Origin of the sequence: Leptospira ellinghausenii (assembly GCF_003114815.1) — a bacterium.
Taxonomy (GTDB): Bacteria; Spirochaetota; Leptospiria; order Leptospirales; family Leptospiraceae; genus Leptospira_A; species Leptospira_A ellinghausenii.
Map to the genome: position 1 here is coordinate 461,372 of NZ_BFAZ01000009.1, position 57,671 is coordinate 519,042.

Genomic DNA, 57,671 nt, shown 5'->3' on the forward strand with positions numbered 1-57,671 from the left:
TCTGCTCCTTCTTTTTTCAGAAGGCTCAAATAAAAAATTGGTGCTGGGTTACGGCGGTTTCCTTCCATTCTACCTAACCTGAGTGTAATGGATCCCATATCAGAGACTACCCATTCAAAGATCTCACCGTCAATTTTGGTTTTCCATCGAATGGGGAATATAAGTTCAGAATTTGGATCAAAATTTGATTGGTTATCTGAAATCGGAAATCTTTCAGATAACCACTTATAGGCGATGATCGATAGTTCTTTTAAAAAAGGTAAATCGTTTAGACCGATTGAATTCATATATTTCTCAATTGCAATTTTGCTTGGTCCCAAAATCGATCAAGTTCCTCAAGGGAATAATCCTTTAAATTTTTACCTGTTTGTTCGACAAGTCCTTCTAAAGTACGAAACCTAGACTCAAATTTTTCATTCGCACGGCGAAGGCAAGTTTCAGGATCGATGGAGAGTTTTCGAGATAAGTTCACGAGTAAAAAAAATAAATCACCCAATTCATCTTCAATGTGGGCATCATATTTTAATTTTTTAGAATGGAGAGATCCTTGTTTTTGTAGTTCCACATCTAGTTCACCAATTTCTTCTTGGAATTTTTGAAACACTCCTGAAACTGTTGGCCAATCAAACCCATGTTTGGTGACCTTTGATTGGATTTTTTCTGATCGTTGGATGGCAGGGAGTGATTTCGGAATTCCTGCAAGGATACTTGTATCGGAACTATCGATTCCTTTTTTCTCTTTTTCCTTCTGCTTTAATTGGTCCCATTGGGTGAGAACTTCTTCACCCGAACCAATTCCTTGTTTGTTTCCATACACATGGGGGTGGCGATACACCAATTTTTGAAAGACATCATTTGCAACATCATCAAATGAAAATGCCCCTCGTTCTTTTGCGAGTTGGCTATGGAAGGTAATCTGGAAAAGTAAGTCTCCTAATTCCTCTCGTAAATGGGTATCATCACCACGTTCAATTGTATCAACCACTTCGTAAGTTTCTTCGAGTAAATGGGGGATAACTGACAAATGGGTTTGTTCTTTGTCCCAAGGACAACCTTCGGGACTACGAAGGTCACTGGTAAGTTTGAGTAGGTTTTGGATCGGTGAATCAAAATTGGGAGGGTTCACTCTTTGTATTTTTTCCCGATCTACCAAGGAAGCAAACGCAAATTTTATCTTGCGAAAGCCCCCCCCCTTTACGAGTCTATCCCTATGTTCCAATCTCGAGTTTCTGTTGCCATCCTGATGGTGATTGCCACTGTCCTAAGTCGTATTTTACCGCACCCTCCCAATTTTACGCCTGTTTTGGCTGTTTCTCTCTTTTCTGGTGCCTATTTGACTGAAAGAAAGTTAGCCCTAGTGGTTCCCATCCTGGCGATGTTAGTATCTGATTTTTACCTTGGATTCCATGACCTAATGCCAGTTGTTTACGGTTTTATGGTTCTATCTGTTCTGTTTGGAAAACAAATCAAAACTTCAGTTTCAAAAGCATTTGGATATACTTTGATTGGTTCCGTTGTTTTCTTTGTTGTGACAAACTTTGCCGTATGGGCAACAAGTGGGATGTATAGTTTGAATGTTTCTGGTCTCAGAGAATGTTTTGTAATGGCGATTCCATTTTTCCAAAACTCAATTTTAGGTGATTTCGTGTATTCAGGAATTCTATTCGGAGCAATGGCTCTTCTCAATCGCACAGTATTCCAAACAGTAAAACAAACAGCTTAGTTGGTTTAAAACTCTTCCAAGATTCGGTGGACACGGTCCTTTGGTCCATCCGCCGAATTCCGAATCCTTTCCACAATTTTTAATCTCCCGACAAGTCCCTCTCGGTTTGCAATTTGTATCCCAAGCCCAGGTCTTGCATTCATTTCTAATAATAATGGACCCCTTGTTTCATCGAGTACTATGTCCACACCCAAATATCCAAGTCCAGACAGATCATAACACCTCGACGACATCTCTAAGATTGAAATCCAATGAGGGATAACACGACCACTTAATGTCTGTTTTGTGTCTGGATGGATTTCAATGAGTTTGTCATTACATACTGAATGTGTGAGAGTTCCATTTGACAAGTTTACTCCAACACCTAATGCACCTTGGTGTAAATTCGCTCTACCACCAGATTCCTTTGTTGGCAAACGTAACATTGCCATCACAGGATATCCCAAGTATACAATGACACGGATATCAGGTATACCTCGAAACGAAATCTCTTGGAAGAATGGATGGCATTCCAAACGTTCTTGTAATATACAGGTATCCGAATTTCCATCAAGTGAATACAATCCAGATAAAATTCCAGAGATATGATGGTTTAATTCCTTTTCTTGTAAAAACTTTCCATCTGATTTCTGGTATAAAATTTTCCCGTGTTCCGATGTTTCAGAAGAAATGATGACTAAGATTCCATTTCCCATCCCACCATTTGCTGGTTTAACCACAAATCCAGGGTGGTCTTTGACTAAGTCTTTTGTCTTTTGGATTCCACCAAAGGTATCAATGACACCATAATGTTTCGGCATAGGAACATGAAACTGTCTCGAGAGTTCTGCTGTTTTCCATTTATCATCCACGAGTGGATAAAACTCACGTGGATTGTTTGGTAAGATGAATTCGCCGATCCTTCGATTGATTCCAAGAATACCTGCTGATTCAAATTTTTGGAAAATGGAAATCACGATTTAAAAATTTCCTTAAACCGAAAAAGTTCGGAAATACGATACCCTTTATACAAACCAAGAAATATTTGAATCGCAATCACAATGAGCAGTAACTCTGGATGAGTAAAAAATAAAATCTGTAAGGAACCAAAGAAAAAAATCATATAACTGATGAGAGCGATGACCAAAGTCCCAAACAAAGTAACTAAGGTATTCATGACTCCTTCTTCAATGATCATAATTGAAAACCTTTCTACAAATATCGTTGTGATCACAATTGGGAATAAGGTAACACTCATTTGGTTAAATATAGAAATCTCTTCATTGATGATGGAAAAAAGTATCAAAGTGAGAACAGTAATAGTGAGTAATATAGACAATCTGGGTACGGCAAGTAAATAAAACTTGTCGAGGGCAAACCTTTCAAAGAAACCAAGGGCAATCATCAAAAGAAAAAACCCAATCCCAAACCATAGATTTGTTTCATAAAAAAACATAGCAAGTAAGATAGGAGTAAAAATTCCAAACGTAGGAATCCCAATCATATTTCTAGCAATTGACAACACAAGTGCTCCAATTGGAATCAATATCACCAAACGAAACAAGTTTTGTAAAGGTGTTGGTAAACTATAAAGAGAATAATATCTTAAAAAACTATTACTAGAAGCAATCTCTTCACTATATTCTTTAAAATTATATCGATTTACATTTGATTTGGTAATATAAGCCGTATAACGAAACGTTACTGGGTCTTCACCTAAATTCCTTTTTTCTTCAACCGATTTCCAAAGAGGTAGATAACCCGTTACAGGACTTGCAAAAATACTTTTATAAGTAGATACAAAATACCATTTCCCATGAAACCTTACTTCATTCCAAAAAGTGATTTTGTTTTTGTTGTCCTTTTCGGTTAGCCTGTTCAAATCAAATCCTGCAACAGTTCGTGCTTGTATCCCTCTCATTCGGCAAAGTAATGAAAAAAGTAAGGCTTGGGTATATGCATTTCCACTATTCAATCGAATGGTGTCAGATAATGTGATATCTTTATGGGAATTGATAATTTCTTCTGAAATAAAATAATAAATTTGTTTTGCGGATGCTACATTATCTTTATCATACGGATGAATTTGTTCATAAAGTTTTTTTGCTAAAGAAATTTCATCCGTGGAAAATTGTTTTAACGAAAGATAATAAGGTTCTTTAGTTAGTGTTTTTTTAGAAGGAGTTGGAATTTCAGGTTCTGGATCTTTGTTCTCATAGGGCAACATTTTGATTTTCGCATAATAACCTATGTGGGAATTCCAATCTTCCCCTTCCCAAATTCCCAAATGACCATACTGTTTTTTTTGTACACGAAAATCCAAATCATCGGTTTTGGTATTCGATTTTAATACCTTTGCTTGCACAAATTGTTTCGGGATTGGAAATACAACTTCAGAGATGGCAACATTTTCCTTTGGAGAGATCACTACTTGTAAATTGACTGTATCATCAACTGCTACTGGCAAAAGCGATAACTCAGCAACATTCAATTTATACAGAATAGAAAGAATGGGTAAGAGAATCAAAATTACAATTGTGATATAGGTTTTACGATCCAAGTTAATCCCCTAATTGATGTGATAATGACACATCCACTAAAAATTTACCGCGTAAAAAATTCCTACCAATCAAAATCGGATAATTTAGATTTGTTCGATCATTTAAATTGATCATGGTTTCTTCCTTGTATTTTCCAATTTTTATGACTTCACTAATCATAATCCGTTTTTCAGAAACACCAGAAGTACTAGTCACTTTTGCTTCCTTTACAAACTTACTTTTTAATCGAATTGGTTTTTCGTTTACAAAAGTATCAAACAAAATAAAGGTTTCACCATTCTCAACCACTCTTTCAATGTTCACAGCATTAATGGAACAAGAGAGAGCACCAGTATCAATTCTTGCTCTAAGTTTTAATTTCCAGTTTGGAAACTCTACCCATTCCACTCTCCCGACAATTGGTTTTAAATATTGAGGAGGAATCACAATTGGTTTCACATGTTGGTCTGGTTTTTTTTCCACCACCTGCCCAGAACCAAAACAATTGAAAAACAAAGTTATTATTACAATATAAATACAAATCAGGCAAGAATTAGATGTGAATTTTAGAATTTTATGATGAATTGAATTTTTAGAAATACTCATACTGCTTTTGTTTTTTTATTTTTATTTTTCACTTCATTTTGATAGGCATTAAATAAATCAATATAACGCAAATATCCTAGACATCTATTTTCTTCAACTATAGCAAGTTTGTCGACATCATATTCTAATAAGATACGAAGAGCTTTTCCCAATGTATCTTTTTGACACACTGGAGGCACATCCTGTACAATTTCTCCGCAAGTGATTAAATTTTTAAGCTCTGCTTCATATTCTGGAAGGATTCTATTCTTCCTGAGTGAGACAATTCCCTTATATTCTTCATTGGATCCTATGAGTATAAAATCACTTGCTTGGATACCAGGAGCATTGGATTGTAATTGAGTTAAGGAAAGATGTTCCGAAACCATCGCATACTTTCTGAATTCAGTAAAATGATCCTGAATGCGAATCCGATCCATGATATCTTGGTTCATATCCCAATGGTGAGAAGGAGATAAAAATCTGTTTTTAATTTGATTCCTATAGATTGAAATTTTATGAGATAAAACCACTGCAATCATTGCGACAATCATAAGTGCAGGTAGTAATGCATAACTTCCAATCATATCACATACCATGATCATTCCTGCAATTGGAGCTCTTGCAACACCTGCAAAAAATGAACCCATGCCTACGAGTAAAAATGGGAAAACGATGATGTTGAGATCAGGAAATAATACATTTGCCATTGTCCCCACAAAGGCACCTAACATACCTCCTATGGCAAATGAAGGTCCAAGCAATCCTCCTGAACTTCCTGATCCTACAGTTAAGGAAGTGGAAAAAACCTTAAAGATGGCAACTGCAAGTAAAAAAAACGGTCCAGAAAAACCAAAACTTGTTGAGGTTAACACTTCTCCATTGATCATCCTTTGGATGAGTCCAAATCCAGATCCTAACACTTCCGGGAATAATAAGGCAATACATCCCACAATGAGTCCACCAAACGCAGGTTTTAAGAAATTTGGTAAAGGGAGTTTGGAAAAAATATCCTGTACCCAATGGTATACCTTAACAAAAAAATAACCTACCACATAACACAAAAGTCCAAGAACAATGTATAGGGGAATATGCCGGTAATCATTTAAACTATATTCTTTAACAGAAAAGATTGAACCACTTCCCGCAATACTCGTGTAAGTAAGATAAGCAGTTACGGATGACAAAACGCAAGGGACAAGTGAATCACTTTCGATATCTTCCTGGTATACCATCTCAACTGCTGTGATGGCACCACCTAACGGTGCACGAAAGATGGCTCCCAGTCCACCAGCAGTTCCAGCTAACATCAATGTTCTCCTTGCTCTGGCACCTGCTCCCAAAAAGTTAGCAAGGCTAGATCCAAAACCAGCCCCAATCTGAGCAGTTGGTCCCTCTTTTCCCCCCGAACCACCGGAACCTAACGTGAGTATGGTGGCTAGTGCTTTATAAAAAGGAACTTTGGTGCTAATTTTTCCTTCATTAAAATGGAAAGCGTGGATGAGTGAATCTGTCCCTCCTCCTTGTGCCTCTTGGCAGAAAAAACTAGTAATGATACCAACAAAGAGGCCACCAATGGCAGGCAAAAAAAGGATCCAAAGAGGGGAAAGATCCCCTACTTTGTCGACAGAGTGAAAATGCAAATCTCCTGCAGGTGTCCCTGGATCATACCCTATCAAATTGCCAAATGTAAAGGATTCTGTCCAAGTGAGTGCCCAATTGAATCCATAGGCCCCAAAACCGGAAAATAAGCCTATGAGCAGGGAATAGACATAAATCGAACGTGGTCCCTGGATCGAAAACACAGAACTTAGACCGATGGGAAACCTCATCTGCCAACTTTAGAATTTCCATCAATTTTCCCAAGGAAATTCTGAATCCTCTTGACCCAATTGGGAATTCCTGGGACGATTGGATGGTATGCTCCGACTGATTTCAATTCTATTGGTTCTTGTTCCTTTTTTTTGGGGATGCCTCAAAAATGATAATAATGCAGCTCTTAGCATCTTAGATGATAGTACCCCTGCTTTATACCCATTCAATGGAGAAGTAGATACGAGTGTAACAACAAGTTGTGGACAAGCCTCTCCGGCCACTGCAACAACAGGAACAACTCCGGGGACAACTACAGGAACCACTGGTTCTACAGGAACAAGCACGAATAACACTCGTTTCTCTGTGATTTCTCAATTAATTTTCAAAACCAAAGAAACTTTGAACATCAGATTTCAATACGACAGCACTCAAATCCAAGGGAACATCGACCCTCAACAGGGATTTATCCTTGCAGGTGGATTGTTTGGAAAAACAGTGCAAGGCACACAAGGAACAGTGAAGTGGTTTAACCAAGGGATCAATATTGATACTTCCATCCAAAACGTTCAGCAAATATCCTTTTTTAATATTGAGATCCGTCTCAATGGTACGTACTCAACAACAGCAACTAACTCTGCTACCATTTTACTCCAATGTTTTACTACTGATGGTGTAAACTGTACTTCTGTCACGACTACTTCTAGATGTTTTACGTCTGATAACAAAACTTGTATTGTTCAAAACACAAGTGGAGATGCAAAATCAGTGATCATATCTGGAACCATAAAATGTAACGCACCTAATATCGTTCCTCAGTAAATAAACTACACTCTGGTTTGTTTCGTTTTGTTCTAAGTTTTTTATGTTTTCCCTTTCTACTTTTTGCAGAAGGGGAACCTCAATTGGTCCATCTTGGAACTAGTCCCAATTCTCTATCCATCACTCATAGCCAATCACAATCCATTTATTACTTTGGATTCACCAAAGAAAGCCATTATTATGAAATCCAACTAGAAGAAGATCAAACACGTTACATTCATTTTGAAAATGGGATGTTATCGGAGATTGATTGTGAGATTTACCAAAATAACAAAAAACTAAAAGAATTCGAAACAGGTTTGTTTCGAAAAAAACTTCCAGAAGTTTCGTATACGGGAGGATTTTTATTCCCAGCGAAAGAAAAAGGATTATATCGATTCCGAATTCAATCAGACGATACTCATCGAATCAATTTTCATATTCGGAAAGAATCAGAGTTATTTCAATATACAAAGTCTTTATCCTTATGGCAAGGACTCTACCTTGGACTTTGTATCCTATTGTGTTTGTTTACTGCAGCACAGTATGTTTTACTCAGAGAAAAAATATCTCTACTATTAACCTTTGCGATAATAACAATCCTATTCACGAATGTATTACGATCTGGATTGTTTTATGAATATGGATTCAGCAATCAAGAATGGTTTTTTCGTTATGTTCCGGGACTATTGTCATTAAGTCCAATTGGCTTTGTTTTATTCCTACGAGAGTTTTTACATACAAAAAAGGAACATCCTAATTTTGATATATATATAAAACTTTATATATATTTAATGTTGACGTCTACCACTTTGGCAATCATAGACCTTCAACTTTACTTTCGATTTATTTACACCAACAGTTTTATGTTATCCACTACGACTTTTGGATATTCGATCTACTGCTTAATCAAAAAAAAGGAACATGCCAATGTTTTGTTTTTTGCCTTCTTCGCAAGGCAAATTAGCACAATACTCCTAATTTTCACTAACACTGGCTATCTTCCTTCTTTCCCTTTTCTAAGTTCCGCAAATGAAATTGGTGCCGCAATTCAAATGACTATCTTTACAATAGTCATTTCAAAGTTCCAAATTCAAACCAGGATCATCAAAGAACAGACTGTAACAAAAGTTAACGAAGAACTGGAGTTTATGGTTTCGGAGAGAACAAAAGAACTTCAATTACAAAAAGAAAAATTAGAATCTACAATTTTACAATTAAGCCAAACAGAAAACCAATTAGCTTTATCAGAAAAAATGACTGAACTCGGGAAACTTGTAGCGGGTGTTGCCCACGAAATCAATAACCCGCTGAGTGCCATTAAAGCTTCAATTGAAACTCTATTGGAATCCAAACAAAACGAAACAACTTTACTCGGATCCAAAGAAAACATTTATGACAGTTTATCAACATCCGAAATCAATACATTAAAACAGCTTTTCCGATACCAATCGGACTTTGGTTTATTGGCTAGTTATACAGAACGTAAGGAGAAAAAATCCGATCTTAAAAAAACACTAAAAGATAATGATTTGGATTATGACGAGGCAACATTAGAAAAGTTTTTGGATGTTGGCATTACGAAACTTGAAGAAGACCAAATTTTATTATTAAAAAAAGGAAAAGAAAAACTTACCGATTTAATTTTAGATGAAAAAAACTTTAGGCTCCATCTATCAATCATTCAGATTGCTGTTGACCGTTCATCAAAAATCATCCTTGCTCTCAAAAACTTTTCAAGAATCACACATTCAGAACATAGAAAAATTTTCACTCTACTCGAAAACATTGAAACTGTGATTACGATTTACCAATACCGAATGCGAAGTAAAGTTTCTTTAAAAAAAATATTTTTAACTGATGCAACTTTACTTGGATGGCCCGAGGACCTAATGCGCGTTTGGACGAACTTAATATTAAATGCTTTGGAAGCTATGAAACAAAAAGGTAATCTTACCATTAGTTCTGAAAAAAATGGGAAGTATGTTGAAGTAAAAGTCATCGATAACGGACCTGGCATTCCAATTGAAATTCAAAAAAAGATCTTTGAACCATTTTTTACAACCAAACAACAAGGGGAAGGAACAGGTATGGGACTTGGAATCACTAAATCCATCATTGAAAAACACAATGGATCCATTTCCCTAGAATCAGAACCTGGCAGGACATGTTTTTCCATTTCACTTCCTGTGATCGAACTGATAGATCCGAATGAAACAGAATGAAATTTTAATTAAGTAAGACGATTTAGTTGTTCGATGAATAGTTCCCTTTCTTCTGTTTTAGGGAATTGATTTAAAAAGAGTAATAAGTCATTTTTTTCTGATTCCAATTCTTTATGAAGCATGTTTGGAATATTTTTTGATTTCATTAAGTTTAAGATGATTTTCTCATCATTTTCATCTCGAAATTCTTTTTGGAACATTCGATTCAATTTAGATTTTTCAATGATACTAAGTTTTGATCGTAATAACAAAACTGGATAGGTAAATAATCCGTTTTTAAAGTCTTTTAAAAACTCTTTTCCACTTGTTTTTGAATCTTCAAAATAATCGAGACAATCATCTTTTTTCTGGAATAATTTTCCTAATCTAACTCCGAATTGGCGAAACTGTTTTCTTTCTGAGATTGATTTGTTTGCTAGGATAGCAGCTGATTCTGTGCAAACACCAAACAATGAGGCAGTTTTTCCATAAATGATTTGGTCATAAATCTTAAGAGTGATTTTAGGATTTTTTTCCCATTCCATTTGCAAGAGTTCACTCACTGATAAATCACGAAGCACTTGGGAAAAAATTTCCATCAGTTCAGGATTTCCAAGGGAATTGAGTCGGCTGATTCCACATGCCAATAAATAATCACCTGCAAGGATTGCTGTTTTGTTTCCGAAACTTGCACCTATCGTAGGTTTCCCACGGCGGATTGGGGCATTATCAACAACATCATCATGCAGTAAACTGGCAGCATGAATGAGTTCTGCTACACTTCCCACATCTAACCAACTAACATCCTTTACTTCCAAAAATTGGCAAAAAAGATAATGTGCAAAAGGTCGAATCCTTTTTCCACCAGAAGTGATTACCTGTTTTTTTATTTTTTTGAGAATAGGAATGTCTTCGTGAATGATACTGTCTAAATTTTTATCAAATTTTGATAGTACAGATTGGATATTGAATTTAGACTTCATCCGTTATTCAACATGTGTGGATCGACTTTCGAGAATCTGAAGGTGATCCTTAATCATATTTTCCATTTCTTTGGTCTGATTGTCTCTATATATGTGGAGTAAATTGCGACACATACGTTTGATCATAGATAGTGTAGATGCCTTTGTGAAATATTTTGGTGAGTTGGAATATCCATTCGCTTCCAAAAATTTCTCACAGGTAAATTTATCTAATAAAACCCCGCCATGAAAAGGATCGATGTATGTGAAATAACCATCTGATTCATATTGTAAGAGAAAATGTAATGGTAAATTGGTGCCGTATAAAGGTAAACCAAGACGTTGTGCAACAAGAAGGTATACAACAGACAATGAAATTGGAATTCCCAAACGACTTTTGATAACTTGGAATAAATAGGAATTTCCCGGATCATTATAATTTTGGATATTTCCAACAAAACCTTCTTCTTGGAACATCACTTGACAAAGGATTTGTACTTTGAGTTCGTCCGTTAGATAACCTGAATGATCATCATATAACTCAGAAATACGAAGGGCAATTCGATCTAATTCATGTTTGATTTCTGCATAATTTTGATCAGGAAAACCAATACTAGAAAGTTGAACAACCATCTCTTCTAAATCTTTATAATGATTGGTATTCCCACGTAACGTGAGTTTGAAGAACGAATGCCTTAAACGATGCCGTAAAATTTCTGATTTTAGATTTCTTGCTTGGACACGAAGATAAGGATCTTTCACTTCATCCAAGGCAGATTCCAATTGAATTTGCCAAGGAATACGTGAAGCGATAAGTTTTAATATAAAACGTTTTTTTTCTGTAGGTGCGACTTCCCAATCATACAATAAACGAGTGATATCATCCGGGTAAAAATCAGGAAAGGAGTTTTGTCCCATGCAAAAACTATCTTGATTAAAATGAAAAAGTCAATCGAAACAAAAAGTTTAAGCTAATTCTGCAAGAGCTTGTGCTTCTTGTTCTTTATTTGGTGGAGTACCATGCCACTTTGGATTGTTTTCCATATAAGAAACACCTTTGCCTAATATGGTTCTAAAGACAATCAGTGTTGGTCCACCAGTATGTTGTTTTGCTTTCGCAAATGCAGAGAAAATTTCTTCCATATTATGTCCGTCTGCATTGATCACATTCCAACCAAACATTTCAAATTTCTTATCCAATGGTTCTAACTTCATTACTTCTTCTGTGTTACCATCAATTTGAATGTAGTTACGATCCATAAAGGCAATGAGGTTATCTGTTTTAAAGTGAACTGCAGATTGTGCTGCTTCCCAAGTCATTCCTTCACCACATTCGCCATCAGAAATACATGTATAAATTTTATATGTCTCTTTCTTTAACTTTGCTCCAAGTGCAAGCCCAACGGAAACAGATAGACCTTGTCCAAGGGAACCCGAACTAGATTCAATTCCCTTCATATAACGAGTTGAAGGGTGTCCTTGTAAATAAGAGTTAATATTTCGGAATGTCAACAGGTCTTCCACCGGGAAGTAACCAGAAAGTCCCATGGCAGCATAACGAACTGCACAAACGTGTCCATTGGATAAAATCAAACGATCTCGTTCGGACCATTCTGGATTTTTGGGATCATGGTTAAGAATAGAAGTATAAAGGGCAGCGTAGATATCAGCAAGTCCAAGTGGTCCGCCTGGGTGACCAGAATTAGCTGCCGTAACCATTTTGATTACTTGGATTCGGATATCATTTGCAAATTTCTTTGCGACTTCAATTTTTTCCATGAACATTCCTTAAAGCGGTTTTGATTGAAATAAAAACAGACCGGAGATATAAACAATCGTGTACAAAGGCAAAAAGATGTAATGCAATTTTACATGCAAATTTCGTTTTCTTTTCCATCCAGTGAAACCCATCACGAGCATCAAAACAAGGCTGATCGCAGCAAAAAAACGATGGGTATGAATGACAAAATCAGGTGCTGTTGGATAAATCTGAAACTCAGATATACCACCTAACAAATATTTGATACACAATAAATAAACCGCAGCTGTTAAATTTGAGCCAATCCCAATCAAATTTGCGATTCGATGTTTTGTAATGTCAACTTTCCTAAAAAAATAACCAGTATAAAATCCCAAAATGGATAGGGTCATTAAAGAATTCACAAAAAACAGTGCCATCTAGGGTCATTCTGTGAGAATCCATCACCACTCAAAGAATTTTTATTTGACCTTAACGGCTTTTCACAAAAATTGGATATGCATGCCGCCTTAGCTCAGTGGTAGAGCAGCTGTTTTGTAAACAGCCGGTCGGAGGTTCAAATCCCTCAGGCGGCTCCATGCAACTTCTTCGGGTAGGTACTCAAGTGGCCAACGAGGGCAGACTGTAAATCTGCTGGTTTTACCTTCGAAGGTTCGAATCCTTCCCTGCCCAATCAAGTCTCTACTACCACAATTCAAACTCCCAACTAACACCAAACTGAAGGATTCGAATAGAGGAGATCGTCTGCGACCCATAGGGAGCAGTTTCCGCACGATGCGGAAAAGATCGACGACGGGCCCGCGCGAACGTAGCCAGGATGGCGGAGTGAAGGGTGGGCGAACCTTCCCTGCCCAAACTAAGAAGACTCTTACCACTAACAAATCCCCAACTAACAACCGATTGAAGGATTCGAATAGAACCCGAGCGACTTCGACCCATAGGGAGAAGTTTCCGCACGATGCGGAAAAGATCGACGACGGGCCCGCGCGAACGTAGCCAGGATGGTGAAGGTGTTTTGGATGTTTGAATTAGCTAATTCAAAGAATCAATCTTGTTCCGATTTATTCTTTTTTATGTTCTTCGCAAGTTTACTAATTCTTTTCCAATTTGCCTTTTCTATTGCACTTGCCTTCATAGTTTGTCTATCTTCTAAATAGGCAAATTCTCTTTTCATTTTTAAAAAACTCTCCAACCGTTTCGGATCAAGAGTTCCATTGTGGATCGCGATTTGAACTGCACAACCCGGCTCGTTTTGGTGACTGCAATTGCGGTATCGACAGTTTAAACTCACTTTCTCGATATCATCAAAGACATGCTTCAATCCTTCTTCCTCACCCCAAACTTGTAGTTCGCGCATTCCGGGTGTATCAATGATCATACCACCATTGGAAAGTACGAATAATTCACGATAAGTTGTTGTATGTCTGCCACGACTTCCTAATTCGCTAACTTCATTTACCTTTACTTGTTCCGTCCCAAGGAGAGAATTAATGATCGTAGATTTTCCAACTCCTGATGAACCGAGAAAGGCAATAGTTTTTCCTTTTTGAATGTATTTTTTCAAAATATCGATTCCAACATTCTGAGTTGCACTAAGCGTATAAACATCAACTCCAATGGCGATTGACTCTACTTCAATTTTACGCAACTCAGCTTCAGGACAAAGATCTGCTTTATTTAACAAAATCACTGGCAAAACTTTACTTTCCCATGCGATTGATAAAAAACGTTCGATACGCCTTAAATTATAATTTAAATCTAATCCGGTGATGATGAAGACTGTATCAATGTTTGCTGCAATTACTTGTTCTTCCGTTATTGGGCCAGCAACTTTCCTACTAAAAGCAGTCTTTCTTGGCAAAACTGCATGTATGATTGCTTTCATTTCATTTTCAATTACGGAAGTAACTACCCAATCACCTACTGCTGGGAATTGACTTTTAGTGACGGTATGGAACCGGAATTTTCCTGAAACCTCGCAGTTATATTCTCCATGTTCACCACAAGCTATATATTTTTCTCGGTTCTCTCTGATGATACGCATCGCCAACAGACCTTGGTTTTTGTATTTATCAAAATTCAGTTCAAAAAAAGAACTCCAACCTAAATCCGACAATTGCATGATCATACTCCATCAATAGGCATTTATAGAAATTCACATGTCGCAAAATCCAACACTACAGTTGGAACCATCTTCTTTGCTAATTTTTTTCTAACTAACTTGATACTTCAGGAAAAAAACAACCTTTTAGATCACCCAGTTCAGTAACTTCGTTCTATAAAAAAAATAAGCTCCATCCTTTTTCTTTTGCAACTGAACTCCAAATTGGCCTCGTTTGGAACGAACCAGAGAAACAAAAACCATAGGGTCCACACCTTCCCAACTAACAGAAGGAAAGATTTGTTTTCCTGCGGAATCATAAAAGGCCCACTGAGTTTCTGTTGTTTCCTCTAAAGGTTCTAGGAAAAAAGACTCCAATGTCACTTCACTTTCCAAAACTGCTACACAGTTGGTAAAAGAACCGATTGGATTTCTTCCATACACTTGGATGGGATTTTGTTTACAAAAACGTAACTGGCTCCTAACGTTTGTTTGGAATTCCAACTTTAGAATTTCATCAGGAGTGACAAGGAAATTTGATAATACAGGTAAAGTAATAAAAAGAAAAATGCATATGATGCCGATCAGAAGAAGCTTTTCTTTCAATTGGTTCATAAACTATCCTTTGGATACAACACATTTAAAAACTCGTTCCCTTCTCTTTCAGCGAGGATTCGAATGCTTGCAAAAATAGGTCGTGATGATTGTGTACCATTGGGAGAACAATGATAATGAAGGAGAGTTTCGATCTCATCAAATGGAGATACAAAAAATTTAAATGTAGAACACATCTCTTTCGTTTTTCCTTGTAACACGAGAGATTTACTAGCCTCCAAATCAGCTCTGGGTTTTGCAAAAAAACTACCACTCATTCGAAAATAACGAGCAGATAACTCGTGTTCATTCGATTGACGATAATGGACTCCCATTAGATACAATATATCAGATTTTTCTTGGTCTGTTCGTTCTTTGTCAGAATCGGTTAAAATTTTTTTTAAGAATTCTTTTCCCTGTTCTGTATCTAATTTTAATTCAGATATCCCGATGAATAATGGCGTAAGGAACATACTAGGATTTTCTTCGTAAAGAGATAAAATCACTTTGTATTGTTTGCGTTTTAACAAGAGTATGGAAGAAAATTCATATAATTTTGGCAAATTTCGTTGTTTCAAATGTTCTCGCAATTCACTAGAATTCTCTCCATTTGCCTTTGTAGCCAATACATATGTGGAAGATAATTCTGAAACATTGATTGGTTTATAAATATCAGTAAGTTGGTTCCAAATCCATGAACGATCTTTTGATGGAATAAGAGATGGGAAACGACTTCCTAAAAACAAAGCATCTAATAACTTTGAATGTTTTTTATAGAGAAAGAATAAACGAGAAACAACAGCTTTTTGTAATTTACCACTAGGTTTTTGACTGAGTGCTTTTTCATATAAGGGAATCGCAAATAACGTATTTGTTTGTTCCATTTCATAAGCTTGTTCGTATGCACCATTTGCTAAAAGGGGAAATAATATCCCAGATACAAAATAACTACCAACATACAACACAAAGGCGAATACAAAATTTTGAAACTTCAACAATTGGTACAATTAATACAATCCTTTCATTAAATCCTTATGATCCGAGGAAGTAGATTTATGATCTTCCATACACGGGCCTTCTGGTGGATAATCAGATAAATACAATTCCTGTGTACTCGGACAGGTAGGAGATGCTTGTTTTCCCGATAATGTACAAATTTTGTAAGGTTTTGCATACACTGGCAAACTAAATTGTGTTTTTGGTAAGATACTTTTTTTATCGATTGTGGCAAGAATCTCACCCCAAAGAGGAGCGGCCACTGCCCCACCAAGACCACTTGGACCCATTCCAAATTTTGGATTGTCATAACCAACCCAAACCGCAAGAGATAAATCTGGTCTTGCTCCTACAAACCATGCATCCTTATAATCATTTGTGGTACCAGTTTTACCGATTAGATCTCCCGTATAACCACCGTTTCGTACGCCACTTGCCCTACCACTATCCCGTAATAATGAGATCATCACTTCAGCAGAATCAGGCCGAATTACTTGTCTCTCCTCAGGTAATTTTAATTTAAACTCATCACTTCCTCCTACTTCGTAAAGGACATTCCCTTTGGAATTTTTGATCCTTTGGATTAAGTAAGGGCGTTTGATTGTGCCTTGGTTCACAAAACTTGTAAAAGCAGAAGCCATCTCTAATGGTGAAATCTCAAGTGTACCAAGAGCCAAAGAAAGATCACCGCGAAATCTATTTTTTTTCTCAGTTTCATTTGGAAAAAAGAATTTGGTAAAATACTTTTCTATCCCAGAACTACCGAGTCTTTCTGCAATCTGTACAGCTGCTGTATTTTTGGATTTAACAAGAGCTGTGCGAAGTGAAATTTCTCCATCAAAACTTCCCCCTAAATTTTCAGGAGCCCATTCTTTTCCACCACCCCCACGGTAATACAAGGGTGCATCTAAGATTCTCATGCCCGCATGAATAGACCCTGAATCAATTGCAGACGCATATAACACTGCTTTAATGGAACTACCTGTTTGCCTACGCATTTGGGTAACTCGATTAAACTGGTTCGAAGAATTAAATTCATCTCCGCCATGTAAGAATAAAACCTGTCCAGTATTAGGTTGTATTCCGACAATTGCTGCTTGGATAACAGATTGGTCTTTATCCCCATCTAAATGATCAGGATTCCATACCAACTCATTCAATATTGATATCTCTTCCATCTTTTGGCGAAATGCAAGGTCCAGAGGTGATTCAGGTTTCAACCGTACTCGTCTTTTCTGAATTTTTCCAGAACGTTTGTTTTTGGATAAGTATTCCCTTACAATGGGACCAATCAATTCTTGTGCATTCCGATCGAGTGTTGTTTCTACAGTATATCCACCACTTTCATAAATATTTTTTTCACCTTCAAGAGAAGATAAAATAGCACGTACATGTTCAGTTACATAAGGAGCAATGTCATGACGAGAGCCAAAGACAGTTTCATTTGGAGACCTTGTGGATAAATTATGATAAAAACTAACAAACTTATCTCGGTCCAAATTGGGATAAATGCCACGATTCCTAAACATATTCAAAATGGCGCGAACACGCGTATAGGAATCTTCAGGATTTTTTAATGGTGAATACTTATTAGGTGCTGAAGGAAGAGAAGCAAGTAACACCATTTCCTCTTTCGATAATTCCATTGGATTTTTTTGGAAATAAAACTTAATTCCTTCTCCAAATCCAAAGGCACCATGGCCTAAATAAACATGGTTCATATAGGTTTCGAGAATTTGTTCTTTTGTTAATACTGATTCTAAGGCAAACGCAAGTTGTGCTTCTCTCCACTTACGATTCAGACTTTTACGTCTGTCATCTAAAATGATCCTTGCCAACTGTTGGGTGATGGTAGATGCACCTTGTTTATAACTTAGATTGATAATGTTTTTAAAAAAGGCTCGTAAGATGGCGGAATAATCAATCCCACCATGGAAAAAAAACTTTTGATCTTCTATATTCAATAATATAGAAATCATATCTTCTGGATAATCTTGTAAACTTAGAGTAGAAGTACGTTTTTGGAAAATTTCACTTACAACTTGTCCATTTCGATCCAAGATTTTTGTTGGAATATTTTTTGACAAAGTTTCCAAATACATGGGAACTTCTTTTTTTGTCGCAAGTACACCTGCCACAAAATAAGAAAAACTAACAATGAATAAAAATAGAAGGATCGATGTGACAGTAAAGGCGACACGTAAATAAGAAAACGAAGACGGATTATTTCGAGTGTTATTGTTTCTTCGAGAGAAACGTAAGGGATTGGTATTAAATTTTACATTTTCTTTTTTTGGTTCTTTTTCCCAAACCACTCTCTTTTCAAAAAAAGGTTTTGGTTTTCCACTCGAAGTTTTTGAGGGAGAAGAGTCTTTAATTGAATCTGTGATACTGGGAACTGGAATTTTAAAACTTTGGTAAGATTGTTTCAGATCTTCTTTTGGACTGGGAAGGATTTGAACAATTTCAAATCGATAATCGACAAAATTTAATACAACTTTTTCTGCACAATGAGCGCACGTTAGTTGAAACTTTCCTTCTTTTGGAATGGGTTCCGGCAAACGAGATGCTTTTTGGCAATGAGGACAAAGGTATTTGGGAGAAAGTGCCGACATAGGTTCTCCCTATTCTTATCGGTCGTTTGTTAAAATTACAAAATCAGCGATTTTCACAAAATCTGATTCCTCTTCCCTCCCCTTGGGAAACCCGGATAAAACCATTACAGAATAACCCATTTCTCGTAACCTAGACACTACTCCGCCATTTCGATCGGAATGAAAACGTCCGTTCAAATGGACCACTTTTTTACCAGATTTATGGATTTCGGCGGAAATGGCCTCCGCCATACCTTGGTCCCAGGTAGCTTGGCCAAGAATCATATATTGGAGATTGGTTTTATGTTGGTTTGAATGTTCGACCCCACCAAAAAGATCAGTTAACCTTTGTTTGTATTCTTTGGTGAGATATTTTTCTAAGGTGTAGGCTTGTGGCAAAAAGGTTAATGCAGTAGATGAAAAATCTCGATATGCCAGAAGTCCTTTTTTGGAAATCAAATTTACATACCTACGTGGGGGATTTGCAGCGATCACTTTACATTGGTATTCCTTTGTTAGATTGACAAGAGGCAAATAATCCGTTTTGAAATTTTTCCAATGTACGATGGATGTTAAAAATTGAGACTCCGAGATGGTTCCGTTGAGGTATTCATCCACAATGAATTGTTGGTCTTTTTCCAACATTTCTAGTGATAAACTTACCACATTTGTTGCATATAGTGTACGTAAGAACCCTTCGTAAAACCGATGTAATTCGTGATTATCATGTTCTTCACCAAGTACGATTACATCATATTGTTTTGTTTCCTTGATGATGTCATCCATGGAAACTGTTTCAGAAGTTTTGGTTCGTATGATGTTTAGGTTGTTAGGAATGGTTTGCCCAAACAACCCAAACACAAAAAACGAATATAAAAAGAAAGAGAATGTTTTCTTATAAAATACTTTCAATGGCTGCTTTCAGTTCGACACTTTCAGGTTTTGTGGAAGATGGAAATCGATTCACAACGTTTCCATTTTTATCGATGAGAAACTTTTCGAAGTTCCATTTTACATCACCTTTTTCTTTTGCATTCTCAGTTAAAAATTGGTACACTGGATCTTTGTCATTTCCCAGAACTTTTGTTTTTTTCATCAGATCAAAACTCACCCCAAAGTTAAGCTTACAAAATTCTGCAATTTGAGCTTCCGTTCCAGGTTCTTGTCCGCCGAAGTCATTAGAAGGAAAACCAATCACTTTTAAACCTTTATCTTTGTATGCGAGATGGAGTTTTTCCAATCCTTCATATTGCGGCGTATAACCACATTTAGATGCTACATTGACAACAAGAACGGGATGGCCCTTATAATCACCTAGAGAAATTTCCTTTCCTTGGATGGTTACAGATTTTAAATTATGAAATGACATTTTTTTTCCTCCAGCATACAGATTCAATCCAACAAATAGAAAAATAGCAAACAAAACTTTTCTTTGCATTAGGACCCCCTCCTTCAATTTTAGACTATGCCATCATTGTTTTTTGCAGTTCTTTCCGAAGCAAAACCTTGGATCCAAAAAACAAATGCAAAACCGGTCCACCACTCTGGTAAATTTCGAATCTACAAAAAAGATTCAATGTACATCATCATTTCAGGCATTGGAAAAATTGCAATGGCACTTGCTGTTTCCGAGTTTGCACACCTTTTGCCGAAAGAAGAAAGAGATGAAATGAAAGTTTGGAATTTAGGAATTGTAGGTTCCAATCAACCAAATTGGAAGGTAGGTGACTTCTTTTGGATTCATAAAATCACTGACTTTGTCACTGGGAAGGACTATTATCCAGAAAGGATGACTTCATCTGTATTTCCAATGGAAACAAACCTCACGACATTTGATCGTCCTGTTTCCAAAACCAAAACAGAGAACCAGTTCCAAGTCTTCAATGAAACGGATTTACAATCGGTATCACTTGTTGATATGGAAGGATCTGGATTTTTTGAAGCGGCATCCCTTTATTTTCCTTTGGAAAATATATCGATTGGGAAAGTCATCTCTGATCATTTAGAAGGGAATTTTTGCAAACCAGAAACTGTGGAATCCATAGTAACAAATGTGATGGAACCATTATTCTTTGAATGGACTACCCCTCTTCCTTGGGTGACTGAAGATCCATTTGAAACAAAAATTTGGCCAGACATTTGGAAAGAAGTGAAAGAACTACGCCTAACGGAAACTATGAAACATGATCTTAAAAAATCATTACGATTTTATTTTTTGCGTTATCCAAATACAAAGATACCCATGCCCAACTTAGAACTTGTTCCAAAAATCAAATCGAAATCGGAAGTGAAAACATTTGTGGAGGAATGGAAAAAACAACTCCATGTTTAAATCATTTTCACATATTTATATTGAAGAAGCAGTTGCTGATCACTTTCGGACCAAGGAAATCCTATCCAAATTTCCAAATGCGATCAAAATTCCCATTCGTCATTACAAAGACAGTTTTAATCGTAATTCCCAAAACTTTCGAATCCAAAAACAATCTCCGAAATTGGTGTTAGCCGAAAAAAAAGAACATTTTTTATACCCAGGAAGTGACTTTTCACCTAATTTTTCCCACAAACATTTTTATTACAATACGTTAGCACTCAATTGTATTTACGATTGTGAGTATTGTTACTTGCAAGGGATGTTTCCTTCCGCAAATCTTGTGTTATTTGTAAATTGGGAAGATTTTTTTACGGAAACAAAAAAGTTCTTAGAAAACAATGGATCTTTATATTTGGCACTTTCGTATGACACAGATTTGTTGGCATTGGAATCGTTTTTCCCTGCGACAAAAAATTGGATCCAATTTGCTTCAACGGAACCAAATTTAACCCTGGAAATCCGAACAAAATCTACCAATTTCCAATCCATTGCCCATCTAACACCAAACCCGAATATCATCCTTGCTTGGACAATCAGCCCACAAATTGTCATTGATACGATTGAACATGGAACTCCCTCTTTACAAGCTAGGATCAAAACGATGCAAAAAACAATCGAGGTCGGATGGAAAGTAAGAGTTTGTATTGATCCTGTCCTTAGAATTCCAGATTGGAAATTCCATTACCAATCGTTAGCCGAAACATTAGGGAAAGAACTAAACCCAAACGGAATCACGGAACTCAGTGTAGGAGGGTTTCGAATGAATCTCGATTTTTTAAAACAGATCACTGACAAACGAAAGGACTCTTCCATTTTATTTCATCCTTTTGAAAAAAAAGACAAAATTGTTTCGTATTCAAAAGAAGAAACAGAAGAGATCTTACATGCAATAGTCCCTTCATTAGAGAAACATTTTGATCCTTCCCAAATAAATCTGAGTTATCCTTAAATTTTTCCTTTCCATTTCCTTTCCTTCTCATAGGCTTTGTAGCCTAACTATGAAGAAAACGTATCATTTGGTTGTATCATTCTGCCTTCTCTTCTCCATTTTTTCCTGCGGAGAAGTCAATCGGAACAAGCCAATTGCTGAAAAAGGTAAAATCGACTTGTCTTCATGGGATTTCCTCCGTGATGGAAACATCAACTTGGATGGTGAATGGGAATTTTATTGGAAAGAAACATTAAGTGGCATTCAAATTGAAAAAGAGCTAGGAAAAGAACCTAAGTTCATCTACCAAGTAGTTCCATCGAATTGGAAAGGTGTGGATTGGTTTGGTGAAACACTTGGTGGTTATGGATATGCGACATATAAACTAAAGGTAATTTTTCCTGAAAACACACCAACTTTAGCCTTTCACAATTTGGATTTATCATCTGCGTACCGAATGTACATCAATGGGAAATTGGTTGTGGAACAAGGTAGTTTTGGAATCAATCCAAATTATTTTGAACCTTCCTACAAATCCATCTTAGTGGATCTCGAACCCGTTTCTGGCGAAACCGAAATTGTATATGAAATATCCAATTTCCATTATTCGAAAGGCGGATTTTGGGAAAGTATGGAAATAGGCGAAAGACGTAAGTTATACGACAAGGTAAATCGTAGTTACCAAATCACTTCCTTCTTAGCAGGAAGTATTTTTCTCTGGGCATTGTATCACCTTGGTTTGTTTCTCATGCGAAGGCAAGACAAAGCAAGTTTGTTCATCGCACTATTTAGTTTACTCATTGTTATGCGCCTTCTCACGATTGGTGAGAGGAATATTTTGGACATCATTCCATCGCTTCCGATGTCTGCCCTCATTCGATTGGAATTTGCAACGATTTATATATCAACCATTGTTTTTGCTTATTTTTATCGATTGGTTTTCCCTAAAACTGTGGGGCAAAGGACAATGTATGTTCTTTATACCCTCATCACACCTTTTTTGGTTTCTTTGTTTTTACCTGTCTCTGTTTTTACTTCACAAATACATTATTTTCAAATTTTCCTCATTCTCGTTTGTGTTCGTATCACCATTGCCATAATCATGGCCTATCGTTCCGATACAGTCGGAGCAGGTTTATCTCTCATCGGTTTTAGTTTTGTTTTTGGCACCGTCGTACACGACATTTTATACCAAAACAATATCATCAATACAATGAATATCACTCCTTTTGGATTTTTAGGTTTTATTTTGTTCCAAGGATATATTTTGTCTTATGGATTCACAAGAGCCTATTTATCGATCGAAAAATTAAAAGAAAGTTTAGAAATTTCAAACAAAGAACTCAATATCTTAAAAGATGGACTGGAAGATATCGTTGTTGAGAGGACAAAAGAATTAGAAGTTTCAAAAGCTAATATTGAAAGACTCAATGAATTTGCAAAAACACTCAACACATCTCTTGAGTTAGATAGTATCCTTAACAAAGCTTTCGAATATTTAAAGGAAGAGGTATTCTGTGATTCGATGATACTATTACTTGTCGATTCAGAGAATGGCAAACTCCAATACCACAAAGCGTTAGTTTCCTCCACATCCGAATTACAACTTGAATCTAAATTTCGAGGTGTCAGTTTCCCATTAGATCCAAGCGCTGGTTTGTTTTACCATGTTTACAAACGAAATCGACCTTTTCGATTTGCAAAAGTATGGGAATCACGTTTAAATGAATCCAATCAAAAATTCATCCAATTGATTGGGAAAAATCCAGGAATGATCATTCCTTTGAGTTCACAAGGAAAAGTCATCGCCATGTTGGCTATTTTCAGCGAAAAAAAAGGATCTAGTTTTTCAAAAGCACAATTACAATTAGTAGAGAATACTGCTGAAAACATTGCAACTGCCGTAACAAATTCCATTCTTGTGGAAGAAATGAACCGAGAGAAGTTCATTGCAGATAACGCTCGTTTGCAAATGGAAGATGCCAAAAACGAAGTTGTCAAACTCAATGAATTTACTAAAAAAATAAACTCTGAATCTAGTTTGTCTCAAATCATAGATGAGATGTTTGACTACATACTAAAGAGTTTTGAAATTGAAGCTACACTCATACAATTAATTGATCCCAAAAAAAAGGAATTGTATACTTACAAAACTACAATTCCTACATATGCAACAGAAGAACAGTTACATTTCGCAAAATCCTTTCGAGTTCCATTAAATGAAAGAGGAGGGATCATTTATAAAACGTATTTGCGTAAAAAAACATTATTTGTTCCTAAACCTCCCCAATCATACGAATCTGAGTTAGACGAACAAATTTTTTCTAAGTTAAGTTTAACTTCATTTATTGCGGTCCCACTGGTTGTACAAAACGAAGTGATAGGGATTGCCTATTTTACTTCCTACCAAAAACCAATGGAAGTTACTCGCGAAGTGCTCAGACGTATTTCTGGTTTTTGTGACCAAATCGCGGGTGCAATTCAAAATTCATTATTACTCCAATTAACGGAAGATGAACGAAAAAAATCGGAAAGAGCAAAAGCAGAAATTCAAAAAATGAATGAGTTTGCAAAAACGATAAACTCTCAAAACAACTTAGAAAATATTCTTGCTGAAATTTTTGGCTTCATTCGTAAAAACTATAAAATTGAAAACTGTGTATTGTATTTTCTCGACAAAGAATTCAATGAGTTTCGTTATTTAAATCATTCCGGCTTTGATTTGTTAAATGATGAAAATGTGAATTTTTTTAAAACCCTAAGATTTCCTCTCAAAGAAGAAAGTGGATTTGTTTATAAATGTTACTTACGAAAAAGACATTTTTACATGAAACATGTTCCAAAATCAATGCCTTATCAAATTGACAAACAAATTACTGAAAAATCAGGTATGAAAGGTTTTTTAATTTCTCCATTAGTGAATAATGATGAAGTTGTGGCAATGGCTATGTATGGTATCAATGATGAAACCATACATTTTACCAGTGAAGAAGTTGATTCCATCGTGGGTGTTTCGGAACACATTGCTAGTGCCATCAACAATCACTTTTTACTTAAAAAAATTGAAGAAGAAAAACAAAGATCCGATTCACTTTTACTCAACATCCTCCCTAAAAATGTAGCAGAAGAACTGCAAAAGAAAGGAAGAGTGAATCCTGTTGAATTTGAAAATGTAACTTTACTCATGACAAGTTTTCCTGGTTTCTCTCAAATTACAGGACTACTCACTCCAGAAGAATTGATTGAAGGACTTGATTTATATTTCTCTCGTTTTGATGAGATTATCAAAACAAAGGGAATGGAAAAATTAAGAATGACTGGTGATATGTATTTAGCTGCTGGAGGTTTACCAGTTGGCAACTTTACTCATGCAGTTGATGCTTGCCTCGCTGCCCTACAAATTAAAAACGAAGTGATTCGTATGATGGAAGATTTTAAAGACATTCCATTCAAACCAAATGGCATCACCATTGCAATTCACTCAGGACCTGTTGTTGCGGGAGTGATTGGAAAATCAAAATTCAATTATGATGTTTGGGGAAAAACGGTCACACAAACACAAGCCATCAGACGTGGTGGAGTTGGTGTTTCGATTAACATTTCGCAAGAAACAATGGACAAAGTGAAACGATTATTCCATATCGACAACCAAAGAATGATCAATACTTACGAAGGAGAACAATTCCCTATTTACGAATTGTTAGCATTAAAATCGGATTTAGCAGACGATTCTGGAATCCTCCCAAATGATAAATTTGAAAGACTATATACCCAACAAAAACGGGGAGCAAAAATCCTAATCAAATGATCTATGTTATCTATCTGATCGGTTTTTTGTTTTTAGGAATTCTTTATGGAATCACTAAATTATACAAGCAAAATGAAGAAAACCAAAATACTGTTACCGTCTTAAAATCTAAAATTCAATTACTGAATGAGGAATTAGAAGAAAAAGAAAAAGATCTTCTCTCAACAAAAACGCAGTCAGAAGAATTTTCGAACAAACTTGTTGATTCATATGGCCAACTTTCCGACCTCGATGGCCTCTTGAGAGAAATCAACTCAGCAACTGATTTAAAAGATGTTCTGAGAATACTTGGATTTTATATCAGAGAAAAATTCAAAGTGCCACATTATCTTTTATACGTTTATAAAAAAGAATTAGATGCCTTAGAGTTTTTTCACAGTAACTTTCCAGAAGAACTTTCCGAGTCGGTAAAATTAGAGATTATGGGAAGGACAATCCCTGTTTCCGATTCTTATGTGACTACATATGCACACGCGTATGTTCGAAAAAGGAAAAGAAGTTTTTACATTGAAGACTTTGAAACTTATAAAACAGAAGGTGTGGAACTTGAAAATAAAAAATCAGCTAATCTAAAATCCCTTCTCATTGTCCCACTTTACCTGCGCAATAAATTCATTGGAACACTGGATTTATTAGATTATTCAGGCATATTTTTATTAAATGAACAACAACTCAACCAGATCAAAATCATTGCTGATTACATAGCAGGCACAATTGAAACAGGATATCTTCTTGATGAGTTAAAAACAGTAAACTCCAAAATCCAAGAAGAAAAAGAGAACATAGAATCTAATCGTTTGAAATTGGAAAACCTTCACAAATTCAATCGAAAAATTAATTCCTTTTCTGAAATTGAAGATATCACAAGAGAAGTTTTTAGTTATTTAAAAGCGAATCACCGTGTTGAATTAGGTTTTATCTTATTAGTAGATCCAAAATCCAATACATTAGTCCCTCTTATGGAAGGTGCTGAAGTATTCAATAAAGGATTACTCGTCACAAATTTTCTAAGAACATTCCGTCCTAAATTGATTCCATCCATCGGTTCCCTCTATCGGTCTTTTCAAAAACAAAAACCAATTTATCTGAAAAAATCTTCGCGATGGAAAGAACTAACCCTAATCGATACCTCAATCGTTGAAAGTTTTAAATTAGAAATTTTTGGGCATATACCTCTTGTGGTCCAAGGCCAAACCATCGGGATTGTCTGTGTCACTCGCCTAACAAAAGAAAATCCTTGGACACAAATTGAATTCCAAGAAATCATTTCCTTTTGTGAACAAGTTGCGGGTGCAATTCACAATGCAAATTTGCGAAGAGATTTGGAAAAAGAGAGAGAAAAAACACTTCACTTCATTCGAAACATACTTCCTGGTGATTTAGCGGATGAACTCATTGAACGTGGAGAAGTTGTTCCTATGGAATATGAATCCGTCAGTATATTATTTACTGATTTCAAAAACTTCACAAAAGCGGCAGAATCATTGTCACCGGAAGATTTGATTGAACAATTAGACGGATGTTTTTCCCAATTTGATGATATAGCCGTTAGGCATAATTTTGAAAAATTAAAAACAATTGGGGATTCTTACATGGCTGCTGGTGGAATTCCGCAAGGAAATTTCACTCACCCCGTAGATGCCTGTTTGTTTGCCATGGAAATCAAATCATTTATGACACAAATTCGATCCTTTAAACAGATGTTAGGCCAAGATTTCTGGGAAATTCGAATTGGTATCCACACAGGACCCGTAGTAGCAGGTGTTGTTGGAAAATCAAAATTTGCTTATGATGTTTGGGGTGATGCTGTGAACACTGCAAGCAGGATGGAAAGTTCTAGTGATGCTGGTGAAATCAATTTATCAGAGACTACTTACGATAAAGTAAAACGATTTTTTGAATGTGAATATCGCGGTAAGGTCAAAGCTAAAAACAAAGGGGAAATGGGGATGTATTTTTTAAAACGTTTACGTCCTGAATTTTCAAGAGATCCAGAAGGAATGGTTCCCAACCAAATCTTTTTAGATTTATATAAAAATTTGCAGATCGGAGCAAAAATCATCTACCGTCAAACTGGTTCTTGATTAGATTCCACTTCCTTACGAACCACCCGTTGCAGAACTTGAGTTTGCACTAGAAGAACTACCACCTCGATTCCCTGAACTGGAACTCGATGAAGAACGTCTATTACTAGTTGTTGTGTTTGTACTTGTCGAAGCGGCTGGGCATTTTTCATAACATATTACATACAAAGTAATACAAGATGTTGTTGTTGCAACTGGGTTGTTTAATTGGGGAGCAAGTGCAATGGCACAAATGTACTGTTCTTTCACACACCGATCCATACACTGCATCCGGGTTTCAGAACTTTTTGAATTGGAACAATTGCCAAAAGTAAGGCCAATTCCCAATAAAAAAACGGCAAAGAACAAACGTTTCATGTCAATAGGATCGCATAGATTTTTAACTTTTCCAATAGAGGAAAACCGCAAATGTGGGAATTACCTATGAAACATACTTGATTCTACATTAGAGAAATGTGAAATTGAATCATATGATGGAAACTCGCACCATACGTATCCTTTTTTTAGTTTTTTATGTGATTTCATTAATTGTTTGGATCATTGAAGAAGTATACACTCTTACAAAACCACCTGAATACTTCGACCGATTTCGAGTTATCATCGCAACCATAGAATCATTCATTGCCATTTCTTCCTTCCTTGTTGTTTTTATTTTATACAAAGAACTCAAAAAAGAAGCTGTGGAAAATAAGCAGGCAAAAACACAGATCCATGACTTAAAAAGAACCAATCGAATTTTAAAAAATCCTGAAATAGGATTTTGGGCGGAAGCTAAGGCCCAGATGTTAGAATGGAATTTAACAGAAGCAGAAACAGAGATTGCTATTCTTTTGTTAAGAGGTTTTTCCCAAAAACAAATTGCTGCCGTTAGGAAAAAAAGTCTGAGGACCATCGAAAACCAAACCGCGTCTATCTACGAAAAATCTTCTATGAGAGGGAAACTGGAATTTATTTCTTTTTTCCTTACTCCTCTTTTACCCGAAGAAGACTAAACAAAAAACCTTGACCAAAGTGATTCTTTTTGGTTATTTTAAGTTTGTTTTATGAAAAATCGAAACATAATTTTATTCACATTCTTACTTGTATTATGTAACATTTCTCTTTGGTCCCAAACACAATTAGAAGACCGCGACAAAGAAAGGCAGTCAGACTTAATCAAAACCAATCAAAAAAAACAAGAGGAAATTCTCCAAAAGTATAACGAATTTGTTTCTAAAGTACAAAGCAGATTCCCTGGCCTTAAAATTTCCTCTTCCCCCATTGATTTAAAATTAGCAGAAGGGATTTCTGACCATAATAGTGCACCAGGAGCCACTGATAAAAAATCCAAGTCAATTAGTGCTGTAGCTTCTGATCATTTTTATTTACAACTAGAACCGAACAAGCAACCTAACACGCGTTCGCAGATTAAAGTAAAAAAAGGGGATCCTCTCGAAGTAGTATTTGTTTTAAAACAAGATGTAACAGAAAAAAAAGAAGGTTCTCATTGGGTATTGGTGCGAACAAAATCAAAACAAGAAGGATATACCACCCAAGACTTATTACAACCAACAAAACCAGCCGTAAAATCCAGAAATACAGAAGGACTCTCTTTAGATGTATCTTCCATACCTTCTAGAACCACAACCGAACCAACTAGCATAAGTTACACGGACTCGAAAAAAGGAAAGGAACTGTGGGTTAACGCTAGTTCTTTAAACATGAGAGGAGAACCCGATGTGAACGGTTATGTAATCGCAAGGTTACCAAAAGGAATCAAAGTCACCGTTCAAAGTTCCACATCAAACGAAGAAACGATCGATGGAATCTCCTCGAACTGGTACCAAGTTTCTTCTGCTTATGGCAATGGTTGGGTGTTTGGTGGTTATTTAAGTAACTCAGAAGTTGTCTCATACGAAGTGTTACCTGGAGAAATTTCATTTCCGCAAGAGAATCCGGATGATTTAAAAACTGGAGATAAACGTTACGTTAGATCGACAAATTTACGAATGAGAGATGAACCTAACGAATACGGCTCTGTCGTTACTTCTATCCCAGGTGATGAAAAACTTAAAATATTAGATACCAAAAAGGAAATCGAAACGATAGGTGGAGTTAGATCTAAATGGATTTATGTCAATTGGAATAATGAATGGGAAGGTTGGGTCTTCGGTGGATTTGTTTCAAAGGAACGTGGTCCTCTCGTTGATACTGATGATATCTCAAAATACTTTCAGATTCCTGTAGATAACGACCGCTATGTGTCATCGAGTTTCGGAACACGCGTAGATCCTGTTACTGGGAAAATTGGCGCCTTCCATTCGGGTATTGATTTACCCGCTCCAGTGGGAACACCTATCAAAGCTGTGAGCGAGGGAAAGGTATGGCGAACAATTACAACTAGCGGTGGTTATGGGATGTTAACAATTATTAGCCATAAAAATAACATCTATACTTATTATGCACACCAAAGTGACAGGCAAGTAAAAGAAGGTGACACCGTCCGCTCTGGCGATATCATTGGTCTAGTAGGAAACACCGGAAAATCAACAGGTCCTCATCTCCATTTTGAAGTTAGGAAAGGCCCAGACCAACAAGCATTGGATCCAGGAGCATATTTACCCAAATGAAATCTAAATTAAATCTTATTTTCTTTATTCTGATTCTATCGTTCCAACCTTATTTGTTAGCGGAAGAACCTTTGCCGACTTCAACAGAAGGTTCACCTAGTTATGATATGGTACAAATTCTATTAAAGGGAAATCAAAAAGAATTTGAAAACGCAGTGACAAATGGTGGAGACATCAATGCTTCAGACGATTCTGGAAAATCACTCCTCATTTTAGCAGTTGAAAAAAATCGAACAAAACAGTTTGAGTTTTTATTAAACCAGGGTGCTGATTTAAACAAACGTGATCTTTCTGGAAAAACATTATTACATTATGTTGTTACTTCCAAATTCACCAACCAAATCAAAACATTGGTTGAGAAAGGTGCAGATCTAAATGCTTATGATGCTGATGGAAATACTGCTCTACATGTTGCGATTTTAAAATCAAACTTAGCTGTTCAGAAGTTACTTGTGGAAAGTAAAGCAGATGTAAATCTCAGAAACAATCCACGAAAATCACCCATTTATTTGGCATTTGAAAAAGGAAAAATAGATTCAATCAACTTTCTCTTACAAAATGGTGCTGATATAAACTTACCTGATTTAACAGGTCGTACACCTATTTTTGTAGCAATTGAACAAAGAAACATAAAACTGCTAACTCTTGCCTTAGATGCAAATGCCAATCCAAACTCAGAAGATACAAAGTCCATTCGACCCATTGTATTTGCCATTGAAAAAGGTTTCACCGCGGGAGTGGAAACCTTATTAAACCGAGGAGCAGATGTCCATTCCAAAACATCTGAAGGTGAATCGTTATTATTTTATTCTGTTGATAAAAGAAACCTAGTTGTAACTAGTTTATTAATCAAAAAAGGACTCAATGTTGATTCCCAAAACACCAATGGAAAAACGTTGTTTGAAATCGCATTAACTAAAAACGATTCAAATTTATTAAAACTGGTGTTAGATGCCGGTGCAAATCCAAACCAAACACTATCAACGAATAAAAACCCACTGGAAGAAGCAATTGACAGTTCTAAATGGGCCATTGCTGAGTTATTGATCGAAAAAAATGCAGAGATTCAATCGCCCAATCTTTCAGGTTATTTACCCATCCATTTAGCTTCTAGAAAACCTGGAATCAAAATCGTAGACCTCCTCTTGAAAAAAGGAGTTCCCGTTGATATCGTAAATGCAAAAACAAATGAAACTGCATTGTCACTTGCACTAGATAACAAACAATTAAATATCGCCAAACTCCTATTATCTAAGAAAGCAAACCCAAATCATCAACTAAAGGATGGAGTTGGTTTAATCTTTTCTACTATTGAAAGAAAAGATGCCGAAGCGTTTAAATTACTAGTATCCAATGGTGCAAATTTATTAACGCTAAACGATGAAGATGAAAATCTAATCACTACGGTTTGTAAATTAGAGGTAGATAAAAAAGAACAAAAGTTTGTTGATGAAACTCTTAAATTATTGATTAGTAAGGGTGTAAACCCAAATGCAAAAAACAAACGAGGATTAAGTGCTCTTCACATAGCGCTCAATCGTAATCGAATCGAAACCATGTCAACTTTGTTGACAATGGGAGCAGATCCTAACCTAACAGACAATAATGGATTTTCGATATTACACAAAGCGATTCAAAAGTTTTTAACTGCAAAAGATGCCAACCAAATTGAACTGTATAAAAAATTAGTACTATTCCTAGTGGAAAGACGTGCGAACCTCAACCAACAAGATAAATTAGGGAAAACTATACTTTCCGAACTGGCAATTCAATTTGATCCTGGTAAAAGTGATCCCATTTTGGAATTGGCAAAAGTCCTGGTTCTAAATGGCGGAGATCCAAAGCTAAAAGATAAAAATGGCAAGTCTGCATTGGATTATGCTGATGAGAAAAAAATTCCAGAACTCTTAGAAATTTATCGCGGTCTTTAATGTCCATTCCTAAAAAAGATAATCGTATCAACATATTCGACTTCGTTAATACAGTCCCAACAAAGACATTCAAACGAGGTGAGATCATCGTAAGAGAAGGTGATCCATCAAATGAGAAAATGTATTTTATATTGAGTGGTACTTTGTCAGTAGGAATGGGTGCACCCGACCAAGGAAATTTTCATGAAGTGAGAAAACTTTCCACAGGAGAGTTTTTTGGGGAGATTGCACTTATTTCTGCACATCCCAGAGCAATGACAGTATTCATCGAATCTGATAGAGCACAGTTAGGAATTCTCGATAAACAAAATTTAATTCGAATTGCAAATTCAAATCCAATGTTTGTCTACGCACTATTACAAACTTATGTAGAGCGACTCATTGAAGCCGAACAAAAGTTAAAGGATCTAACCGAGGCGAGTGATGGGACTTAAAGAATCTCTAGCCAAACTCAGTATGATCAATATCAAAAGAGGAGAAGTCCTTTTTAAGGAAGGAGTTCCTTCGAATGGAGCTATGTTCTTTTTGTTTGAAGGCCAGTTAGACATTTATAAACAAATTGAAGGCAAACACACCAAACTAAGAAGTATATTACCTGGTGAATTTTTCGGAGAAATGGCGATCATCAACAATAGCCCAAGAGCAGCATCAATTGTAGTGGTATCTGAATCGGCAAAACTTGGTATCATCAATCGTACTACTTTTGTGCAAATGAGTCAGGAAAGTCCTGAATTTTTATTTTTATTACTGAAAAAAGTAATCGAAAGATTATATGAGACTGATGGAAAAATTAGAGCAATCAAAAGAAAACAAGATGAAGACTCAATGATCTCCAAAGTTGTAACTGTGTCGAATCCTGATTCTGAATCAAATGGAGAGAATCAAGGGGTAGTACCTTTAGAAACATTCACAGATGATGCACAATCGATTGGTGAATGATTTATAATTTGAATTTTTTTCTTTTAATTTTGAATATTTCTGGCCTAACAACGATTTCAGGAACTACAAATCCAGATTGATCCAATATTAAATGTTCTACCACATAAGCTATTTGGTCTGGTAACAAATATGACTTTGGATCTTGATCTGGTTCTATACTCAAATGATTATAAAAATCTGTTTTTGTAATATCAGGTATTACTAAGTGTACCTTTACTGAATATTTTCGAAGTTCATCAAATAATAATCGAGCATATTGATGGATTCCAGCTTTTACTGATCCGTAAACGTTTCCCCATGGAGATATTTGATCTCCCGAAATTGAACCTATGAATACAATTCTACCTTCATTTTTTTTTAGAATACGTGTGAGAGAACTGGTTAAGATCATAGGTGAAGTTAAATGAACTTGCACCATTTCTACTATTTTTTCAGGAGATAATTCTTCCACGGGTGCAAAGTATGCAATCCCTGCACTATGGATTAACAAAGAAATACGATCTTTCTCAGTTAGTAAATTTAAGATCTTGGGTATTGAATTTGGATCACTTAAATCACCTTTTATTAAATGAAAATCTTCATATAACTCTTGGCATTTTTCAGGATGCCTACAAATTCCATATACGATAAAGTCCATTCGGAGCAATTTTTTTGCAATAGCGAGTCCAATGCCTCGTGACGCTCCTGTTACTACTGCAACCTTTTTCATTTTAAGCTTTCCATGAATTCCCATACCAATAAGGAAGCATCAATTACCTTAGTCGTTTTTCCTTGGTTGATAAATGGAATCATTGTAGTTTCTCCTGGCCAACTATGTCCAAGACCGTTCAATTGAATCAATTCAACAATTTTATTATTTGAACATTTAGTATACCTTTCAAATTGAATCTGAATACTATTTCCATCTTCCACAAAATCCTTAGTCGATTTGGTAAGAGTATCATCGCAACGATTCCATTCCTTCCATCTAAATATACTATCTGTAACTGAAAGAATTTCCTTTCCATCTTTTACATAACCGCCACTAAAAGGAACCAATGGATCTTCAGTGCCAGCCATAATGGCAACAGAGACAGGCACTGTGGTATGTTTTTGTTTTGATTTTAATAACGCCACGGAAATCTGAGCAGCCACACTCATAACCCCTCTCCATAGTTCGGATTTTTCAATCGCTAATCGTTGGGCCATAAATCCACCATTGGAATGACCAACCAAATACACATAATGTTCGTCAACCGAACCCTCAGAAATTATACGTTTTACAATCGATTCTATAAATAAAACATCGTTGATTGAAGCTTCATCAGCAGGAGAGCTACCTCTTCCATCAGCCCAACTCCTCTTATATCCATCCGGAAATAATACAATAAATCCTTTTGAATCTGCAACCTCATTCAACTTAGTTTGTTTCATCATCGTAATCCCAGTACCGAATCTACCATGAAGTGCAACTAACATCGGTATTGGCATACCATTCCAATTTTTTGGGTAATGTACTGTGTATGTGCGCTTCACTCCATTTAATTGGAAGTAATCATTTTTTTCATTGGGTTTTAATTTATAAAAGTAACCCAGACAAGAAAACAATGTAATTAGGCAAAAAATCCCGACTTTAAATTCTTTCATTGAGTCATCTCCAATTTGGTTACCTCAAGAAGTTGTTCTTTGTAAATTCTGTTTGGCCAATTGGTAATCATCAAAATTACCACAGGAATCCCTCTCCATTGATCCATACCTACGGAATATTCATTTTCAAAAAGGATTTCATCCGATCGCGAATAACGGAATGTCAGTGATTGTTCTGTCCGAATATGGGATGGAAAAATACCACCTGAAAAAAATGTAAGGAGAAACTGCACTTTATGTAAAAAAGGATATTGATACTTCGGGTCTTTTTTTTGTAATATCACTTCCAAAGAAGATGAGGCAGACTGGTCCTCAATTAACCCTTGTTTCTTGATATAATCTAAAATGATTTCTTTTTCCGATTCATATCGATAGAAACCTGTAAAAAGAAGTCTGACTCTCTTTTCTTCTATTTTAAGTTTGTTACGATTTTTGGAAGTGACTGGATCGGAAAAAGCAGCACAGTTTATAAAGATCAAAACAGGAATTAAGATTAGAATTTTTTTCAAATTAAAGGTCATGTTTTGCATCTCCTAAAAATTCCGAAACTTTTTCCGTTAAAATAGATTTCCACTGGTCTCTGTCATCTACCCACATAATTAAAATAGAGACCCAACCAAAAACACGGTAAGACTCGATTGGGTATCGATATTCTCTTTCAATTTTCCCATTTTTTTTGAGACGAAATAAAAGATAATCATCATCTCGATCAATATCAGGAACAACAAAGAATGTACTAACAGCTAAAAAACGATTTGCTAAGTACAATAAAAATCGATCTTGTTTTCGTTCCGCTAAATATGAAACAGGCTCAGTTGATTCCCCCAAAAAAAATTTAAACTTTGGACTGGACTCCAATATGATTTGTAAGTGTAAATCTGCTTTCGTTTGATCATAATAACGAACAGAAGAAAATTTACCGGATTTTTCTAAAGCAGATAAAATGTAAGTTACACGCCTCCTATCAAGTTCTTCATCCCAACCAATTAATTCATAACTAAGTGATCGATTGTAAAATTCTTCGTTTAATTCAATTTTTCGCCGTTCGCTGGAATAAAAGACTGAACATGAAATACATAAATTCAAAATTATAATTAATACTTTTAGCTTCATTTTTTTCATTTTTATTAACCATTTAACAAATCAAATTGAGAAGTTTTACAATCATTTCCATTGATAACAATCGTGATACTATGTTTTCCAGGATAATACACCCTGGTTGTGATAGGTTTAAAAGAATGTTTTTTATGAATTTCAAAGTTCTCTTTTGATTTTAGTTTCTTTTCACCTAACTGGAAAACCTTTTGTCCAAGTTTACCATTTGCTAACAAAAAACCAATTTTATATTCTATCCTAATTTTAATGTTCTTTGATGAAGGATTAAAAAAACTTATATGAAACTCCAACGAATCGCCAATTTTGATTTTATTTTTTTTCAAAGATAATTTAAAATCCCCAGGCATCCACTTGGTATCATATTGAAAAAATGATAATGCCCTGACATCTGCTTTTTTAAGTAAACCTCGTAATGCATGTTTTAAATTCTTATCTAAACTTTCCGAAACACCAAACTTATTTTTACAAAAATTAAGTACGATATCAGGTTCAATTTTTGAAATATCATTCAGATGATTGGATACGCTCCTTCGGACAATTTCATTTTCATCATTCCATAAGTTTTCTAAAATATTCATATGGATTTCAGGTTGTTTTTTGATTGCAGGAATTCCAATGCCCCAAGGTAAGATAGGCCTACTTCCTTCACTTGCTAATCTTCTCACGAATGGTTCTTTGTGGTTTGACCATTTTTCCATTTGTTTTACTGTTTTATCAAAATGATTGATGTAATAAAATCGAATCGCAAACTCGGCACTAGAAAATACAGTCGTTTTTTCTAATATTCTCATAGAAGATTCAAAATCATCAATTCCTGATTTTACTACGATATCATTCAGAAAAATATATGGAAAATTAAAATCACCAACACCTTGTTTTCTTAACAATTTGATTAATTCCAAAAGTTTTGGCTCAATTTTGACCAAGGGATCGTTCCAAAAAAATAAAAATGTATCTGCGATACGATTGATTCTTTCTTTTAGTTCGTAATTTTTCCATGGAGATTCCATGAGTTTTTTTTGGAAATCGGAAGCTTTAATCTTTGTATCGATCTGAGAAACGACAAAACTTAAATTTTGAATCCACTGAGTTGAATAAATTTCTTTTAATGGTTCCATTGTTAACGCATTACGATCATTTGTATTTTATTTTTGTTAGAACCAATTATCCACTTAGGGATTCACTTTTGGTAACCAAACAGAAAAACATGCACCATTTTTGCTTGGTTCCAGTTCAATTTTTCCACCCATTTGTATGATCATTTTTTTACAAATATCCAAACCAAGTCCCATCCCTTCCCCATTTGGTTTTGTGGTAAAAAATGGATCGAAAATCTTATCTTTGATATTCTCTGGAACTCCAACACCAGAATCAATAATGGACACTTTGATCCAATTTTGATCAGAATTGATCTTAATTTCTAATGTGCCGTTAAAGGACATAGCATGTAAAGCGTTATTGACTAGATTAATCCAAACTTGATTTAGTTTATCACGATTTCCCTTACATTTTACTTCTGATCCATAACTTTTAACTACCGTTATCTTACTCAAATTATAATGATAAAGTGACAATATAGTTTCAATCTCAGAATCTAAATCTATCACTGATTCATTGCTAGCTGTTTCTTTTTCCGATACTAAGTAGTTTTTCAAAGCACGGATAACGTGTGTTGCCTTTTCAGATGCCACCGAAATGATTTGGTTACATCGATATGCTGAATTGATACTCGCCACTGAACGAAGTATATCAAGTGATCTTTCACTTTCTAATATATCTTCAATCTGATCCAACTTTCGAAATAAACCCGTTTCAATTACTAGTTGCATATGGTCGCCATACAATTCCATTTTCTCTAAATGAGAAAACTTTGAATGTAACTCTTTCCTTAACGATCTTTCCGATTTACCTTCCAAATATGCTTGATTTTCCAAACTTTCCGTTAGAACGATTTGGTAACGTTTTGTATCGTCTTCATTAAAATTGATAATCGTCGAGATTACTGTTTGTAATTTATTCTTTAAAAAATCATAAAGTGACAAGTTAGATGAAACAATAGCCCCCAAAGGAGTATTTAACTCATGAGCCATCCCTGCTGCCAATTGGCCAAGAACAGCCAATTTTTCTGATGCAAGTAGTCTGTCCTGTGCTTCGGTAAGTTCCTTTAATGTATTTACCAAACTTTGATTTAATTTTTGCAAACTTTCATTCGATTGCCTTAATTCTTCTGTTCTTTGTTTGACTTGATTTTTTAAATTTTCTGAGTATTGTTTATTTAACCTTCTCCATTGAATTAACCAAATAACTCCGACTCCTACTAAAACGACAAAAAAAGTATAATAAAGCCAATCGTAATTTGTAGGAGGATTAGGATCATACAAAAATCCTTTTAAACTAATGTTTCTCGGCAACATTCCAAGTTCGTTATATATATCATTGATATGTTTCCATCTACCTGGATTCATATATCCCATTTCAACAAGTACAGGTTGTATCAACGGAGTCATTTGCTGAGCTTCAAATAACAGACGTTCTTTTGGATTTTTTTTGGAATATTTATTATAAATGAGTTCTGCAATTTCTTCTTGGTGACTCATTGCATATTGCCAGCCACGTAGAGTTGCTTCACGAAATGCTTTCACTCTATTTGGAAATTTTTTTACTTCTTCTTCGCTTGTAAAAAAATTATCTCCATAAAAATCAATCCCAGCCAATCTAGGAGAATAAGCGATTACTTGGAATCCAGCTTTTTTAAAATCGAAAGCCTGTGTTGTTGCATAACCTGAATAAGCATCAACACGACCTTCAATTAAATCTCTTGGATTAAAGCGATGTTCCAATAATTGAAGATCAGATGGGTTTATTCCTTCTTTCTTCAAGTAAGCAACAATTTCCTCCATCCAAGGTGTTAACATAACTCGTTTACCAACTAAATCATGAATACTCTGAACATTTGAAGATTTTTTAAAAAATAAAACGGAAGGAGAATGTTGGAAAATAACTCCTAAGACAACAACGGGTTTCCCCATATGTCGGTGTAATAATAACTCATTACTACCAACGCCGTATTGGCCTGTTGTTTGTACAACTTTTTCATGAATACCTCTTATCCCAACCGTACTTTCTAAAAGTTCTACTTCTAATCCAACATCTTTGTAAAAACCTTTTTCATAGGCAGCATAATAACCAGCAAATTGAAACTGATGAAACCATTTGAGATGGAGTGTAACCTTATCTAAGGCAAATAGTGTTTGGAATGGTAAGATAAAAAATAAAATGAATAAGACATAGTTCATTCTGCGACAAATAGAAGCCGTTTCCATTCTATTAATGTTGTAATGATTTAGCAGCGCAAATCAATGAAATAACACATTAAATCGATTATTTTTAAACTTTTTCTTGGATTTTTCCCTTTACCTTTTGTATCCAATCTAAGTTTAACAATGTCTGTTTCTCTGCATATTCCAATGTTAAATTCCAATACTCATGATCAGGGTGTTTTTCCCATTCTGATTTTAGTTCTTTTTGAAATAGTTTTAATGATTTTAAATCTTCCTTTTGTTTTCTGATTTCACCTTCCAATTGTTCCATCAGTAACTTGGGGTTCATATGCCTTCCAAAAAATACTTTAAATAACAATTCATTCCTTTTGTTTGTTTGAATGGGAGATTGGTCCATCCACTTTCGAAATTCTTCTAATCCTGGACGAGTGACCTTAAATACCTTTTTTTTCTTTCCATTTGAATCCGTTTTCTCCCACTCTTTAATGAAACCATCTTTTTCTAATTTGGATAAAGTAGGATAAATTTGTCCGAAACTTTCACTCCAAAAGAAACTTATAGTAGATTCGATATACTTTCGAATCTCATACCCATTCATTTCACATTGAGATAAAATACCTAAAAGTGCATATTGTGTTTTACTTTCTCTTTTCATTTAACCTTTAGTTTGTTGTTTGCATTTAATTCGTGTTGAAATAACATCAATGCAGAGATAACTTCCTTTGGCGCTTCCACCTGAGGCCAATGGCCTATTTTACTAGATAAAAAATATACAGAAGCAAATGGGTATTCTTTTTTAAATCGTTCTGCCATATGGGTTCCGGAGTTAGGATCAAATGGACCACAAATATAACAAAAGGGAATTTGGGTATTTTTAAGTGTTTTGATCCACTGTTTTTGGTATTTAACTTTATCAAAGACCAAGCGACCAATTAAATAAGCGATATCTTTTCCTTGATTGTAATTCAATATATTCCAATATTCATTTAATAAATCTGAATTTGGACCTGTTTCGGGTCCAAACATTTTTTTCAAAGAATTCTCAATTGAATTTCTTTTTATTTTTTTACTCAAATACTTACCGATTGCATCAGGTGTTTGAGATAATAATCTTTGGATCATTCTTGGTTTATACACATCAGTAAACAAACCACCATTCATAAATGCAACAGATAGAATTTCAAAATCCAAACTGTCAATGTTTCCCAACATTTCTTCAACAATACTAACGGCCAAATCATGTGCTAATATTCTTATCTTTTTAATGTTTAACTTTTTTATTAAAGTATTGATCAAATCGACATATTCTTCAAACGAATAGGTGTGGTTTTGTGGTTTATCGGAAAATCCCATACCCAACAAATCGATAAATACCAATTGGTAATGTTTTGATAAATCTTCCATTACCCAATTCCAATCATAACTATTAAATGGATAACCATGCAACAATAGAAGTGGTTCCCCTTCTCCTAATGTCCCATAGAATATGGAGTTACCTTTATAATCAAAGAATTTACCAAATTCTTTCAGAGCAGAAGCATTTATAAACTTACCTTTCATCTTATGCTCCCATCGCACCTAATTTTGCTGTTTTTAATATGAACTGTTCTAACTTGTTCAATTTTCTAAATCTAATTTGATCAAAATATGTAACTTTCACTTTCTTAAATCCACAAAACTCTAAGGTGCCTTGTTTTAATAACTGAACTCCTGGACTTCGATTGAACCATTTGTAGTACCAAGTTGGTGCATCCATTGTAATAATGATTCTAGCTGTTTTTCCTTTTAGTAATTGTTTGGGGAGTGGGGAATGTTTCTGATAAGAAAATGCAAAGCCTGGCAAAAACACTCTATCAATCCATGCTTTTAAAATTGCTGGCATACTAGCCCACCAACTCGGATAAACAAATACAAGATGATCTGCATTCTGAATCAATGTTTGGCTCATCAAAATGTCAGGTTCTAACTCCTGTTTAATGGTTTTGTCATACCCAAAATTTAGATTATAATCAAATTTTAGTTCTTTTAACTTTAATAATTGAACTTCATGTCCTGAACTTTCGGCAGCTCGGAAATAGGAATCAGCGAGTTTGGCACAATATGAATTTGGATTTGGATGCCCCAATATGATTAGAATCTTTTTGTTTTGCATAATTATATCTACCAGATATAATTATTAGCTATATCTGATAGATATGTTATGTCAATCTATTTTTCTAGTTTCTTTTGGATTCTTCTGGAAAATTTCGAGGTAACTGGAATAGAAAAGATCCTTATGATTTAACGGTCTTTTCCGAATTTGTATGATAATTCAGTTAATAATTAAAGAATCAATAATACTCAATGATGATGATGGAATCATAATACAATATACCAGAAAGTGATGATCATTTATAACTATTGTTCCACACAATAATGTACAAGCGAACTTCCACAACTAAATGAATTAAAACCCAATGCTGAAGTCGTACTACTTCCAGTATCTCCACCGTATCCAAATACTCCCGAGACTGTCCAACCCGTACAAGAGTTTGCGTTATTTGTCCAGTCAGGACTCAAACCTGTCCAAGCAGTTGAACTAGTTCCGGATATAGCAAATGTTAAATTAAAGGTAAACAATGATGCGCTAGTAGTCGTACCTATTAAATCTGTTCGATTCGATCGATAATAAGAAGCATACGGCTTTAAGACCCAATCAATTTGACCGTCTCCAATATTTGAACTTATAGAAGCTCTTCTCAACAAAAAACCACTATCACCCATCATTGCTTTACATATTTTACCAACAGGGCAATTTACATTCGCCTGGCACAAGTTATCTGCACCTGCAATACCACCTAAAGCACCTGTTTGTCCTAAACTTGTAACAAAAATAATTTTATCATTATCAGAAACCTCAGCTTGTATAATCCTTTCCTCAAGTCGAAATGATGAATCTGTGGAACTAGGGACAAATCTTACCAATACAGTTCTTGTGCCATTGATAATTGTATCATTCATTGCTGTAAGAGTTACATTTTGGAATGTACTCCAATTTGATTTTGAAAAGGTAAAAAATGTTTGGGAAGGTGTTACATATGCTCCATTACTTATGATTACTTGAACATTTACATTTTCTTTCGGTTCACTACCTAAATACAATTGAATTGTAGAAGAAGTTCCAATGGAAGCATTACCACCTGCTTCTGATAGAGTTACAAACTGACTGCTTACATTTAATCCAGGTTGGTTTACGATGGTAAAATCAGGATAACATGGATGACGTTTTTCTCCAATAGAAGCGGCTAAGATTGAAGTTTCAAAATAGGATTTTGATTTAGTATCACAGGCATTATTAAAGGTTTCATTTTCACAAGATAACAACGAAAGGATTAAGAGTATAGAGAATAAGAATTGATTTGTTTTTAGAAAAATGAACAAATTCCATTTTGATTCAATCATCATGTGCAACCAGTATTAAGTCAATTTTTTGTTCCAGGATTTGATTGTAATTCAAAATCTGAATCTTAGTTTTGATCTACTATTTGCTTACTAATTTCTATCAAATGGAAACTTTTTAAATCATGTCAGAATAATAATTACATAATATAGAATAATTGTAGGGAAGAATACTATCTTAGAGATTTTAAAAATACAATCATTAAGTTTTGAAGTGCTATTTCTGTTTGCTCATCTTGAATTTGCCCCTCTGATGATACTTTACCTTTTACTCCTGAGATGAGTATACTTGTATCATCCGTTAATTTGGCACCGATTGTTTTTAATACTAAAAGTAACGATTCATGCGCCTTTTGGCCAACAGATGCAGCAGTGATGACAGCAACGGGTTTATCGGTAAACACAATGGAAGAAACTGCCCACTCTAATGCATTTTTTAAGACACCGGGTATACTAAAAACATATTCAGGTGAACAAATTAGGATACCATCTGCACGTTTTATTTCACCCAAAAAATCCTTTATGATCTCAGGTGTTGCCTCTTCCGATATTCCAGAATCAAAAAAAGGAAATTTGACAATTTTATCATAAATGATCATATCACAAGCTGGCTGATAATCAGTTTTAAGTGTATTTAGTATTTTTCTATTATACGATGTTGCACTGATGCCACCTGAAATTGCGAGTATGATCGGTTTTTTGTTTATCATAATTTAAATACTGATCCCTAAAATTTTTTTTGATCCATCAGGTTCTTTGGAATAAGAAAACAATTTTAAAATAGAAAATTTTTCATACCCATTCTCTTCCGTTTGGTATTCCCAAAGCCAACCCCAAAGGCTTCCCCTTTTCACAAACCCTCTTTCCAATTCTGTTTTTTCCTGGTAAACAACACCTAACAATACATATGTTGCATATTGTTTATCTGATTTTGTTTCATTGTGATAATATCCGATCCCAAGAATCCCTAATTCTGTCTTTTCTTCATTTGATTTAGAAACATAATATAGTAATGGACCATACATACTTGACGTTTCCCCTTCTGACTCTGTGGTTCTTATGAGTGGGGAAAAATTAATAGTCTTTTTAGACTGTGTTTGATCATATCCTAACCAAAGCAAGGTTAGCCGATCAATTTCCTTATTTCTTCTTTGGAAACTAAATAAATAATCCCAGAAACTCCGCAATTGATAAACAGAAGTATTGTTTTCCGATTCTAATAGATACAATAGATTATAATAATGTCCTTCCTTTTTGTGCTGATAATAATTGAGTAAAGTAAAGGTAGTAAATTCACTTTCACCCCAATGATTGAAAGAGAATGGAATGATCGAAAAACTTGAATCCGAATAATAAAAAGGAAAAAACAGAAGATGAGATAATTTTACCTTTTTTTCCGAGGGAACCACTTCAATTTTATCTTTAGCAGGTATGGGAGAGTTATATTCATATTCCCAATCAACAAACCATAATAAATTTGTTCTGATACTAGATGTATCTTTATTTCGGTAGAAAAATGGTGTGATCCATATTGTAGTATTTGGATCTTTACTTGCATATTGATAAGAATGATAGGAAATCCAAACAGGCCATATCAAAAATTCTTTAGATTCATAGGTCTTATTACTAATTTTTGTATAATTTGAAATGAGAGTATATGTATTACTTTTGGAACTTACGTCAGTTTTGGTTTGGTTGTGTATATAAAAAGGTAATACACGATGCCCGAAATCGATATCAGATTGGTATACATTTACAATTGGCCAAAAAAAAGATTTTTCAATCCGATGGTTTAGTTGGTATTCCTCTTGGATATAACCATTCAAAAAATAGGAATGGATTTCAGATGACTTATCCTTTTGTTTTCCATAAAACGGAAAGATAATTTTATATTCTAAATCATCAGAAACATAACTTAGCCAAATTGGAAAAAATGGTGGGAGCAAAACAACTCTGTCTTCAGAAGACTCATCCCAAGTAAACCAAGCAAAAGGTAATAAACGAATGTGTTTTTGTGTGTCTGCTACCTCATATGAAAAGATGCCAAACAAAAGTTGGTACCCTGTAAACTGCTCACTATTCTCTCGATTGAATTCCCTTTTTTTTCTTATCTCGGGTTTTGAAGAAATGACCTCACTTCGTTTAAGAGAATTTCCTATGATCATTCGACTTCGCTTTGAGATTCCAAATAAATTATAGAATAACCCAAAATCATAATCCAAATATACATTTCCTTTATTTGTTGCCAAGTTAACACTTGTGTCGTGAACCTTTGTATACCAGAATAAATTGATATGGTAATCGTCTTCCTTGTCTTTTAGATTTAAATAAATAGGAAATATAAAATCGAACTCTCTTTTGGTCGAAACATAACTCCCAACAAATGGAAATAATACAAACAATCTTTCTTCCTTGGATTGGTTTTTAGAATAATACAGTGGACCCAACCAATACTCATGATAAGTAGTTCGGTAATTTTGATAATAGAGTAAAAGTGGAAAAAACAAATAATTCTCTTTTGAATAATAAAACAAAGGTGTAAACGATACTTCATTTAATCCTCGTTTACCGCTTGTTTCAAAATGAAACAAAGTAAAGAGCCTGTAATAATTCAAATGATCAGCACCTACCTCTTCTTTATTTTTATAAACAATGAATGGTAAAACTGGAAAACCAAATGTACTTTGATTTTCTCTATTTTTCTGATATAAGAAAGGAATGGCGATTAAATGTGAGTTATTAGCATGATTTCCCCAAAAAACAAGAGGATAGATGGATTTATGAACAGAGTCATTTTCTTTTGTGACATTATAATTCATAATACGTTTGAATTCGCGATTATCAATTTTGCTTTGTAGATGATCATAAAATGGAAAAAACGTTTTTGATTTTGATAGCGGATAATCGTAATAACGATAGACTCCCATTGCTTTTACAGAGTAATGATCCTTCCAATCCTCAATGTCATATAAAATATTACTTGCCCTATATTTTTTACTCCTTTCACTCCCATAAATCTGAACCTCTCTTTCACTTTCTAAATCTGGCCATGATTTTGCAGTGATCGGAAAAACCAGAAAGAAAATGAGACATGGAAGGAGATGGTGTAATTTCAATGGATCTACATTCTGTTTTTGGTTCATTTTTATTTTAATTTATTTCGGATGGGTAAAGAAATCGTTTTTTTCAATTTTTTGGGTAAATACTCAATCATGGTAACGAAACTAGGATTCACATTCAGTTTGTTATAAGCGTAATCAAGTTGAGAAATTAAAATTGGTTTCGAACTAGGGTACATTTGCCCTATCTGTTTTTTTCCTTCTCGGTCATACAATGGTATCACAGATTTTGATATGGACCTATATGGTAAATACGTCAAAATTGATTTGAGTCTATTGTTTTCATCATATAGATAATCATTGTATGCTAAAACGATTTCTTCGTTCGAAACAACAACTCCTTCCAGAATATCTTCCGTAAACTCATAAGTGCCCTTCCCCAAACCAAAGATAAATGCAGTTCCGGTAGAAGCCACGTATGCAATTCCAAAAGCTGCCAATGAAGCAATCCCTGCGGAGGCATATACAGGCATATACACAGGTGAGTTGTCAGATGCTCTTCTGATATCATAGGATGATCTATAGTAAGGCCAAAATCGGAAATTTCTTGATACACTACTCGCATAATAAATCGGATAATGTATGTATTCTTCTGGTTTCAAATTGATCGATCGGTCATCAATGAGAATGGCAATTGTACGGAGGATCTTACCTGTTTCTTTCTCTTTTAAGATCGCATGATATTGTTTTCCATCTTTTTCTGGTCGTTTTATCTCGGCAAACACAGGTATAAAATATTCGTCAATTTCTTGCGATTCGGAATACACAGGCACATCTATTGGTAGGCGTAAATTTTCTTTAGGTATCGTTACCTCTTTCGTAAAACAACCATTTAGTGAGAATAAGAATACGGGTATCAAAGTCCAGTTTTTCATAAGGCGAATCAAAATATACTCAGTTCCCTTGAACGAATACAATCAAAATTTGTTAGATGCATTCAGATTTATGGAAATGAGTTAAGGTTTCCTTCGCGAAAAAACTTCTCTTAAATTCCCGGTTAGCTTTAGTATTCTCAATATAAATTAACTACCATTTTCTGCGAAATTAAGAATGATCAGCCGTGCCCTAGTGAGAAAAGTGGCAGTATAGGATCTTTTTTCTTTTGCGTATTCTACTTGCTCCAATGGAAGGACTTCTTGATTTTCGTTTACGTGATACATTAACACGCGTAGGCGGATACGACGAATGTGTCAGCGAATTCATTCGAGTGAATGATACCCTACTTCCTTCTCATAGATATTATCGTTGTGTTCCAGAATTATATAATAATAGCCGCACCAAATCTGGAGTTCCAGTAAAAGTACAACTATTAGGTTCTGACGTCAATTGTATGGCAGAAAACGCCAGTAAGGTGGCGTCGCTTGGAGCCTATGGTATCGATATCAATTTTGGTTGTCCTGCTCCAACGGTAAATCGAAACCGAGGAGGGGCAGCGTTACTCAAAGAACCAAACTTAATGTATGAGATTGTAAAAGCAGTTCGAAATGTTGTACCACGAGAAATTCCAGTCACTGCAAAAATGAGACTGGGTTATGACACCACCGAACATGCGCTTGTTTGTGCAAAAGCATTGGAAGAAGGTGGAGCAAAAGAAATTGTTGTTCATGCCAGGACAAAAGTTGACGGATACAAACCACCTGCGTATTGGGAATGGATTTCTAAAATAACAGAACATATAAAAATTCCAGTTGTTGCCAATGGAGAAATTTGGACCGTAACCGACGCTATCCGGTGCCAAAAAATCTCAGGGTGTAAGGATATTATGATTGGTAGAGGTGCGGTAACAAACCCCGCCCTTGCTTTACTCATGAAAGGGACCCAATACAATCGTTTTGAGTGGTTCGAAATTAAACACTTATTACTGAATTATTGGAAATCCATGGAAACGGGAATTGATGGAATTAGCAAAAATGGTAGGATTAAACAATGGTTAAAGTATCTTTCAAGAGAGTATGAGGAAGCAATTGTTGATTTCCAATACGTGAAACAACTTTCAAGTCCCAAGGAATTGGAAACTACTTACTTTTCTGACTTAATATCACTCAGAAAATGATAGCAATACCCAACCGAATGATGTAAAAAGGAATCAATATGTTTGAATCTTTTTCCAATTCCGAAATCCTATCAGGTATGATCACACCCGCTGTCCTTGTGTCAGCTTGTGCTAGTTTGATTTTTTCCACAGCAAATCGACTCGGTAGAATTTTTGATCGAGTGAATCTTTTGAAATCAGAAGTAGAACTTTTGCTCGAGGGAAAACGAAGTTTTCATGAACAAAGAATGGTGTATATGAGACACCAACTGTCTGTGCAAAAAAAACGCGCTGTTCTCATCCAACGATCGATGGCATTTTTATACTTAGCTACATCCTTATTTATCATTTCCAGTTTGGCTCTTGCGTTTACACTTGCTTTTGCCAAAAATCTGAACTGGATTCCCACAGTAGTTGCTCTATCAGGAGGGATTTGTTTGTTTTTTGCAAGTGCACTTCTTTTGTATGAAAGTCGATACAACCTAACATTCATTAATCGTCAAATTGAGTTTACTGAGTTTTTGGAAAGAGAAATCCAAGAAAAAATGAAATAACTTGTTTTAAATCATTGCCCAAAAGGAGTTTTTGATTTCCCTTTTGGGCGCCTCGAAACCGTTCAGTTACAAAGATACAATCGATAAACGACCGCGTTATCCGCTCCAATCTTTCGCAAAAGCGAAAGGATTTCCGCTACTACCGCTGGCGCGTAAAACTCATTCTATTTTTTAACGTATCTAGTATTCTCCATTTCATATGTCTGAGGATTTTTGCTTCATGAGTTGTCACGCACCAGGGATCCGTAGGGCTCGGTCCTCGGAGGGTCCACCCGATGAGGACGGGAGCGAATGCGGACCCCGAAGTGAGCCCGCCCGGGTGCCCAGTGTCCCTACTATGAACTTTTGGAAATTAAAATTGCGGATTTTGAGAATCGGCGTGCCAGGAATAGCAGGCCGTGGTAAAGGGAACACATTGGGTGGCGGGTCCAGTTCCCCACCCTCAGATCGGGCGGGGAAAGTGTACCCCGCGCCCAACCCCCCACCGCCCCTCTTTTGTAACAAATCTGACAAAAAAAAACGATTTTCCTGTCACCTCACCTTTCTAGAACGGTAAGTAAAAATTAGATTCGGAAATTCCTTCATGAGAGAAATCAAAACTGTCACGATTTTAGGTGCCAACGGAGCCATGGGTTCTGGAAGTGCAGGCGTTATTGCTGCCTTCGGTGGTGCTAAAGTCCATATGCTCGCTAGAGATGTAGAAAAAGCAAAACAGGGTATCGAAGCCGCTGTAGCATCCGTCAAAACGGATACCATTCGCGCACGAATGATCCCTGGTTCCTACGATGCGGATCTGGAAAAAGCAGTCGCAGAGTCAGATTGGGTATTCGAACTCGTGGCGGAAAGTTACGAAGTCAAAGAACCGATCAACACTCGTATCGCAAAAGCGCGCCGTCCGGGAACCATTGTTTCCACTGTGTCCTCTGGACTTTCCATTGGTCGTTTGGCAAAAGCATACGATGAAGATGGTCAAAAACACTATTACGGAACGCATTTTTTTAACCCTCCTTATAAAATGATCCTTTGTGAACTCGTAACTCACTCTGGAAATGACAAAAAAGTCACACAAGCGTTAGGTGAATACTTAGAAAAAGTTTTAGGCCGCGCTGTGGTTTATACAAACGACACTCCTGCCTTTGCTGGAAACCGAATTGGATTTCAGTTGATGAACGAAGTGGCTCACTTTGCAGAAAAGTATGCTGACAAAGGCGGAATCGCACTTATGGACGAAATCATGTCTGGTTACACTGGACGTGCCATGGGCCCACTTGCAACTGCAGACTTCGTAGGTCTTGATGTTCACAAAGCCATCGTAGACAATATCTACGACAACACAAAAGACGAAGCACATGAAACATTCAAACTTCCTGGTTACTTCCAAAAGTTAATCGATGCTGGTAAACTTGGTATGAAATCTGGTGGTGGCCTCACAAAAGTTGTGAAACACGCTGACGGAAAACGTGAGAAGTTTGTTTACAATATCAAAACAGGAGAGTACGATCCGTACCCAAAATTTGATATTCCTTTTATCAAAGAAGCTCGCCAAAAAATCAAAGACTCCGATTACAAAGGTGCGATGGATGTAGTAAAAAAAGCGAATGGTTTCGAAGCAGAAATCGCACGTTACTTCATTTCACGTTACATCAGTTATTCGCTCTCTCTCGTAGGAGAAGTAGTGGATACAAAAGAAAACACTGATGGAGCAATGGGTTTTGGTTTTAACTGGGTTCCTGCGTCTGCATTTGTTGATTTCCTTGGTGGACCAAAAGAAACAATTAAGATGATGGAAGAGTCTAAAATACCAGTTCCAAAACTTTTAAAAGACGCAAAAGAAGGCAAAAAGTTCTACGAACTTGGCGAGAAACTAGACGCAAGGTCTCTTTTCAAAGGTTAATTAGGAGTATCATATGAGTGAAAAAGTATTTGTACTAGGCGGGGAACAAACCGACTTCCAAAGGAACTGGACAAAAGAAGGAAAAACCTTCATGTCCATGATGCGTGAAGTATTAGATGATGCTCTTGAAAAAGTTGGCATTAGTTATGATGAAATCAAACGATTGAACAAAGAAAATCGTGTGGCTGTTTTTGTTGGAAACTTTGATGCTGAACAGTACGCAAACCAAGGACATTTGGGTGCATTTTTAACAGAAGTAAACCCTGCACTTTTCGGGGTTCCTGGTGCTCGTTATGAAGCTGCTTGTGCTTCTGGATCGGTTGCACTTGATGCAGCGATCACACATATCCGTGCAGAAGACTACGATCTAGCGATCGTTCTTGGTGTGGAAGTGATGAAAACCGTTTCTTCTTCTGTGGGTGGTGACTTCCTAGGAACTGCTGCCTATTACGAAAAAGAAGCAAAAGGGGTTCAATTTCCTTTCCCTAAACTTTTCGGAAAATTAGCAGACGTGATCCTCGAACGTTATGAACTAAAAGAAGAACGTTTTATGGATGCTCTTGCTGAAATTTCACGTATCAATTACGCAAATGCAAAACGGAACCCAAAAGCACAAACTCGTACATGGTTCATGAACAAAGAACATGCGATGGCTCGTGGTGGTGATAATAATATGGCTGTGGGTGGAAGACTTTGTATCACTGACTGTTCTCAAGTAACAGACGGTGCTGCAGTGACCATCCTTGCTTCTAAAGATTACACAAAAGAATACGCTAAAAAAACTGGCCGTAAAATTGATGACATCCCTCGTGTGAAGGGTTGGGGTCACCGAGTCGCACCAATTACATTTGAAGCAAAAAAACAAGAATCCGTTGGAGACAAATACATCCTTCCATGGACTCGCCAAACAGTAAAAGATGCTTACAAACGTGCTGACCTAGATGTAAAAAACATTGATGTATTTGAAACACATGACTGTTTTACTTCTTCTGAGTATGCTGCGATTTCTGCTTTTGGAATTTCAGAACCAGGAAAAGAACACATCGCAATCGAAGAAGGAACCATTGACTTTGGTGGGAAAAAACCAATCAATCCATCTGGTGGACTCATCGGTGTGGGTCACCCAGTGGGAGCGTCCGGTGTTCGTATGATGCTCGACCTCTACAAACAAGTCACAAACACGGCAGGTGACTACCAAGTGAAAGGAGCAAAGAACGGTCTTATGCTCAACATTGGTGGATCGGCTACGACGAACTTCGTGTTCATCTTAGGGAAGTGATATAGTGAATTCGCTGAATACAGAAAAATGGAATCGGATTTTAGTCCGGTTCCTCCTTGCCTTTTCGTTTTGGGAAGCAGTGTCGATTCCAGTTCGCATGTTGTTTTTTGCAAAGTTTTACTTTGATCCAACATTCAAATCGATGTTTGTTCCCATAACAGATGTTTTCTGGCTTGGACCTGTGTTCAGCGATGTATTGTTCACAATTTCCTTTGGTTTTCTTTATGCACTTATGAAAGAATCGCTTCCGCAAGGACTTGTGGGTGGATTTTTAGTCGGAATCTTAGTTTCTATCATTGGGTTTGTTTCCCCAATGTTATGGACTTTGTCCTTAACAAACTTTGCTCCTACACAACTCGTATGGGTATGGGTGGCGTATTATTCCCTATTCACAGTCTCTACAGCAGTCATCTATTCTGTAGGTTGGAACGCTGAAGACTAATCAAGTCAGTGAACCCAAAGGAAACTTTGGGTTTTTTATTTTTTAAAACTGAAATCGGAACGCAACCGAATCCAATCTGTCCGCTACTTTATCTAAATTGGAAATGGATTCTTCGATTGCCGCAACTGTTTGTTTCTGTTCATGAGCAGCTGCTGACAATTCTTCCACGATGGAAGATGTATGTGTCAATTGGTTTTGGATCTTCTCTATATTCAAAAGAACACTTGTGGATTTTTCTTGTGATCCTTCTGTGGAACCATTAATTTTTTCGGAACTTAGTTTTGTGCCTTCTGAGTTGGTAAGAATTTTCCCCATCTCAGCTTGCACAGTTTCAAATTCATTGGATCCTAATTCCACTTCGCTTAAACCCTCTTCAATATCTTTCACTGTTTGCAAAATTTTTGAAGTGAGTTCACTGATAAATACAGAGATTTCTTTTGCCGATTTTTTAGATTGTTCTGCGAGAAGCCCAACTTCACCAGCAACAACAGCAAATCCTTTTCCCGCATCACCTGCTCTTGCAGATTCAATAGAGGCATTTAATGAGAGTAAGTTGGTTTTTTCTGAAATGGCAGCAATAGTTTCTGTGATCTTTCGAATGGCTTTTGTTTTTTCACCAAGATCTTTGATCGATTCAGAAGTTTTAAAAATCTGATGTTTTGCTTTTAAGAATTGGGACATAGCTTTGTCGGAACGATTTTTTCCTTCCATGGCAATGTGATGTGCATTGGTTGATTCAAATTGAACAGCCATTGCTTCCGATCGAATGCTTTGGATCAAATGATTGAGAGCATCCATTTGGTGGAATATACTTTCGGAACTCTCTTTTGTCACGTTACTTGATTCAGATAATGATTGCATGGCAAGGGATAACTCTTGGAAGGCAACATGAATATGTTCTACAGCTTTTGTGAGTCCTTTGATTTGGCTTTTTACGATTTCAGCATTCCCAATGAGTTGTGAAATCATCCCTCGGAATTCAAACTGCGTTTTTTTGATCAGCACCAAAACTTCAGAGTGATCACCTGCATTGTCCGTATTTACATCAAACTTCAAATTACCTTTGTATAAGTTTTTCAAATATTCATTTACTCTTAAAATAGAATTTTTGTTTTTTTGAATTTTAAAATATCCTAATATAAAACTCAAAGAAAAAACGAAAACCCCAACTCCCAAAAACCATGGGTTATGAAGGAAAGGAATGTTTACAAAATAGGAAGAACCAAAGAATAGTAACAAAACCAAACTGATGAAAGATTGAATGAAATAAACTGATTCAGTCGAAATGGCAAACAATTTCTCAAACCGTTGCGACTCAATCTTGTGCCCAAGATTCAGCTTTGCATACAATCCTTCTGCTTTTTGGATTTGTTCTTTTGTCGCTTTTGTACGAACCGACATATAACCGATGTGTTTTCCATCTTCATAAACAGGAGAAACATTGGCATCAACCCAGTAATAATCTCCATTTTTACACCGATTTTTAACGAGTCCTACCCATGAGTTTTGGGATTTGACAGTCTCCCACAAATCACGAAAGGCTTCCCCAGGCATATCGGGATGCCGAATGAGGTTATGAGGTTGGCCAATGAGTTCTTCTTGCGTATATCCACTAATCTTCAAGAAGTCTTCGTTAACATAAGTGATGATTCCTTTTAAATCTGTTTTGGAAGTTATCTTTGTTCCTTCTTGGAATTCTACTTCATGTTGAGTGACTGGTAAATTTTTGCGCACAGATGATGGATCCAGTTTTAGGGAGATGGTTAAAGGATTTAGGTAAAGACCTTATTTAGCAAGCAAAATAGAATCAAACTAAGAATGATTCTTCTGCAATGACTTGACAATTCTCATTTTTTATTAAAATCTCCTACGATATTCTAAATCCTTCATGTTTAAAACTATATTTTTACCTCTTACAATCCGTTTAGAAGCGTTCACACATTTGGTTCCGGTTCCATTTGCTATTTATATGGCTTCCATCACACAAGAATATAGCATAAACGAATGGCTGTTATTTTTAGTTTTATGCATTACTAGTGGAACCTTAATGGTTTTAGGAGGATGTTTATGGAGATATCTCACACTTAGAAAATTATCCAATCAATTTGAATCTCTCCAATTAGAAAAAAACAAAGAGACTTATACAATCGGATCCAATTCAAAAGCAAAGGAACTCAAACTGTTCTTATATCGATATCCATTTTATGAAGGATTTATCATCATCATTCGTTGGTTTGTTGGTGTAGGGCTTATTTTCTTTTGCACTCCTTTTTTTGATTTATACAGACCTACTCTATGGACTACGTTTATTCTTTATATGGTGATGATTCCACCAATTTCCTTCGTTGCCTATTACTTCATCACAGAAAATGCATTTCGGAATTTATTCAAACTCCCTCTGATTCGACCTATTGCCATCGAACCAAATGAAATCCCAAAATTTGATTATTTCAAAAGGATTTTAATCTCATTTTTTGCCCTTGCTGCATTACCTGTTACTGTTCTTGGTTACATGCTCATCTCAAGTGCTAATGGAAATTTAAATGTCCAAAATCCATCATTACAAGTTTTAATCATTGGAATCATATTTATATTTCCTTTAGTTTTTGTTGCTTATTTGGTCGCAAAAGCAGTCAGACAAGGATTAGGTGAAACTAGCCATATTCTAGATGAACTCTCAAAAGGAAATTTTTCCGTTGTTTCCATGCCATCTTCTGGAGACGATTTTGGACAACAGTCATTCCATTTAAACCGTGTCATACAACAACTGAACACAATGTATACGGAAATTTTTACCTTAAATGTTGGTTTAGAAAGTAAAGTCAAAGAAAGAACAATGGAATTAGAAAACTCATTGGAAGAAGTGAAAAAACTTAAGTTCCAACAAGATGGAGATTATTTTTTAACACATCTACTCCTCAAACCACTTGGAAAAAACCAAGTGAGTAGTGAACTAGTCAGTATTGATTTTTTCTTAAGACAAAAAAAGAAATTCGAATTCAAAGGCAAAGAATATGAAATTGGAGGTGATCTAAACATTGCCCATAATGTCATTCTACAAGGAAAAAAATTCTCTGTCTTCGTAAACTCTGATGCAATGGGAAAATCGATGCAAGGTGCAGGAGGTGCACTTGTACTCGGAGCCGTTTTCCAATCGATCATTGAAAGAACCTATTTATCTTCCGCCACTTTCAACCAATCACCAGAACGATGGTTAAAAAACGCCTTCATTGAAATGCACAAAATCTTTGAAGGATTTGACGGAAGTATGTTGGTTTCTCTTGTAATTGGACTCATTGAAGAAGAAACAGGTTTTTTATATTTTATCAACGCAGAACACCCTTGGCTCATCTTATACCGAGATGAAAAAGCTAGTTTTTTGGAAAATGAACTGAGTTACAGAAAATTAGGAACCAAAGGTCTCAATTCTGGAATTTTTATTAAAACCTTTCGGTTGTTACCTGGAGATACAATCATCAGTGGATCCGATGGAAGGGATGATTTATTACTCTTTAATGAACAAAATGAATCCAACCAAAGACAAATCAACCAAGACGAAAATTTAATTTTATCCTACGTTGAACAAGGTAAAGGTGAATTAGAACCAATTTTCAAAGTATTAACCAAAAATGGCGAAATCACTGATGATTTATCACTGATCAGAGTTTATTATAAGGGCAATTTAGATACCGTTTCGAATACCGACGTTTCAAAATCCTACCAGACAGCAAAAAAACTTGTGGAAGTTGGAAATATTGATGCAGCCATTGATTCCCTTCAAAAACAAATTCTAACACAACCAATCACTAACAAACGCTTTCATAAATTACTCGCAAAACTTCACTTCAAACGAAAAGATTATATTGAAGCCACCGAACATGCACAGGTATATTTAGAAAGCCACCCATATGATCTTAGTTTTATGGAATTAAGTTCGATTTTACTTCGGAAAGCTGGTAGGTTGGACCAAGCCATTGAAATCGCCGAGCGGATCCGATTAAGGGAACCAAAAGCTTCCAAAAATACCTTTCATTTGATTCGATTGTATTTGGAAAAAGAAAACCAAATTCGGGCGAGAGAAATCTTAACTGAGTGGGAAAACCAATTCCCAACCGAACTGGAACGAACAAAAAAATGGAAACAAATCTTAAGTTTAAAATTTCCGAATATCTTGATTTAATTTTTATGATATAGTATCGTCTCTTGTGAAAGTTTCCACTAAAATGAATAGAAACAGGAAAACATTATTCTGGGATCTCACCATAAAACTGGAGGCATTCACACATACGGTTCCCGTACCATTTGCCGTTTATTATGCGATCATCACACAAAAGATGGAGCCAAACCATTGGAAAATCTTCATTGCGTTATGTCTCGTATTTGCCACTGGGATTGGCCTCTTAGGAACTTTTGTTCGACACTTACTCTTAAAATACCTATTTGCCAAAATCGAGAAAATGAAACAGGTTTCCGAGTTCTCCATTCCACTCTCGCAAGAGGAGAAGGAATATGCAAAATCGGTTAAAATCCTCCTCTTTCGTTATCCACTCATAGAAGCTATAATCATCGTAATACGCTGGTTATCTGGCGTGATACCAATCAGCTTATTGTTTTTTTATTTGGTGGAATATACACCATCCGTTGCTAGGTCAGCAATATTTACGTTTGTAATGATTGCTCCCATATCGTTTGTTACTTATTATTTTATCAGTGAAAGTGCAATTCGAAATTTATTCGACTTACCTCAGTTTAAAAATGTAGAACTCCAAGAGAGAGACATTCCTAAATTTAACTACTTCACACGTATCCTTGTCGCATTTTTTAGTTTGGCTGCCCTTCCCTTTGTGATTTTTTCATATATTTTATATTCCTTAGCGACAGGCGAAATAGCAGTCAAAGATCCAATGATTCCTATAGTCACTGTTTCCTTTATATTCATCATCCCTCTTATCGTTTGTTCCTATGTAGTCGCAAAATCCGTGAATGAAGGTTTGAATGAAACGAGTCGTTCGCTAGGGGAACTGGCAAAAGGAAATTTTGATGTCATTGTTACTCCAAAATCCAGTGATGATTTCGCAAAACAAGCGTTCTACTTAAATTCTGTTATTGGAACTCTTAAAAATATGTATGCTGAGATTCGAAATCTGAATGAAGGATTAGAAGAAAAGGTTACACTTCGTACAGATGAATTAAACCAATCCTTAATTGATATCAGCAAATTAAAAGTGCAACAAGATGGTGATTATTACTTAATTTACCAATTATTAAATCCATTTGCCATCCAAGACACGAAAAGCAAACAGTTTATGGTGGATCATTTCCTTCGGCAAAAAAAGTCTTTTGAATTTAAAAATCAGAAATATGAAATCGGTGGGGACATCAATATCTCTCACACAATTTATCTAAACGAACAAAAATACCTTTTGTTTGTGAATGCTGATGCAATGGGTAAATCCATGCAAGGTGCTGGTGGAGCTTTGGTATTTGGATCTGTATTCCAATCCATTGTCCAACGAACAAAAACGGATCCTGGTTTTAAAAACCAATGTCCGGAAGACTGGCTCAGG

Annotated in this window: 50 protein-coding genes and 2 tRNA genes (2 of these 52 running past the window's edge); 21 read left to right on the forward strand and 31 right to left on the reverse strand. The window is 35.8% G+C overall.

What is annotated here, in order from left to right:
* On the reverse strand, nucleotides 1-287 hold the 5' portion of the coding sequence (locus DI076_RS10620) for an LIC_13241 domain-containing protein (protein ID WP_108959851.1). It extends 106 nt beyond the left edge of the window; 287 of the gene's 393 nt are visible here — the first part of the coding sequence; the start codon lies at nucleotides 285-287; its stop codon lies off the left edge, out of view.
* Nucleotides 284-1,126, reverse strand: a complete 843-nt coding sequence (mazG, locus tag DI076_RS10625; RefSeq protein ID WP_108959852.1) for a nucleoside triphosphate pyrophosphohydrolase — start codon at nucleotides 1,124-1,126, stop codon at nucleotides 284-286. Before mazG ends, DI076_RS10620 begins: the two co-directional genes overlap by 4 nt.
* Nucleotides 1,127-1,210: 84 nt before the next feature.
* Here mazG and DI076_RS10630 point away from each other — a divergent pair, with 84 nt between their 5' ends.
* On the forward strand, nucleotides 1,211-1,723 hold the full coding sequence (locus DI076_RS10630) for a DUF6580 family putative transport protein (protein ID WP_108960922.1): 513 nt from the start codon (nucleotides 1,211-1,213) through the stop codon (nucleotides 1,721-1,723).
* A gap of 5 nt (nucleotides 1,724-1,728) precedes the next feature.
* Here the strand turns inward: DI076_RS10630 and DI076_RS10635 are convergent, their stop codons facing one another.
* From DI076_RS10635 to DI076_RS10650, 4 genes are read right to left on the reverse strand one after another with little or no spacing between them, the layout of a single operon-like run.
* Nucleotides 1,729-2,679: an alpha-L-glutamate ligase-like protein gene (locus DI076_RS10635; RefSeq protein WP_108959853.1), complete on the reverse strand. Its 951-nt coding sequence runs from the start codon at nucleotides 2,677-2,679 to the stop codon at nucleotides 1,729-1,731.
* A complete protein-coding gene (locus DI076_RS10640) occupies nucleotides 2,676-4,262 on the reverse strand; it encodes a 7TM domain-containing protein (protein ID WP_108959854.1) in 1,587 nt (528 codons plus the stop codon). Before DI076_RS10640 ends, DI076_RS10635 begins: the two co-directional genes overlap by 4 nt.
* Before the next feature lies 1 nt (nucleotide 4,263).
* A complete protein-coding gene (locus DI076_RS10645) occupies nucleotides 4,264-4,848 on the reverse strand; it encodes an ATP-dependent zinc protease family protein (protein ID WP_108959855.1) in 585 nt (194 codons plus the stop codon).
* Entirely contained in the window at nucleotides 4,845-6,659 is a 1,815-nt protein-coding gene (locus DI076_RS10650; RefSeq protein WP_108959856.1) for a chloride channel protein, read from the reverse strand. Before DI076_RS10650 ends, DI076_RS10645 begins: the two co-directional genes overlap by 4 nt.
* An 88-nt stretch (nucleotides 6,660-6,747) precedes the next feature.
* On the opposite strand from DI076_RS10650, the gene DI076_RS10655 reads away from it, so the two are divergent.
* A complete protein-coding gene (locus tag DI076_RS10655) occupies nucleotides 6,748-7,461 on the forward strand; it encodes an LIC10920 family plasminogen-binding lipoprotein (protein WP_108959857.1) in 714 nt (237 codons plus the stop codon).
* A 17-nt stretch (nucleotides 7,462-7,478) separates the two neighbouring features.
* On the forward strand, nucleotides 7,479-9,665 hold the full coding sequence (locus DI076_RS10660) for an ATP-binding protein (protein WP_108959858.1): 2,187 nt from the start codon (nucleotides 7,479-7,481) through the stop codon (nucleotides 9,663-9,665).
* Nucleotides 9,666-9,673: 8 nt separating this feature from the next.
* Here DI076_RS10660 and DI076_RS10665 read toward each other — a convergent pair whose 3' ends face one another.
* From DI076_RS10665 to DI076_RS10680, 4 genes are read right to left on the reverse strand one after another with little or no spacing between them, the layout of a single operon-like run.
* Nucleotides 9,674-10,627, reverse strand: a complete 954-nt coding sequence (locus tag DI076_RS10665; RefSeq protein ID WP_108959859.1) for a polyprenyl synthetase family protein — start codon at nucleotides 10,625-10,627, stop codon at nucleotides 9,674-9,676.
* Nucleotides 10,628-10,630: 3 nt separating this feature from the next.
* On the reverse strand, nucleotides 10,631-11,524 hold the full coding sequence (locus DI076_RS10670) for a transglutaminase-like domain-containing protein (RefSeq protein ID WP_108959860.1): 894 nt from the start codon (nucleotides 11,522-11,524) through the stop codon (nucleotides 10,631-10,633).
* A 48-nt stretch (nucleotides 11,525-11,572) separates the two neighbouring features.
* Entirely contained in the window at nucleotides 11,573-12,385 is an 813-nt protein-coding gene (locus DI076_RS10675; RefSeq protein WP_100715657.1) for a transketolase, read from the reverse strand.
* Nucleotides 12,386-12,394: 9 nt separating this feature from the next.
* A complete protein-coding gene (locus DI076_RS10680; RefSeq protein WP_108959861.1) occupies nucleotides 12,395-12,784 on the reverse strand; it encodes a hypothetical protein in 390 nt (129 codons plus the stop codon).
* 84 nt (nucleotides 12,785-12,868) lie between these two features.
* On the opposite strand from DI076_RS10680, the gene DI076_RS10685 reads away from it, so the two are divergent.
* Both DI076_RS10685 and DI076_RS10690 read left to right on the forward strand, forming a co-directional pair.
* Nucleotides 12,869-12,943 (forward strand) — tRNA-Thr (locus DI076_RS10685).
* A 12-nt stretch (nucleotides 12,944-12,955) separates the two neighbouring features.
* Nucleotides 12,956-13,037 (forward strand) — tRNA-Tyr (locus DI076_RS10690).
* A 373-nt stretch (nucleotides 13,038-13,410) separates the two neighbouring features.
* On the opposite strand, the gene rsgA is transcribed toward DI076_RS10690, so the two are convergent.
* The 6 genes from rsgA to DI076_RS10725 all read right to left on the reverse strand — a co-directional run bounded on the left by rsgA (nucleotide 13,411) and on the right by DI076_RS10725 (nucleotide 20,088).
* Nucleotides 13,411-14,487: a ribosome small subunit-dependent GTPase A gene (gene rsgA, locus DI076_RS10700; protein ID WP_108959863.1), complete on the reverse strand. Its 1,077-nt coding sequence runs from the start codon at nucleotides 14,485-14,487 to the stop codon at nucleotides 13,411-13,413.
* A gap of 126 nt (nucleotides 14,488-14,613) precedes the next feature.
* Nucleotides 14,614-15,081, reverse strand: a complete 468-nt coding sequence (locus tag DI076_RS10705) for a hypothetical protein (protein WP_108959864.1) — start codon at nucleotides 15,079-15,081, stop codon at nucleotides 14,614-14,616.
* A complete protein-coding gene (locus DI076_RS10710; protein WP_245918379.1) occupies nucleotides 15,078-16,067 on the reverse strand; it encodes a hypothetical protein in 990 nt (329 codons plus the stop codon). The genes DI076_RS10705 and DI076_RS10710 overlap by 4 nt, the downstream gene beginning before the upstream one ends.
* Nucleotides 16,068-18,671, reverse strand: a complete 2,604-nt coding sequence (locus tag DI076_RS10715) for a transglycosylase domain-containing protein (RefSeq protein ID WP_108959865.1) — start codon at nucleotides 18,669-18,671, stop codon at nucleotides 16,068-16,070.
* A 15-nt stretch (nucleotides 18,672-18,686) separates the two neighbouring features.
* Nucleotides 18,687-19,562: a ChaN family lipoprotein gene (locus tag DI076_RS10720; RefSeq protein WP_217349943.1), complete on the reverse strand. Its 876-nt coding sequence runs from the start codon at nucleotides 19,560-19,562 to the stop codon at nucleotides 18,687-18,689.
* Nucleotides 19,546-20,088 (reverse strand): glutathione peroxidase, encoded by a 543-nt coding sequence (locus DI076_RS10725; protein WP_108959866.1) that lies wholly within the window; start codon nucleotides 20,086-20,088, stop codon nucleotides 19,546-19,548. The genes DI076_RS10720 and DI076_RS10725 overlap by 17 nt, the downstream gene beginning before the upstream one ends.
* A gap of 27 nt (nucleotides 20,089-20,115) precedes the next feature.
* On the opposite strand from DI076_RS10725, the gene DI076_RS10730 reads away from it, so the two are divergent.
* Genes DI076_RS10730 through DI076_RS10745 form a run of 4 tightly spaced genes read left to right on the forward strand, consistent with a single transcriptional unit; the run spans nucleotide 20,116 to nucleotide 27,844 of the window.
* Complete coding sequence (locus DI076_RS10730; RefSeq protein WP_108959867.1) at nucleotides 20,116-20,982, forward strand: nucleoside phosphorylase-I family protein; 867 nt, start codon at nucleotides 20,116-20,118, stop codon at nucleotides 20,980-20,982.
* Nucleotides 20,975-21,973: an SPL family radical SAM protein gene (locus DI076_RS10735; RefSeq protein WP_108959868.1), complete on the forward strand. Its 999-nt coding sequence runs from the start codon at nucleotides 20,975-20,977 to the stop codon at nucleotides 21,971-21,973. Before DI076_RS10730 ends, DI076_RS10735 begins: the two co-directional genes overlap by 8 nt.
* A gap of 49 nt (nucleotides 21,974-22,022) precedes the next feature.
* Nucleotides 22,023-25,760 (forward strand): adenylate/guanylate cyclase domain-containing protein, encoded by a 3,738-nt coding sequence (locus DI076_RS10740; RefSeq protein WP_108959869.1) that lies wholly within the window; start codon nucleotides 22,023-22,025, stop codon nucleotides 25,758-25,760.
* On the forward strand, nucleotides 25,757-27,844 hold the full coding sequence (locus tag DI076_RS10745) for an adenylate/guanylate cyclase domain-containing protein (RefSeq protein WP_108959870.1): 2,088 nt from the start codon (nucleotides 25,757-25,759) through the stop codon (nucleotides 27,842-27,844). Before DI076_RS10740 ends, DI076_RS10745 begins: the two co-directional genes overlap by 4 nt.
* Before the next feature lie 15 nt (nucleotides 27,845-27,859).
* On the opposite strand, the gene DI076_RS10750 is transcribed toward DI076_RS10745, so the two are convergent.
* A complete protein-coding gene (locus DI076_RS10750) occupies nucleotides 27,860-28,201 on the reverse strand; it encodes a hypothetical protein (protein ID WP_245918380.1) in 342 nt (113 codons plus the stop codon).
* Nucleotides 28,202-28,317: 116 nt separating this feature from the next.
* Between DI076_RS10750 and DI076_RS10755 the strand changes: the two genes are divergently transcribed.
* From DI076_RS10755 to DI076_RS10775, 5 genes are read left to right on the forward strand one after another with little or no spacing between them, the layout of a single operon-like run.
* A complete protein-coding gene (locus DI076_RS10755) occupies nucleotides 28,318-28,836 on the forward strand; it encodes a helix-turn-helix transcriptional regulator (protein ID WP_108959872.1) in 519 nt (172 codons plus the stop codon).
* Between the two features lie 51 nt (nucleotides 28,837-28,887).
* A complete protein-coding gene (locus DI076_RS10760) occupies nucleotides 28,888-30,453 on the forward strand; it encodes a peptidoglycan DD-metalloendopeptidase family protein (protein ID WP_108959873.1) in 1,566 nt (521 codons plus the stop codon).
* The gene (locus DI076_RS10765; protein WP_108959874.1) at nucleotides 30,450-32,384 is read left to right on the forward strand and encodes an ankyrin repeat domain-containing protein; all 1,935 of its coding nucleotides are present in this window, start codon (nucleotides 30,450-30,452) and stop codon (nucleotides 32,382-32,384) included. The genes DI076_RS10760 and DI076_RS10765 overlap by 4 nt, the downstream gene beginning before the upstream one ends.
* Nucleotides 32,384-32,818, forward strand: a complete 435-nt coding sequence (locus tag DI076_RS10770; RefSeq protein WP_100715671.1) for a Crp/Fnr family transcriptional regulator — start codon at nucleotides 32,384-32,386, stop codon at nucleotides 32,816-32,818. The genes DI076_RS10765 and DI076_RS10770 overlap by 1 nt, the downstream gene beginning before the upstream one ends.
* Nucleotides 32,808-33,323 (forward strand): Crp/Fnr family transcriptional regulator, encoded by a 516-nt coding sequence (locus DI076_RS10775; RefSeq protein WP_108959875.1) that lies wholly within the window; start codon nucleotides 32,808-32,810, stop codon nucleotides 33,321-33,323. The genes DI076_RS10770 and DI076_RS10775 overlap by 11 nt, the downstream gene beginning before the upstream one ends.
* Before the next feature lies 1 nt (nucleotide 33,324).
* Here DI076_RS10775 and DI076_RS10780 read toward each other — a convergent pair whose 3' ends face one another.
* The 13 genes from DI076_RS10780 to DI076_RS10840 all read right to left on the reverse strand — a co-directional run bounded on the left by DI076_RS10780 (nucleotide 33,325) and on the right by DI076_RS10840 (nucleotide 46,778).
* The gene (locus DI076_RS10780; protein WP_108959876.1) at nucleotides 33,325-34,032 is read right to left on the reverse strand and encodes an SDR family oxidoreductase; all 708 of its coding nucleotides are present in this window, start codon (nucleotides 34,030-34,032) and stop codon (nucleotides 33,325-33,327) included.
* On the reverse strand, nucleotides 34,029-34,949 hold the full coding sequence (locus tag DI076_RS10785; protein WP_108959877.1) for a CE1 family esterase: 921 nt from the start codon (nucleotides 34,947-34,949) through the stop codon (nucleotides 34,029-34,031). The genes DI076_RS10780 and DI076_RS10785 overlap by 4 nt, the downstream gene beginning before the upstream one ends.
* Complete coding sequence (locus DI076_RS10790) at nucleotides 34,946-35,470, reverse strand: hypothetical protein (protein ID WP_108959878.1); 525 nt, start codon at nucleotides 35,468-35,470, stop codon at nucleotides 34,946-34,948. Before DI076_RS10790 ends, DI076_RS10785 begins: the two co-directional genes overlap by 4 nt.
* On the reverse strand, nucleotides 35,460-36,071 hold the full coding sequence (locus tag DI076_RS10795; protein ID WP_108959879.1) for a hypothetical protein: 612 nt from the start codon (nucleotides 36,069-36,071) through the stop codon (nucleotides 35,460-35,462). The genes DI076_RS10790 and DI076_RS10795 overlap by 11 nt, the downstream gene beginning before the upstream one ends.
* A 5-nt stretch (nucleotides 36,072-36,076) precedes the next feature.
* Nucleotides 36,077-37,183 (reverse strand): DNA alkylation repair protein, encoded by a 1,107-nt coding sequence (locus DI076_RS10800; protein ID WP_108959880.1) that lies wholly within the window; start codon nucleotides 37,181-37,183, stop codon nucleotides 36,077-36,079.
* Nucleotides 37,184-37,237: 54 nt separating this feature from the next.
* Nucleotides 37,238-39,361 carry an ABC transporter substrate-binding protein gene (locus DI076_RS10805; protein WP_245918382.1) on the reverse strand — a complete coding sequence of 708 codons (2,124 nt, stop codon included), beginning with the start codon at nucleotides 39,359-39,361 and terminating at the stop codon, nucleotides 37,238-37,240.
* 91 nt (nucleotides 39,362-39,452) lie between these two features.
* Nucleotides 39,453-40,001 (reverse strand): PadR family transcriptional regulator, encoded by a 549-nt coding sequence (locus DI076_RS10810; RefSeq protein WP_108959882.1) that lies wholly within the window; start codon nucleotides 39,999-40,001, stop codon nucleotides 39,453-39,455.
* A complete protein-coding gene (locus DI076_RS10815) occupies nucleotides 39,998-40,906 on the reverse strand; it encodes an alpha/beta fold hydrolase (RefSeq protein WP_108959883.1) in 909 nt (302 codons plus the stop codon). Before DI076_RS10815 ends, DI076_RS10810 begins: the two co-directional genes overlap by 4 nt.
* Before the next feature lies 1 nt (nucleotide 40,907).
* Complete coding sequence (locus DI076_RS10820; RefSeq protein WP_108959884.1) at nucleotides 40,908-41,498, reverse strand: NAD(P)H-dependent oxidoreductase; 591 nt, start codon at nucleotides 41,496-41,498, stop codon at nucleotides 40,908-40,910.
* Between the two features lie 245 nt (nucleotides 41,499-41,743).
* Nucleotides 41,744-42,790, reverse strand: coding sequence for a DUF1554 domain-containing protein (locus DI076_RS10825; RefSeq protein ID WP_245918383.1), 1,047 nt, complete (start codon nucleotides 42,788-42,790; stop codon nucleotides 41,744-41,746).
* A gap of 167 nt (nucleotides 42,791-42,957) precedes the next feature.
* Nucleotides 42,958-43,494: an NADPH-dependent FMN reductase gene (locus DI076_RS10830; protein WP_108959885.1), complete on the reverse strand. Its 537-nt coding sequence runs from the start codon at nucleotides 43,492-43,494 to the stop codon at nucleotides 42,958-42,960.
* 3 nt (nucleotides 43,495-43,497) lie between these two features.
* The gene (locus DI076_RS10835) at nucleotides 43,498-45,927 is read right to left on the reverse strand and encodes an LA_1737 family protein (protein ID WP_108959886.1); all 2,430 of its coding nucleotides are present in this window, start codon (nucleotides 45,925-45,927) and stop codon (nucleotides 43,498-43,500) included.
* A 2-nt stretch (nucleotides 45,928-45,929) separates the two neighbouring features.
* Entirely contained in the window at nucleotides 45,930-46,778 is an 849-nt protein-coding gene (locus tag DI076_RS10840) for a hypothetical protein (protein WP_245918384.1), read from the reverse strand.
* 227 nt (nucleotides 46,779-47,005) lie between these two features.
* Between DI076_RS10840 and DI076_RS10845 the strand changes: the two genes are divergently transcribed.
* The 5 genes from DI076_RS10845 (at nucleotide 47,006) to DI076_RS10870 (ending at nucleotide 52,104) form a co-directional block, all read left to right on the forward strand.
* Complete coding sequence (locus DI076_RS10845) at nucleotides 47,006-47,956, forward strand: tRNA dihydrouridine synthase (RefSeq protein WP_108959887.1); 951 nt, start codon at nucleotides 47,006-47,008, stop codon at nucleotides 47,954-47,956.
* A gap of 38 nt (nucleotides 47,957-47,994) precedes the next feature.
* Nucleotides 47,995-48,489, forward strand: coding sequence for a DUF2721 domain-containing protein (locus DI076_RS10850; protein ID WP_108959888.1), 495 nt, complete (start codon nucleotides 47,995-47,997; stop codon nucleotides 48,487-48,489).
* 583 nt (nucleotides 48,490-49,072) lie between these two features.
* On the forward strand, nucleotides 49,073-50,383 hold the full coding sequence (locus tag DI076_RS10860) for a 3-hydroxyacyl-CoA dehydrogenase NAD-binding domain-containing protein (protein ID WP_108959890.1): 1,311 nt from the start codon (nucleotides 49,073-49,075) through the stop codon (nucleotides 50,381-50,383).
* Nucleotides 50,384-50,396: 13 nt separating this feature from the next.
* Nucleotides 50,397-51,662, forward strand: a complete 1,266-nt coding sequence (locus DI076_RS10865; protein ID WP_108959891.1) for an acetyl-CoA acetyltransferase — start codon at nucleotides 50,397-50,399, stop codon at nucleotides 51,660-51,662.
* 4 nt (nucleotides 51,663-51,666) lie between these two features.
* Nucleotides 51,667-52,104: a hypothetical protein gene (locus DI076_RS10870; protein WP_108959892.1), complete on the forward strand. Its 438-nt coding sequence runs from the start codon at nucleotides 51,667-51,669 to the stop codon at nucleotides 52,102-52,104.
* A 42-nt stretch (nucleotides 52,105-52,146) separates the two neighbouring features.
* Here DI076_RS10870 and DI076_RS10875 read toward each other — a convergent pair whose 3' ends face one another.
* A complete protein-coding gene (locus DI076_RS10875) occupies nucleotides 52,147-53,838 on the reverse strand; it encodes a methyl-accepting chemotaxis protein (RefSeq protein WP_108959893.1) in 1,692 nt (563 codons plus the stop codon).
* Between the two features lie 154 nt (nucleotides 53,839-53,992).
* On the opposite strand from DI076_RS10875, the gene DI076_RS10880 reads away from it, so the two are divergent.
* The gene (locus DI076_RS10880; protein ID WP_108959894.1) at nucleotides 53,993-56,284 is read left to right on the forward strand and encodes a SpoIIE family protein phosphatase; all 2,292 of its coding nucleotides are present in this window, start codon (nucleotides 53,993-53,995) and stop codon (nucleotides 56,282-56,284) included.
* Nucleotides 56,285-56,327: 43 nt separating this feature from the next.
* Nucleotides 56,328-57,671 carry the 5' portion of a SpoIIE family protein phosphatase gene (locus tag DI076_RS10885; protein ID WP_108959895.1) on the forward strand. 456 nt of this gene lie beyond the right edge of the window, so the window shows 1,344 of its 1,800 coding nt (coding positions 1-1,344); it begins with the start codon at nucleotides 56,328-56,330; the stop codon falls past the right edge of the window.

Bases quoted from the DNA above. Each gene is read 5' to 3' on its own strand.
- DI076_RS10630 (WP_108960922.1), top strand. From the start codon at position 1,211: ATGTTCCAATCTCGAGTTTCTGTTGCCATCCTGATGGTGATTGCCACT.
- DI076_RS10645 (WP_108959855.1), bottom strand. From the start codon at position 4,848: ATGAGTATTTCTAAAAATTCAATTCATCATAAAATTCTAAAATTCACA.
- DI076_RS10650 (WP_108959856.1), bottom strand. From the start codon at position 6,659: ATGAGGTTTCCCATCGGTCTAAGTTCTGTGTTTTCGATCCAGGGACCA.
- DI076_RS10655 (WP_108959857.1), top strand. From the start codon at position 6,748: ATGCTCCGACTGATTTCAATTCTATTGGTTCTTGTTCCTTTTTTTTGG.
- DI076_RS10665 (WP_108959859.1), bottom strand. From the start codon at position 10,627: ATGAAGTCTAAATTCAATATCCAATCTGTACTATCAAAATTTGATAAA.
- DI076_RS10670 (WP_108959860.1), bottom strand. From the start codon at position 11,524: ATGGGACAAAACTCCTTTCCTGATTTTTACCCGGATGATATCACTCGT.
- DI076_RS10675 (WP_100715657.1), bottom strand. From the start codon at position 12,385: ATGGAAAAAATTGAAGTCGCAAAGAAATTTGCAAATGATATCCGAATC.
- DI076_RS10680 (WP_108959861.1), bottom strand. From the start codon at position 12,784: ATGGCACTGTTTTTTGTGAATTCTTTAATGACCCTATCCATTTTGGGA.
- rsgA (WP_108959863.1), bottom strand. From the start codon at position 14,487: ATGCAATTGTCGGATTTAGGTTGGAGTTCTTTTTTTGAACTGAATTTT.
- DI076_RS10705 (WP_108959864.1), bottom strand. From the start codon at position 15,081: ATGAACCAATTGAAAGAAAAGCTTCTTCTGATCGGCATCATATGCATT.
- DI076_RS10715 (WP_108959865.1), bottom strand. From the start codon at position 18,671: ATGTCGGCACTTTCTCCCAAATACCTTTGTCCTCATTGCCAAAAAGCA.
- DI076_RS10725 (WP_108959866.1), bottom strand. From the start codon at position 20,088: ATGCAAAGAAAAGTTTTGTTTGCTATTTTTCTATTTGTTGGATTGAAT.
- DI076_RS10730 (WP_108959867.1), top strand. From the start codon at position 20,116: ATGCCATCATTGTTTTTTGCAGTTCTTTCCGAAGCAAAACCTTGGATC.
- DI076_RS10735 (WP_108959868.1), top strand. From the start codon at position 20,975: ATGTTTAAATCATTTTCACATATTTATATTGAAGAAGCAGTTGCTGAT.
- DI076_RS10740 (WP_108959869.1), top strand. From the start codon at position 22,023: ATGAAGAAAACGTATCATTTGGTTGTATCATTCTGCCTTCTCTTCTCC.
- DI076_RS10745 (WP_108959870.1), top strand. From the start codon at position 25,757: ATGATCTATGTTATCTATCTGATCGGTTTTTTGTTTTTAGGAATTCTT.
- DI076_RS10750 (WP_245918380.1), bottom strand. From the start codon at position 28,201: ATGAAACGTTTGTTCTTTGCCGTTTTTTTATTGGGAATTGGCCTTACT.
- DI076_RS10755 (WP_108959872.1), top strand. From the start codon at position 28,318: ATGGAAACTCGCACCATACGTATCCTTTTTTTAGTTTTTTATGTGATT.
- DI076_RS10760 (WP_108959873.1), top strand. From the start codon at position 28,888: ATGAAAAATCGAAACATAATTTTATTCACATTCTTACTTGTATTATGT.
- DI076_RS10765 (WP_108959874.1), top strand. From the start codon at position 30,450: ATGAAATCTAAATTAAATCTTATTTTCTTTATTCTGATTCTATCGTTC.
- DI076_RS10770 (WP_100715671.1), top strand. From the start codon at position 32,384: ATGTCCATTCCTAAAAAAGATAATCGTATCAACATATTCGACTTCGTT.
- DI076_RS10775 (WP_108959875.1), top strand. From the start codon at position 32,808: ATGGGACTTAAAGAATCTCTAGCCAAACTCAGTATGATCAATATCAAA.
- DI076_RS10780 (WP_108959876.1), bottom strand. From the start codon at position 34,032: ATGAAAAAGGTTGCAGTAGTAACAGGAGCGTCACGAGGCATTGGACTC.
- DI076_RS10785 (WP_108959877.1), bottom strand. From the start codon at position 34,949: ATGAAAGAATTTAAAGTCGGGATTTTTTGCCTAATTACATTGTTTTCT.
- DI076_RS10790 (WP_108959878.1), bottom strand. From the start codon at position 35,470: ATGACCTTTAATTTGAAAAAAATTCTAATCTTAATTCCTGTTTTGATC.
- DI076_RS10795 (WP_108959879.1), bottom strand. From the start codon at position 36,071: ATGAAAAAAATGAAGCTAAAAGTATTAATTATAATTTTGAATTTATGT.
- DI076_RS10800 (WP_108959880.1), bottom strand. From the start codon at position 37,183: ATGGAACCATTAAAAGAAATTTATTCAACTCAGTGGATTCAAAATTTA.
- DI076_RS10805 (WP_245918382.1), bottom strand. From the start codon at position 39,361: ATGAACTATGTCTTATTCATTTTATTTTTTATCTTACCATTCCAAACA.
- DI076_RS10810 (WP_108959882.1), bottom strand. From the start codon at position 40,001: ATGAAAAGAGAAAGTAAAACACAATATGCACTTTTAGGTATTTTATCT.
- DI076_RS10815 (WP_108959883.1), bottom strand. From the start codon at position 40,906: ATGAAAGGTAAGTTTATAAATGCTTCTGCTCTGAAAGAATTTGGTAAA.
- DI076_RS10820 (WP_108959884.1), bottom strand. From the start codon at position 41,498: ATGCAAAACAAAAAGATTCTAATCATATTGGGGCATCCAAATCCAAAT.
- DI076_RS10825 (WP_245918383.1), bottom strand. From the start codon at position 42,790: ATGATGATTGAATCAAAATGGAATTTGTTCATTTTTCTAAAAACAAAT.
- DI076_RS10830 (WP_108959885.1), bottom strand. From the start codon at position 43,494: ATGATAAACAAAAAACCGATCATACTCGCAATTTCAGGTGGCATCAGT.
- DI076_RS10835 (WP_108959886.1), bottom strand. From the start codon at position 45,927: ATGAACCAAAAACAGAATGTAGATCCATTGAAATTACACCATCTCCTT.
- DI076_RS10840 (WP_245918384.1), bottom strand. From the start codon at position 46,778: ATGAAAAACTGGACTTTGATACCCGTATTCTTATTCTCACTAAATGGT.
- DI076_RS10850 (WP_108959888.1), top strand. From the start codon at position 47,995: ATGTTTGAATCTTTTTCCAATTCCGAAATCCTATCAGGTATGATCACA.
- DI076_RS10860 (WP_108959890.1), top strand. From the start codon at position 49,073: ATGAGAGAAATCAAAACTGTCACGATTTTAGGTGCCAACGGAGCCATG.
- DI076_RS10865 (WP_108959891.1), top strand. From the start codon at position 50,397: ATGAGTGAAAAAGTATTTGTACTAGGCGGGGAACAAACCGACTTCCAA.
- DI076_RS10880 (WP_108959894.1), top strand. From the start codon at position 53,993: ATGTTTAAAACTATATTTTTACCTCTTACAATCCGTTTAGAAGCGTTC.